The sequence below is a fragment of the Pseudomonas sp. S3_A03 genome (assembly GCF_054668275.1).
This window is the reverse complement of sequence record NZ_CP162753.1, coordinates 5,162,803-5,220,473: the sequence shown is the minus strand read 5'-3', so window position 1 is coordinate 5,220,473 and position 57,671 is coordinate 5,162,803. Positions and strand designations below refer to the sequence as shown.

Below are 57,671 nucleotides of genomic sequence, written 5' to 3'. Positions count from 1 at the left end.
GGGTCACGCACCTGAACCTGCAAGACTGTGACTTCACCTCCGACCGCGCCGACTTCCTGCTGCACTTCCCCAACCTGCGCGTGCTGGACCTGAGCGACAACCTGCTGCACAGCCTGCCCACGGCCATCGGGAACATGCGTTCACTGCGCGAGCTGGACCTGAGCGGCAACCAGATCGCCCTGGACGCCGACGCCGTGGGGCGGTTGCGCCCGCTCTCGCGCCTGCGCCGGCTCAACCTGGCCAGCAACCCCTTGGGCGCCACGCCGGATATCAGCCTGATGCCGGACTTGAACCTGCTTGAGCTGGGCTTTACCGGCATCAGCGAGTGGCCGGTTGGCCTGTTTGCCCAGTCGCGCAACGGCGGGTTCACCCTGCACCTGCAAGGCAACCCCATCACCAGCGTGCCCGAGGTCACGCCGGGCCTGGCAGAGGCGGCGGTGGTCGCCCTCACCCGCCTGGACCGACCACGCCTGCGCCCAGACTTCCAGGACCTGTTCGACAGCTACCGTGAATCGTTCGGGCTAGACCCCCAGCGCACCTATGAACCACAGGGCGACCACCAATTCTGGCTGGAAAGCCTGGGTGAAAACGCGCGCAAGCTCTACCGCACAGTGTGGGACGACCTGGAACATGAAAAAGGCTCCCAAGGCTTTTTCGAAGTGATCAAGGCGCTGGAACCGCCGGATTTTTTCGAAGACCCCACCGACGAAGCCCGCTACCAGCGCAACCTTGGCCTGTTGCGCTCACAGGTCAGGACCATGCTGTTGGCGATGGCAAGCGACACTGAACTGCGCGAAAAGCTGTTCATGATGTCCAGCTTCCCCGGCCTGTGCCCGGACGCAGGGCAGCAGATTTTCAGCAACATGGGGGTTGAGGTGCTGGTCAGCAACGCCAACGGCTTCAGCCGTACCAGCGCCGAACGCGAAGAACGCCTGGTCCACCTGGCCAGGGGCGCGGCGCGGCTCAAGTTCGTCAACCACGTGGCCCGCGCCGATATCGCACATCGCCTCAAGCCGGTGGAGCAAGGCGGCCTGGGCCTGTTGCTGACCTCGCAACGGGTCGATAGTGAGCCGGGCACGGTGGATGAAGTCGAGGTGCACCTGGCCTACCAGACCCGCCTGGCCAGACGGCTGGATTTGCCCTGGATCAACGAGCACATGCTGTACCGCCGCACCTCCGACGTCAGCGACGCAGATATCGAGCGGGCCTACAACGCCGTACAGGCATTGAGCGAAGGTGACGGGCTGGTGGACCAAATGCTGCTTGAGCCGTATTGGGAGCAGTTTTTGCGCGAACAGTACCCCACCGAATACGCGCAGCATGAGCAGCACATCGACGAGCAGTTCGAGCGCCTGGACCACTTGCACAGCGAGCAGCAGGCCTATGCGCTGGCACCTGACGACACCCGGCGCGACACCCTGAACAGTCTCGCCGAACAGTTGAACCTGAGCCAGGCACAGGTGCTGACCGGCGAGCCGATGCCCGACGCGTTATACAGCCAGGTGCTCAACAGCCTGGGGGATCTGCGCAAGCAGTGGCTGCGTGAGCAGACGCATTTGCTGCTGAACCGGGCCGAGGTAACGCCAGAGCGGCCTCAAACCTCCGAGTCCCAGACCACCGTGACCACCCCAGAATAGGTGGAGCCGGGATGCTTGAGCATCTCGGTCACGTGCTCCTTCTGGACCTCAAAGTGCAGGGTACCGGGGCGGTTGTTCACATAGTGCACGGCCTGGAATAGCTCGGTGCCCACGCCGTCGAGGCGCAGCGGCAGCTTGTTCACGGTTTGCCCGTACTGGTCGTTGAGGCCAAATGGCAGGCTCACGGCGACCTGCAACGGCACCTCGTCGCCCGCGCCATTGCGCAGCCCGCAGGTGTTGCCGATGACCAGGCTGCATTCGAGTTGCATCTTGAAGCGCCCGCTGGCGTAGATGTTGAAGGTCTGGTCACGAAACAGCCGCGCCGGTTGGCGCCCGCGATTGAGCCAGGCCTGCCAGCCGCCGTCGGGCAGCAGCTCGATGCGATTGCCACCGGGCGGCAGGTCGACCTTGAGGATGTGTTCCACCTGCAGGGTGAAATTGAAGGTGGCGACGTTGTCGTTGGGGATCATCACGTCGCCGAAGTCAAAATCGGCACCGGGCCCCATGGAGTAGGTGATAGAGCCGCGGTATTCGCCCGCGGTCATGCTCAGTGGGTTAGGGGTTTTGAGTTCGTAGCCATATTCAAGATGGCCATAGTTCATCCACGGAATCTCGGTACCCGCAATGACACTGCAGGCGCCCGCGTTCTCAGGAACGATCCAGAAGAACAACGCAAAGTTCTGTCCCGCCGCGAAGTAATTAATGGGCTGACAGGGCGGCGGCGCTCCATACCAATAGGCATTCCAGGAGGCCGACGTCGTGCTCCAGGCCGATACACCCGGCGACCGTGGCAGGCTCCATTGAGCCCCGATACCCGCAATTCTCATCTGGACAGTTTCTACCTCTCCCGTGCCCACATGGGTGACTTGCAAGTCACGCCAGGCGGACGGCATCTTGAAGTAGGCACTCTTGCGCGGGTCATCGGCATACGCGGGAATCGGCCCGTTTGAAGCCGCCCTGAATTGTGTATTACGGATACTGAAGGTATTGACCGCCTCGCACTTGGCCGGGACATGCCAAGGGCACAGCCCGCTCTGTAGTGTAGTGTTCTTGAACTTGTTGCTCATCGGGTTGGTGGGGTCGGGGCGAAACACGGCGGTGATTTCTTCGACGAACGCTTGCGCCGGCAAGCTGATCACGCCCATGCCGAGGACCAGCGCCCCCTCGGCACAGGTGTTTTTTGATTGCGATAAAAACCATCTGAACTCCGTACGGGTGCCACTGCATGAGGTACCCCATCCTTGCGCTGCGCCTTTGAATCAAGGCGCCAGAAAATCAAAACGATATGCACCGTGCCGTAGTAATCGCCGCCCTTGTAACCGGTCTGCGGTTCGATGGCGGCGATCTCCAGCTCGGCGCGACGGCCAGCCCTGGCCTCATCGGCGTTGATCACTTCGGTCGAATCCAGGGTCAGGGGCACACGGTTGAACAGCACCTGAAGGTCAATCCGGTTCTGGCCGCTCAGCAGGTACGGGGTGTCGCCCAACCGCGCGGCGACGCCGCCGTTGAGGTTTTTCACATCGAAGTTCTTACGCAGGTGACTCAGGCGCGACGTCACCAGGTCCCAGGCCAATACCTGGTCGCGGCCCATCCAGTCCGGCTCGGAGGGCAGCACGTAGGCTTCGTGGATCGGAATGGTCACCGACACATCGAAACTCTGGCGTTCCTGAAACGCCTGCGCCTGACCACCCCACAAAACCGGGGCCATCAGCGCAGCCACTACCGTTACTTGCTTGAACATTGTCATCACCCGTTGCTGTTGACGGTCATCGATTTTTTGTCCCGGCCTTCAACCATCTGGAAGCTGAACTGGCGCTCGGGTTTCTTCTCGAACACCAACTGGCGACCGGGCAGGATGTGGTGCTTGGTGGTGGGCTCACACTCGGCTTTGTTGGCCACCGAACAGTCGCGGAACTCGTCGAGCACCACCACGCTGTTGCCGGCGTTGCGCAGGCTGTACTGGGTGGCGGTCTCGTTGATTTGCGTGTCGAAACGCGTGTCTTTGGGCCGCACGAAAAACACCGTGCCGTAGCCGGCCAGTACGTTGACCCCGGCCGCCAGGCCTTTTTTGTAGTCGCTGCGCTCTGCCTCGGTCACGGCGAAGTCGTCTTCCTTTTCCGGGACCACGGGGATGAACCGCACGCGGAAATAACGCTCCTTGTCGCGCTGGCCCATATACAGCAAGCGCGTGCCCTGGCGCCCGCCGGCCGGTACGATCAGCCGCGCCGGGCTGGCCATCAGGCCGTCGCGGTTGGTGGCGCTGCCCTTGGCGTCGGTCATCGAGGCGACCGGCACTTCCTTGGAGGTGCCGTCGGCGTTATAGACAATCTCCAGCACATTGACCTTGATAAACGCGGTGCTGGTGCCGCCGTTGTAAACCCGCTTGAGGTAGGAGCTGCGATCGCCTTCCAGGTAGTCGTACACCACGCCCACGTTGATCGCCGGCCCCGCCTGTGCCGTCAGCGACGCCAATACCAACCCGATCCCTAACACTGCCTGTTTCATGTTTGCTTACGCCTCATTGATTGAACGCGGCCCGCCACGCCAAAGTGCCGGCGGGCCGTTGCGGATGGCCCGCTTAAACTTCCGAGTCCCAGACCACCGTGACCACCCCCGAATAGGTGGTGCCGGGCTGCTTGAGCATCTCGCCCACCTGTTCTTTTTCGACTTCAAAATGCAGGGTGCCGGGCCGGTTGTTCACGTAGTGCACGGCCTGGAACAGCTCGGTGCCCACGCCGTCGAGGCGCAGGGGCAGCTTGTTCACGGTTTGCCCGTACTGGTCGTTCAGGCCGAATGGCAGGCTCACCGCGACCTGCAACGGCACCTCGTCGCCCGCGCCATTGCGCAAGCCGCAGGTGTTGCCGATCACCAGGCTGCATTCGAGGTTCATCCTGAAGCGCGAGCTGGCGGCGATACGGAAGGTCTGGTCGCGAAACAACCGTGAAGGCTGGCGCCCGCGATTGAGCCAGGCCTGCCAGCCGCCGTCGGGCAGCAGTTCGATGCGATTGCCACCGGGCGGAAGGTCGACCTTGAGGATGTGTTCCACCTGCAGGGTGAAATTGAAGGTGGCGACGTTGTCGTTGGGGATCATCACGTCGCCGAAATCAAAATCGGCACCCGGGCCCATGGAGTAGGTGATAGAGCCGCGGTATTCGCCCGCGCTCATGCTCAGTGGATTAGGGGTTTTGAGTTCGTAGCCATATTCAAGATGGCCATAGTTCATCCACGGAATCTCGGTACCCGCAATGACGCTGCAGGCGCCCGCGTTCTCAGGAACGATCCAGAAGAACAACGCAAAGTTCAGCCCCGCCGCGAAGTAATTAATGGGCTGACAGGGAGGCGGCGCTCCATACCAATAGGCTTTCCAGGCGGCCGACGTCGTGCCCCAGGCCGATACACCCGGCGGTCGTGGCAGGCTCCATTGAGCCCCGATACCCGCAATCCTCATCTGGACAGTTTCTACCTCTCCCGTGCCTACATGGGTGACTTGCAAGTCACGCCAGGCGGACGGCATCTTGAAGTAGGCGCTCTTGCGCGGGTCATCGGCATACGCGGGAATCGGCCCGTTTGAAGCCGCCCTGAATTGTGTATTACGGATACTGAAGGTATTGACCGCCTCGCACTTGGCCGGGACGTGCCAGGGGGCACAGCCCGCTTTGCGGCGTGGTGTTCTTGAACTTGTTGCTCATCGGGTTGGTGGGGTCGGGGCGAAACACCGCCGTGATGTTCTCGACGAACCCCAGCGCCGGCAGACTGATGCCGCCCAAGGCCAGCGCCAATGCGCACGGCGCAAAGAGTTTTTTGGTGACGGTTATCAAAGTCATAGAAATTCCAGTCCGAACCGCCGTCAACCGGCGGTTTCGGCCTTTTGGTTAGCTTCGGCCAGGGTGTCCGGCGTGCAGCGCAGGTCACCGATCATCAACACGTCGTTTTCATTCGGCGCGTTGCTCGGGTCGAGGCGGAACTGGCAGAGCAACTGGTTTTGGTAACGCACTTGCAGGGTCGGCGAGCTGGCGCTCATTTCCATCGAGAAGAACCCGTCCACTTCGCTGACCCCACGGCTGGCGTGGTTGATCACGTGATGGCCCTTGAGCGGCGCGCCACGTTCGTCGAGCAAGCGCCCGAGCACGGTGACGGTCTTCATCACCGAGATCTTGCGGTAGTCCACGCCCCCCTTGTTCAGGTGATAGCTGGAGCGCGTCGGCTGGATGTTGGCCGCCGGCGGGTAGTTGCCTTCGAAGTCGAAACTGACGCTGCTGCTCTTGTAGGCCGACACCGGCACGTAGTTGCGCCCCGGCCGCAGCAGGGTGCTGCCGCCGCCCAGGTCGTCGGCGCGCAGGGCGATGTCGTCGAGGTCGGTTTCAAGGTCGATGATCATGCCCGCGCCGTTGCCCTGGTACTGGCTGCTGAGCAGCATCTGGCCGGCACCGGCGACGAAGGTGCTGTTGAGGTTCAAGCCACCGGTGAGTTCGCCGTTGTAGGAACTGCGCTGCAGGAAGCCGTCGCCGCTGACCGCACTGGTATTGAAGCTGGCCGTGCCCGACAGGCCGACGCCGTAGGTGTCGGTGATCGCGGTGGCCGAGACGCTTTGCAGCACGTGGTCGGTGAGGTCCTGGCGGTACGTGACCGAGGCGTTGTTGTCGCGCCCGCCGTCACGGGCGGTGCGGCTGCCGAGGCTGCCGGAGATCTGCCGGCCGTCGCTGCCCAGGTTCACGCTGAGCGACACATCGACCCCGCGATTACGCTTGTCGCTGGTACCGGTAGTGCCGGGCCGGTCGAACACCGAGAAACGCCAGTTGGCATCGCTGCCCAGGAACGTGTCGTGACGGCTCCAGCCCAGGTCGATGCCGGCGCCTTCGATATTGCCCTCGCTGTGGGACAGGCGCATGTTCGCGCTGTTTTTGGCGTCGAAACGGTGGTTGACCGACAACGCGGTATTGCTCGTCTCGCCGACAAAGGTGTTGCGCCGCAGACGGGTGCCGTCGGGCAGGGTTTCGTAGGTGTCGCGGGTGTCGAGCCAACTGCGGTTGTGGCTGAACACCAGGTTGGTCGCGCCAAAGGAATAGAGCCCTTGCAGGTCCATGCCGGTGCCGTGTTCCTGGGTTTGATACAGGTTGGCGTAGAGGCTGGTGTTGTTGGCCACGGTCCAGTCGACCGAACCGCCGTATTGCAGTTGTTCGCGCACCTGGCGGGCCGACAGGCCGAGGATCACGCGCGGGTGCAGCAGGTAGTTGATCGACGCGCCGGCGGTCATCGCGCCCGAGGCTTGTTCATCCCAGTTGCTGAGCAGCTTGGTCTCGCGCCCGGCGAACAGGTTGTAGCGCCAGCGGTCTTCGGCATTGCGCCAGTTGCTGGGCTTGTACACCAACTCCTGGGTGGTGCTGGTGGTGAGGCCGTCTTCGATCAGGCGCACTTCCACCTCGTAGATACCGCCGGGCAACGGCCGGGTATCCAAGGTTTGCAGGCCGGCGGCGACCGCCTGGGTGTTGATCAGCAAGCCGTTGCGGTAGATCTCCACCGCCGCCTGACGGTTGGCGGTGACGTAGATCGGGTACACGCTGGGCTTGGCGTTGTTGATGGCCAGGCTGTCGGAACTGCCGTACATCACGCCCAGCGCCGTGTCGGGGCTGGCGCCGAAGCTGCGCAGTTGGCGGGTGAGGCCATCGGAATTGGGGGTGAAGTGGCCCAGGCGGAAGAACTGCCCTTCCATTTCACGCTGGGTGTAAAGCTCGTGGATCGCGTGGCGCATGGGTTCGTCATCACCGCTCTGACGCGCCAGTTGCAGGTTGAACACCTGGCTCCAATTACCCACGCTGGAACTGGCCTGCAGGCCGTAACGCCCGCCCAGGCTTTCTTCTTGGCCACCGTTGAGGTTGAGCTGGTTGTTGATGATCAACCCCAGGCTGCCACCTTCGGGCTGCTCGTAGAAACGCGGGATGTCGGCACTGCGTTCGACGTCTTGCGTGAGGATCGACAGCTGTGAGCTTTCGAGGTTGTAGAACGCCGAGATCATTTTTTCCGGGCAGGACTGGTTGCAGGCGCCCAGCGCGACACCTTTTTCCAACACCGCTTGCCAGGTGTCGCGAGTCGCGGCCGGGACCTTGCTGTCGCCGGTGTCGGTGAATTCGAGCAGGGTGACGCGGTCGTCGCGCGACAGCACGATCAACGCTTCGCCGAGCAGTTGCTCGTCGAGGTCCACGCGCACGGCCAGCGGCACCTCGAAAAAGTGGTCGGTAAACCCTGCGGGCAGGCCTTGGGCCTGGGTAATCAGGCTGCCGGGGGTCGAGGCAGGCGCAGCCAGGGCACTCGTACAAATCAACAGCGCAAGCGCAGCCGCGATGGAGGTCATCGGGAACATGGACGGAATACTCTGAATGCCTAGAGACTAAGAAAACCAGGCCGGCGCACAGGGAGAGGGGCACGCCGGCCTGCAAACAGCGCTCGCGGTCAGCGAGCGCTCATGTGCATCAAGGTGCTGGCAGTACCGCGTCGAACACCACCGGCATCACTGCGGTGTAGGCGCCGCGCTGAGTGGCCGTAGGCTTGGCGGCGACGATGCGCATTTCAGCACCCACGCCCGGCGTGGAGTCCGCCTCGTTGACCACTTCCTGCGGGGTGCCGGTCAGGGTCACGCCGTTGAGGGTGGTGGTGAGCGGAATGTTCTGGGTGGTATTGCCGTTGAACAGCATCGCCGGGCCACCTTCGATGTAGGCATGCACCGAACCGTTGGTGTTGCGGATGTCGTAGATGGCGGTCAGGGGCGCCAGCTCACCGCTCACCACGTTGTAGTTCATGGTTTCGTCGCGGCCCCAGTTCGGGTCACGTGGCTGTGCATGGAACACGGTGGTAGGGATGTTCGCCCTGAGGTTGACGGTATGGCTGGCTTCGCCGGCAGCGACTGCTACCTGGGAACTCAGCGCAATAACAGCCAGTGGAACAGTGATCGCTAACTTCTTGAACATGGGTCAATACCTATAGGTTTTCAGCATTAATTGGATCGTTGCTAGTTGAATTCAAAGCCAGGGCTTTAGCTGACTCACAACGAACTACGTTGCGCAAAGTTGAACTAGTGCAACGCCGGGCAATGATCCATGAATGTCAAAAACAGGTATGCAGGCCGCTTCCCACGCGGGCGTAGCTTAAGGAAACTGCGCTCGCGGGAAAAACATGGCCTTTTGCCAAAACTTATAATTCAACTGTAAGAATCGGACTACACACTAACAAGTTGCTGTTTGAGTGGGTATGAAACTGTCAGAACGGTACCACAAAAGTGCCTATTCACGTTAAACGAAAGTGCAAAATTGGAGCTTTAACTCTAATAACTAGTTATAGACTTACATAGAGAGAACCGTCCACGGTTTTTTTGCGGTTTTACGCTCGGCCTGCCTCGCCATACGGCCGTCGACCGTTGGTCGCGGCCCTCTGTTCAGCGCTAAAGATATATCTTAAGTTATGTCTAAATCTTTCACAGAGCGACGAACATGCGCGATCACCCTCACCACCGCGACCCCGGCAACGACCCTGACGGCTTCGAAAAACGCCCCGGCCGTGAACGCGGCGGCCGTGGCCCCCGCGTGTTCGCACCGGGCGATTTGAAATTGCTGCTGCCGGCGCTCATCGCCGAACAACCGTGCCACGGCTACGACCTGATCCGCCGGATCGAAGGCCTGTTCGACGGCGCCTACACCCCGAGCCCAGGCGTGATCTACCCGACGCTGACCTTCCTGGAAGAGAGCGAGTTGATCAGCGGCGACGCCGAAGGTGGAAAAAACGCTACACCATCACCGACGCCGGACGTCTGTTCTTAAGTGAACAGACGGTTGCGCTGGACGGCGTACGCATGCGCATCCAACTGAGCAAACGCTCGCTGCGCGGGCATGACCGCCCGCCGCAAATCCACGAGGCGGTGCACAACCTGCGCCATGCCTTGCATTCACACCACGGGCGTTGGAGCCCGGAAGAAATCGCACGTGTCGCGGCGCTGCTCAACGGCACCGCTCAAGCCATTGCCGACGGGAAATCCTCATGAATACACACGCCATCCACCGCGTTACCCACGAGATCAAACGCCGCCGCCTGCAGGTGTTGCGCGTGGTCGATATCACCCCGCGCATGCGCCGCATCACCCTGGGCGGGCCTGAACTGGCCGGGTTCGTGAGCCTGGGCAGCGACGACCATATCAAGCTGCTGTTCCCACAGAACGCCGCCGAGCAGGCCGCGCTGCAAAGCCCGACCTTCACCGTCAAGGGCGACGGCCCGCAGCCAGCCATGCGTGACTACACGCCACGGCGTTTTGACCTGGACCTTGGCGAGCTGGATATCGATTTCGTGCTGCATGGCGATGGCCCTGCGTCCACCTGGGCGCAACAGGCCCAGCCGGGGCAACACCTGTATATCGGCGGGCCACGGGGCTCGCTGATCGTGCCGGATATCTTCGACAGCTACCTGCTGATCGGCGACGAAACCGCGCTGCCGGCCATCGGTCGTCGCCTGGAGGAACTACCCGCCGGGTGCAAGGTGCTGGCGGTGATTGAGATTGCCGATTTGGCGGAGCGGCAAACGCTGGAAAGCGCCGCCGAGGTCGACATCATTTGGGTGGTGCGGGGCCAGGATGACCTACTGGAGTGCGTGCGCAACCTGACGCTGCCCAGCGGCACGCTGTACAGCTTCGTCGCCACCGAAACCAAGCTGTCGCGCCAGGTACGCCGCGTGCTGCTGGACACCCATCAGGTCGATGAAGATTTTCTGAAGGCCGTGGGTTACTGGCGCGCCGAAGGTAGCGACGACGAGTAAACCCCCGTGTGGGAGCGGGCTTGCTCGCTCCCACAGGTTTTATTGCGTTCGCTTGAGCGCCTTATCCAGCCCCACCACTGCCAACGCAATCAACACAAACCCCGCCAAGATCCCTGCGGCATTCACAAACACCTGTGGATAACCGAGGGTGCTCACGTCGATGAACGGGTACTGATACTGCCCGAGCAAATCCCCACGCAGCAGCGCATAGGCGAAGTACACCAGCGGGTAAATCACCCAGGCGCCGATGTGTTTGAGGTGCAAGGTGCCCTTGGGCACACAGCGCCACCAGTAAATAAAAAACAGCACCGGCATGACGTCGTGGAGCAGCTCGTCGGCGACCAGTTGAAAGCCTTCGGGCTGCCATAAATGCCGCAGTAACAGGCTGTACGCCAGGCCCACCACCAGAATGCTCACCGCGATTGCGCTGCTGACCCTGGGGGCGAGAAAAAACCGCTTCGCCGCGCTATCGCGGTTCACCACGGCGTAGCTCAACACCACCACCGCCAGGGTGTTGGTGAGTACCGTAAAGAAACTGAAAAAGTTGATCAGCCCGCCCAGCAGGCTGGCGCCGGTGGACCAGCGCGAATAGAAAATAAGGTATTGCTGAATCGCCAACCCCACCCAACCGGCCAGTGCGGCCGCTGCCGTAAACCGCTTCATTGCCTTCAGTCCAACGGGCGTTTGGTGCGCATCAGCTTCACGTACAACCCTTCGACTTTCTCCCGCGCCCACGGGGTTTTACGCAGGAACGTGAGGCTCGACTTGATGCTCGGGTCGCTCTTGAAGCAGCGGATATCAATGCGCTCGGCAAGGCCTTCCCATTCGTAATGTTCCACCAGGGTGGTGAGGACGTGTTGCAGGGTCACGCCGTGGAGGGGGTCGTTGCTTGTCGCGGTCATGCCGGGGCCTATGAAAAACGGTTGAGGAAGGCGCACACCTTATCACCCCGCCCGGCCAGTTATAAAAACTTCCCGCTTACGGCGAAAAAGAGATGTTATATTGTAACCATTACTTTCAAATCTTTTCGCCGTATTGCCAAGGAATGTCCGATGTCCCTCTCTTCCCTGTGGCGCTTGACCCCGCTTGCCGCCGCCCTGTTGATCTGCTCCGAAGCCCACGCCCTTGAGCTGCCACCCCAAGTCATCACCGGCAACCCGATGGGCAGCGAACAGCTGGCGTCGCCGACCACCGTGCTCGAAGGCGATGACCTGACGCTGCAGCAAAAAGGCAGCCTCGGCGAAACCCTGAACAAGCAGCCGGGCGTGTCGTCCTCGTATTTCGGCCCAGGCGCCAGCCGGCCGATCATTCGCGGCCAGGATGGCGACCGCATCCGCATCCTGCGCAACGGCGTGGGCGCGCTGGATGCCTCGTCACTGTCCTACGACCACGCGGTGCCGCTGGACCCGGTCAACGTTGAGCGCGTTGAAATCGTGCGCGGCCCGGCGGCGTTGTTGTATGGCGGCAGTGCCATCGGCGGCGTGGTCAACACCTTCGACAATCGCATCCCCACCCAAGCCATCGAAGGCATCCACGGTGCCGGTGAGTTGCGCTACGGCGGCGCCGACACCACCCGCAGCAGCGCAGGCAAACTGGAAGCCGGCAACGGCACGTTCGCCCTGCACCTGGACGCCAATGCGCGGGAATTCAATGACCTGAAAATCCCAGGCCAGGCGCGCAGCCGCCATGCGCCGGACAGCGAAGACAGCCCCGGCAAAAATGCTCGCCTGGGCAACAGCGACGGGCGCCAGGACGGCGGTGCCGTGGGCGGTTCCTACACCTGGGATGACGGTTACGCCGGGCTGTCCTACAGCAATTACGACAGCAACTACGGCTCCCCCGCCGAGCAGGCCGTGCGCATCCGCATGAAGCAGGATCACTACGCGTTCGCCTCCGAAATCCGCAACCTGCAAGGCCCGTTCAGTTCGGTGAAATTCGACGCCGGCTACACCGACTACGAGCACCGCGAAATCGAAGACGGCGAGACCGGCACGGTGTTCAAGAACAAAGGTTATGAAGCCCGCGTTGAAGCGCGTCACCAGCCGATCGGCCCGTTCGATGGGGTGGTGGGCGCGCAGGTGACCCGCAATGAGTTCTCGGCCCTGGGCGAAGAAGCGTTCGTGCCGCAGACCGACACCAATGCCGGCGCGCTGTTTATCCTCGAAGAAATGCAGGCCACCGAACGCCTCAAACTCAGCCTCGGCGGGCGCCTGGAACACACCCGCGTAGACCCGGACGCCAAAGGCAACGCGCGCTTTGCCGGCGCCGACAAGAGCAATGACTTCACCGCCGGCAGCCTGTCGTCCGGCGCGGTCTACACCCTGACGCCCATCTGGTCCGTGGCCGCCACCCTGGGCTACACCGAACGCGCGCCGACCTTCTACGAGCTGTACGCCAACGGCGCCCACGTCGCCACCGGCACCTTTGAGCTGGGCGACGCCAACCTGAAGAAGAAAAAGCCGTGTCCAGCGACCTGGCGCTGCGCTTTGACAATGGCACCCACAAGGGCAGCGTCGGCGTGTTCTACAGCCACTTCTCCAATTACATCGGCCTGCTGGGCACCGGTCGTACGCTGAACGATGAAGGTGAAGAAGACGCGAGCGGCATCCCTGAGTACGAATATTCCGGCGTGCGTGCCCGTTTTGCCGGGTTTGAAGCCCAGGATCACTGGAAGCTCGGTGAAAGCGCCTACGGCAAGTTCGCGCTGGAGCTGTCAGGCGATTACACCCGCGCCACCAACCTCGACACCGGTGAAGCCTTGCCACGCATTGCCCCGTTGCGCTTGAACAGCGGGTTGCTGTGGGAGCTGGACCGCTGGCAGGCGCGTATCGACGTCGAACACGCCGCAGGCCAGGGCCGTGTGCCGGATAACGAAAGCGGCACCGACGGCTACACCACCTTGGGCGCGAGCGCCGGTTACCACTTCAATATGGGTGGCAGCCAATGGTTGGCATTTGTGAACGGGGAAAACCTCACCAACCAGACCGTGCGGTATGCCAGCTCGATCCTGCGCGACATCGCCCCGGCGCCGGGGCGCAGCGTGCAGTTCGGGCTTCGCACCACCTTCTAACCCACAGTGCAATTCCCGTGGGAGGGGGGGCTTGCCCTCCTCCCACAAGTGTTTTCGCAGCGACATCGGGTCACTGTTACCAAATCCGAAATGATGCATCTTGCGATTCAGGCTTTCTCTTGGCCCTGACTCCCTTTATCCTTCGCAACAACCTGAAACGTTTCACTTCCTCGGCCGCCCCCATCTTGCTGATTATTCCCGCACGCAAAGACAGCGCTGTCTTACCCCCGACCGCGCCTGGGGATAAATCGCCGGCCTGTGGATAACAGCGCCGCTCCACGGAAAAACCCAAATAACGCTGAACCAAGCCCGCGCCGAATCGTCATCTACAGTGAATGAAGCACGGGGTTACACCTTTATTCCAACGTCACGGAGAAACACACTATGAGCACTGATGGTGCTTCAAGTCCAAGCCGCCTGCTCCCCAGGCTGCTAGGCGTCTTGCTGCTGATCATGGGCCTGGCCTTGTTGGCCGGCGGTATCAAGCTGACGATGCTCGGCGGGTCGTTTTACTACCTGCTGGCCGGTATCGGCATCACCTTGACCGGCATCCTGTTGCTGGCCATCCGTCGCGCCGCGCTTGGCCTGTACGCAGTAGTGCTGTTCGCCAGCACGGTGTGGGCACTGTGGGAAGTCGGCTTGGACTGGTGGCAGTTGGTGCCGCGCCTGGCACTGCTGTTTGCCTTGGGCCTGGTCATGTTGCTGCCGTGGTTTCGCCGTCCGTTGCTGCGTGGCCAACCTGCCCCGCTGGGCACCGGCGCACTGAGCGTGGCCGTGGTGCTGGCCGGCGCCGCCGCCATCGCCAGCCAGTTCACCAACCCGGGTGAGATCAAAGGCCAACTGGACCGCGACGCGGTACCGGGCATGGCCAATGCCGCGCCGTCGCAGGCCGATGGCGACTGGAATTCCTACGGTCGTTCATCCTTCGGCGACCGCTACTCGCCGCTGGCGCAGATTACCCCGGAAAACGCCCACAAGCTGGTCCCGGCGTGGACCTTCCGCACCGGCGATATTCCGGGTGCGGGCGACCCAGGTGAGACCACCGCGGAAAACACCCCGCTGAAAGTCAACGGCATGCTCTACGTGTGTACCCCGCACAGCCAAGTGATTGCCCTGGACCCGGACACCGGCAAGGAAATCTGGCGTTTCGACCCGAAGATCAGCACCCAGGGTGCCGAGAACTTCAAGGGGTGGGCGCACATGACCTGCCGTGGCGTGTCGTATCACGATGACGCCGCCTACGCGTCCGAACAGAGCCCCACCGGCAGCGCCAGCCCAGCTGCCGCGCCGACTGCCTGCCCGAAACGCATCTTCGTGCCGACCGCCGACACCCGCCTGATCGCCCTGAACGCCGACACCGGCAAGATGTGCGAAGACTTCGGCGACAAAGGCCAGGTCGACCTGCGCGCCAACATCGGCAGCTTCGCCCCAGGCGGTTACTACTCCACCTCGCCACCGGCCGTGACCAAGAACCTGGTGGTGATCGGCGGCCACGTGACCGATAACGTCTCGGTCGACGAGCCAAGCGGTGTGATCCGCGCGTTCGACGTACACACCGGCAAGCTGGTGTGGAACTGGGACAGCGGCAACCCGGGCGACACCACCCCGTTGGCCGAAGGCAAGACCTACACCCGCAACTCGCCGAACATGTGGTCCATGTTCGCGGTGGATGAAAAACTCGGCATGCTCTACCTGCCGATGGGCAACCAGATGCCTGACCAGTACGGCGGCGACCGTACCGACGATTCCGAGAAATACGCCGCCGGCCTGACCGCGCTGGATATCGACACCGGCCATGTGAAGTGGACCTTCCAGTTCACTCACCATGACCTGTGGGACATGGACGTGGGCGGCCAACCGTCGCTGATCGACATCAAGACCGAAGCCGGCGTGAAGCAGGCGGTGATGGCGTCGACCAAGCAAGGCAGCATCTACGTGCTGGACCGTGCCACCGGCCAGCCGGTGGTGCCGATCCACGAAGTGGCGGTACCGCAGGGCGCAGTGGCGGGCGACCGCACCTCCCCGACCCAACCCAAGTCCGAGCTGAACTTCATGCCGCCGCCGCTCAAAGAGCGCGACATGTGGGGCGTGACGCCGTTTGACCAGATGCTGTGCCGTATCGACTTCAAGTCCATGCGCTATGACGGTGCTTTCACCCCGCCATCGCTGCAGGGCTCGATCGTGTACCCCGGCAACTTTGGCGTGTTCGACTGGGGTGGCATTTCTGTCGACCCGGTGCGTCAGATCGCGTTCGTGAACCCCAGCTTCATGGCGTTCAAATCCAAACTGATCCCGGCCGCCGACATCGCCAAGCAAGGCCCGCGCGTCAGCGAAACCGAAGGCGTGCAGCCGAACAAAGGCGCGCCGTACGGCGTGATCCTCGAAGCGTTGCTGTCGCCAATGGGCTTGCCGTGCCAGGCACCGGCGTGGGGTTATGTGGCGGCGGTCGACCTGACCACCCACAAAACCATCTGGATGCACAAGAACGGCACCGTGCGTGACAGCTCGCCGGTTCCGATCCCCCTGAGCATGGGCGTACCGAGCCTGGGCGGCACCTTCACCACCGCCGGTGGCGTGGCGTTCCTGAGCGGTACCCTCGACCAGTACCTGCGTGCCTACGACGTGAAAAACGGCAAGCAACTGTGGGAAGGCCGCCTGCCAGCGGGCGCGCAAACCACACCGATGACCTACACCGGCAAGGACGGCAAGCAGTACGTGCTGGTCGTGGCGGGGGGTCATGGTTCCCTGGGTACCAAGCAGGGTGACTATGTAATGGCGTTCAAACTGCCGGACTAAGCAGGACCGGCGGTAAAACAAAAGGCGGCTACCCTCAACAGGTAGCCGCCTTTTTAATGGACGATGACGATCAAAATGTGTGAGGGGGCTTGCTCCCTCCCACATTTGAACCTTGGTGTTCAGGTGACTAGTGTTCGATCACTTCACCGCGCATCACCGCCAACCTGGCAATCAACCGATTCTGCACCGGCACTGGGATCCCCTCGCTGTCCATCGCCTTGATCAAATCCTCCACCAGCGCATTGAAGTCACTGCGGCTAACGTTCTGGCCCTTGTGACTTTCGGCCATGCTGTCTCCGGTGTAGGTACATGGCCCGCCGGCTTCGACGCAGAACTGTTCGATCAATTTGTTGCGCAAACGCTGGATGTCAATGCGCCGAAAGCGTTCGACGATGCGCTCATCGCGGGCGATGTGGAGCAGCATGCCTTCGACAATCCGCGTGATGCCGGGCATGGCGCCCAAATCGCGATACAGGCTGTCGTCCTTGGGCGGTTGTTGGGCGCAGGCGCTGAGCAGCACCGCCAGCGCGATGGGTAGAACGCGCATCAGAAGCTCCCCTGCACCGACAAGTAGGTGCCGTTCTGGTTATCCAACGTGGCGATTTCCCCAAGCCGCGCGTAGGCCAATACAAACGATACGTGCTTGTTGGGAAAGTAGCCGACGAACACATCCGCCCAATCGCTTTCACCGGCAAACGACAGGTTGTCGGGCTTCTCACGGTATTCGACGCCCAGCGCCCAGCGCGGGTTGAACAGCAGCGCCACCGAGCCTTCCTTGAGCAGGCTGCGGCTGCTGCGACGATCGCCGCCGAAGCCAAGCAACCCGGTTTCGTTGGCGCGGCTGTAGCGCAGGCTGGTGTTGACCAGCACGTTGTAGCCAAAGGCCGCGCCCATGAACAAACGGCTGGCGGCGAGGTAGCCTTCGACGTCGCTGTCGCGCTTGGCCCCCACCAGGCGGGGGATATCGAAGTGGGTCTGGTGTTTGTATTCCAGGCCGAGGGACACCTGCGGCAAACGGTCGTAAATCACGTCGCCAAACAGCCGCACCTTCACACCCAGTACATCCTGGCCCAGGTTGTCTTCGGCCAAGTTGAGCTTGTGCACCAGGCTGCCGAGGTCGAAGCGTTGGCGGGCGAAAGACACTTCGACACGGTTGTCGTAAGCCAGCGCCAAGCCGGCCACGTCCAGCCGATAGTCCGGCAGGTTGACCGTGGTGGCGAACGCCGTGGCGCCCCATTCGTGCTGTTCGCCGTAGCCGGCCAACACCGCCCAAGGCGTGATACCACCGCCCGCCGAGCCCTCGATGCTGCTGGCACCGCCCGTGGCGATCAGGCGGCCGTTATCGGCCCACGCCGTGTGCAGGGTGAGCGCCGCGAGGCTGCCAATCAGAAAAGAAAGTCGCACGTCAGCTACTCAATGAACCAAGGAAGTGTGCGCACTGAGGGGCAACGCCACCCAGGCTTCGAAAGCGTCGGCGCTCAACGGCCGGCTGATCAGGTAGCCCTGGGCCGTGTCGCACTGCCACCGCTCCAACAAACGCAGGCTGTGGGCATACTCGACGCCCTCGGCGACGACCTTGAGGCCCAGGTTGTGGCTCATCTCGATGGTGGAGCGCACGATCACCGCGTCTTCACTGGTTTCATCGAGGTTGCGCACAAAGGATTGGTCGATCTTCAACTCCTGCACCGGCAGGCGCTTGAGGTGAGCCAGCGACGAGTAGCCGGTGCCGAAGTCATCCACCGACAGGCTGATGCCGCAATCGCGTAACAGGTGCAGGACCTTGAGGGCTTTTTCCGGTTCACGCATCACGGCACTTTCGGTGATTTCGAACAGCAACTGTTCGGCCGGCAAGCCATAGCGCCGCAGCAAGGCCGAAACCCGATGGGCCAGCTCGTCACCGAGCAAATCGTCCGCCGAGATATTCAATGACAGCTGTAGAGACAGGCCGCGACGGTTCCACTCGCACAGTTGGCGGATGCCCTCCTCGATCACCCATTGGGTCAACAATTGGATGCTGCCCGAGCGCTCGGCCAGGGGGATGAACTCTGCCGGCGAGACCATGCCGAACTGCGGGTGCTGCCAGCGCAGCAAGGCTTCGGCCTGGCGTACATGGCCTTGGCGAATGTCCAGTTTGGGCTGGTAATGCAGCAGCAATTGGCCTTGGCTGGGCGCGTGGCGCAGGTCGCGGATCAGGGTGATCTGGCGGCGGTGCACCAGGTCGCGGCCCTGCTCATAAACCTGCAGGCGGCCGGGCATTTTCGCCGCGTCGTTCATGGCGATGGCCGCGCGTTCGAGCACGGTGTGCGGGCTTTCGCCATCGGCCGGGTAGGCCGCGATGCCCAGCCGGCAATCCAGCGCCAGGTCGTGGCCATTGATGCGCTGGGGGCGCAGCAGCAGTTGTTGCAGCTTGTCGGCCATGCCCACGGCCTCGTCGCTGCCCGCGCCTTCGAGCAACAGCAGGAATTCATCGGCGATCAGGTGCGCCAGGGTATCGCCGGGGCGCAACACTGCTTCCAGGCGGCGGCTGACGGCCAGCAGCAATTGATCCACCGCATCAGGCCCGGCGGTTTCGCTGGCGGCGCGCAGGTTATCGATACCCAGGTAGATCAACGCCACCGGCCGTTGCAGAGCAATCGCACTGCCCAGGCGCTCCATGGCCAGCGCGCGGTTCGGCAGGCCGGTGAGGCTATCGTGCAGCGCGTTATGCGCCAATTGTTGCTCGCGTTCGGCGATGCCGCTTTGCATCGCATTGAACGCATTCGCCAGCAACCCCAGTTCGTCACTGCGCGCCAGGGCCACCGGCGTGTGGTAATCGCCCTGGCCTATGCGTTCGGCCGCCAGCGCCAACGTCTGCACCGGGCGCGATACGGTGCGCGCCAGCAACAAGGCACCGATCAACGAGGCGAGCAAGGCGACCAGCGCGATGCCAAGGATCTTTTCGTCCAACGGCACGAAAGCCTGCATCGCCGCATCCAACGGGCTTTGCAGCAACGCCAGGACCTTGCCGTTCTGATCGCTGGCCAGCACCAGGGACTGGCTGAGAAAACGCTGCGCCAGGTGATCGGTGGTGGACACCCCAAGGCGTGCCGTATCGCCCTGCATCAGGGCCAGAATGCTGTCGCGCAGCACCTGCGGCTGGGTGCTGACCAACTCGCCCGGCCGATCATGAGCGATGGCCAGGAACGACACTTCCAGGTTGCTCAACGAGCGCAACTCATCGGCAAATGCGCCGTCCATGCTAAAGCCCATCACCACCCGTGCAATCGGCAACGGCGCCAGCACCGGGGCTTCCACCAACAGGTGCGGTTGGCCTTGCAGTGGCACGATCAGCATGGCCTGGTGGTTGCGCCGGGCATCGCGCAGCGACTGATCGTATTGGAAGGTCGAGCCCTCGGGCACTTCGCTCAACGTACTGGCCAGGACTTTGCCGTCCATGCCCAGCAGGATCACATCGCTGGCGTTGATGCGCTTGCCATGGTTGAGCAGCACCGAGCGCATCGTCGCCGAATCGCCGCTGGCCACCGCATCACGAAAGCCGAAGTCGGCGGCCAACAGTTGCACGCCATCGGCCAGACGGCGACCGCGAACGTCCAGCAAGCGCTCGAACACCCGCGAACCGACCTCCAACTGAGCCAGTGCCTGGCCGCGCACCGCTGAACGGGTGGCCACCTTGACACTGAAATACAGCGCACCGATCACCACCAGCAACAGCAGGATCAGGACACTGGCGACCCGCGCCTGGAAGCTACTGCGCAGTTTCACGGGAGGCTCGATTGAACGCATCGCCAAACGCACTCGGCGTCGGCGGGATATCGGCGGAGGTCGGCTCCAGGCTCAGCACCACGTTGTGGCTGAGGCCGGCGGCGGTGATATGCAAGGTGCCGCCGTCCAGGGGCTGCATATCCTTGAGTTGCGGGTGCCACACCGTGGCGTGGTAATCGCCGGGCGGCAGTTGTTCCAGGCGCACTCGGCCTTGGGCGTCGCTGACACCAAAACGTGGGTCGTCGGTCACGTAGATATAGCCGAGCATCCAGTCATGGATGTTACAGCCAAGCACCACCACGCCAGGCTTGTCGAACAGCAACGGGTCGGTGGGCGTGCCTTCGTACAGGCGCAGTTCGAAACGCTTGGCGGCGGAGAAGGAATAAACCTGATGGCGGATGTTATCGCTGTTGGGGAAGCGCACCTGGGTACCGGTGTGCACCGCCAGCACATGGGGCGCAAAGCGTTGGCCACGCTGGTCCATATCGGCCTTGAGCACACCGTTGAACGCACCCGCCGGGCCCTGAAGGGTCACGACGCCATCCGCCACCTTGCTGCCGTCGGCCTGGCGCAGCAACACTTCCAGGGTGGCGGCCGAGGCTGGGCACGCCACCAGCAGCGCCAGCGCTACACCTGAAAACACATGAATCATTCGGGCCATGGGGCATCCGCGACAGATAAAAAAAGAGCGGCCAGCCTTGGGACTGCAATGCGCAGCCATCATGCCGCAAACAAGGCAAAATGCCATCACTCAATGCCAAAAAACCTATGCGATCGGTCAAGCTCTGTAGAGGTTATCGACCCCGCGGCGGAATTCTGTAGCCCGCCGGCTGGGTTCTAGACGGGCGCACGCTCACGCCGCAGCCACCTCTCGAACGCCATGGCGTTCAATGGTCGGCTGATGAGGTACCCCTGCGCCGTGTCGCAATTCCATTGCTTGAGCAATTTCAAACTCGGCTCGAACTCCACCCCTTCAGCCACCACCTTGAGCCCCAGGTTGTGGCTCATCTCGATGGTCGAGCGCACGATCACGCCGTCGCCGCTGGTGCTGTCCAGGTTGCGCACGAAGGACTGGTCGATCTTCAATTCCTGCACCGGCAGGCGCTGCAACTGCGCCAGCGACGAATAACCGGTGCCGAAGTCATCCACCGCCAGGCTGATGCCGCAACCGCGCAGTTGCTCCAGCACGCGCAAGGCCTGTTGCGGGTTGTGCATGATCGCGCTTTCGGTGATCTCGAAAATCAATTGCTCGGCCTGTACCGCGTATTGCGCCAACAAGGCGGTAACGCGGATGGCCAGGTCATCATCGGCCAAGTCATCCACCGAGATGTTCACCGACAGCTGGATCAGCAGGCCACGCCGCGCCCATTCGGCACTCTGGCGGATGGCCTCTTCGATCACCCATTGGGTCAGGCCGGCCATGCTGCCGGTGCGTTCGGCCAAGGGGATGAATTCGGCCGGCGACACCAGCCCGAACGTCGGGTGTTGCCAGCGCAGCAAGGCTTCGGCCTGGCGCACCTGGCCGTGTTTGAGGTCAAGCTTGGGCTGATAACACAGGTGCAGTTCGCCTTCAGCGGCGGCCCGGCGCAGGTCGCGGATCAAGGTGATCTGGCGCTGGTGAGCCAGGTCGCGGTCCTGCTGGTACACCTGCAAATAGCCGGGCAACGCCGCCGCATCGTGACGGGCAATGGCGGCGCGGCTGATCAGCTCTTCCACCTGCTGGCCGTCGGCGGGGTAAGCGGCAATGCCGATGCTCACTTCGTGGCGCAGTTCGTCATGGCCGATGTGCTGGGGTTCGGTGAGCAATGCGTAGAGACGGTCGGCGCGGGCCACGGCGCGGTCGACTTCGGTGTTTTCCAGCAACAGCAAAAACTCGCTGCCGGTGATGCGGGCCGCCGTATCGCTGGCCAGCAGGCTCATGCACAAACAGCGGCTGGCTTCGCGCATCATGATTTCGACGCCCTCGGGGCCGAAGCCTTCGTTGATCGCCCGATAATTCTCGATGCCCAGGTACAGCAACACCACCGGCCGCCGCGCACTGATCGCACTGCCCAGGCGTTCCATGGCCAGGGCCCGATTGGGCAGGCCGGTGAGCGGGTCATGCAACGCGTTATGCGCCAGTTGCCGCTCACGCACGGCGATGCCGCTTTGCATGGCATTGAACGCGCGCGCCAGCAGGCCGAATTCATCGTGGCCGCGTACCCGCACCGGCGTGCGGTAATCACCGGAACCGATGCGCCCGGCCGCCTCCACCAGTGCATTCAGCGGGCGCGATACGCGCCGCGCCAGGAACAGCGCGCCGGCCAACGACACCACCAGCACCGCCAGGGCAATCCCGAGGAACTGCCGGTCCAGCGGCGCAAAGGATTCCAGCGCATGTTCCAGCGGGCTTTGCAGCAACACGCGCACCTCATCGGCGCCCCCTGTATTGGCCAGCGACACCACTTGGCTGAGCACGCGCTCGCCGTAAAACAGCTGGATTGACGCCTGCGCGTTGGCCGGCGCATCGCGCAGCAGGCTGAAGGTGGTGGCCTGATGCGCAACAGGCTGGGTGCTGAACAACGGGCCGGGCCGGCCGGCCTGCACGCTGAGGAACGATACGTCCAGGTTGCTCATGGAGCGCAATTCATTGGCAAACAGCGTATCCATGGGAAACCCCATGACCACCCGCGCGATGGGCTGTGGGTCGAGCACCTGGTCTTGCACCAGCAAGTAGGGGCGCCCGTCCATGGCGACGATGAGCATTTGCAGACCACTGCGCCGCGCCTGGCGCAATGCATCGCGGTAGGGGAAGGTCTGGCCACGGGTGAAGAGCGCCAAGGTGCTGACCATTACATCGCCGTCGAGCCCCAGCACAAACACTTCGCTGGACCGAATGCCCGTGCCGTGCCGGCGCAATGCAGCCAGAACCTTGGCCGGGTTGCCTGCGGCCACGGCCTGCTTGAACGGGCCGTCTGCGGTCAGCCAACCCAGCCCGTATTGCAGGCGCCGCCCGCGCAGGTCGAGCAAGCGTTCGAACACCTGGCGACCGGTGTTCAACTGGACCTGGGCCTGGTTCTCCACCGCACGTGTAGTGGCGGTCTTGACCGCGAAATACGTGGCGGCCACCACCACCAGCAGCAACAGCGCCAGCACCCCGGCGATGCGGGTTTGGAACGTATGGCGCCACGTCATGGCAGTGCCCTCTGGCAGCGTTAGCCTGCTTCTGCCACTACGTCCCTTTGTCATGTGCATTCCTTGCAACAGCTGACCTGGCGTCAAAAAAATATCCATTTTTATTGGATATTTGGAATTAGCAGATTAGCTGGCGAAACGCATAAGTCCACCCAATAAAATCGGGTGCTTCACCGATGTTTGATGGGCGACGAGCACTGAGTCGACGCCTCAGCCACGGGCGCGCATAAAGTCCCCCCAGCGCCGCACCAGATAGTTGTGTTCATCCATCACCGAGTTCCACACGGCGATATGCCCCATGCGCTGTTCGTACGACCCGCCATCGCGCACTTCGCCGATATCGATCAACGGCAAATCGTCGCTGCCCACCAGTTCTTCCCGCGCAGGCAGGCCGGCGTACCAGTAGTCCCATTCGGCGCTGCTCAGGTGGTCGCGGCTGCGCGCCGGGTTGCCGATGTAGTAACCCTGGCGCGCCATCACCGCGCCGGGCCAGCCGGACAGCCACCAATTGAGGTACGCATACGCCGCATCCAGCACCGGGCCTTGGGCATGACGCGACAGTGACAAGCCACCGAACCAGGCGCGATAGCCCTCGCGGGGCACCGCCAGGCGGTATTTCACGCCCGCGCGATGCAGGCGCATCAAGGTCGGCGACCACAGGCTCTGGATATCGATGCTGGGGCTGAGCATCAATTGCGCGGCCTCCTCATCGTCCGACCAGAACGCGGCGAAGTGGCCGCCCTTTTGTTTGCGCACCAGGATATCGGCGAGCACATCGATCTCTTCGATGCTCATATTGCCGATGTCCCTGAAGTGCGCCAACCCCGCGCCCTGCACCGCCAGCGCGGCATCCAGCGCACCGATGGCGGCATCGCTTTGCAATGCGGTGCGCGCGCGCCAGGCCGGGTCCAGCAGCCAGCCCCAGCTCTCGTTGCCGTGGCAAAAACCCTCGGGCAAGCGCTCGGGGCGGTAGGCGAAACTGTCGGCGTTGTGGGTCAGGGGCAACATGCTGATGCGTTCGGTAACCGTGCTGCCCAGGCTGCCGTCGTGCTGCACGAACAGGCGTTCGCTGGGCACGCTGCCGCTGCCCAAACGGTCATGGGGTGACAGGCGACCGCGCTTGGGCAGGTCGTTGATCTCATGCCACAAGGCGATACGCCGGGTGTCGATGGGCTGGATCGCCCGCGCCGGCCACACGAAGTCGACGTTGTGAAACCACTGGTCGTACAGGTCATAGCTGTCGGGCTGCATCACCGCGATGCGCTGGGCCTGTTCGACGTCATGCACCTGGTAGACCAGGCGAATGCCCAGTTCCTGTTCGGCGCGCACGCGCAAGGTTTCGAGCAGGGTCACCGAGGTACCCAGGACGCGCAGTGTGATCATGCCGCGAACCGCCGCGAGAACACATCAAAGGAACGGCGCAGCAATGCCGGGTCGAGGCCGCGCAGGATAAATACCAGGCGTGACTGGCGGTCGGTGCCGGGCCACGCGGGCAAGTGCACCGGCGCATGCAGGCAATGCTGCACGCCATGAATGACGATGGGGGCGTTACTGGCGTTCACGTTGAGCAGTCCTTTGACGCGAAGGATTCGTTCGCCGTGGCATCTTAGCAGCATCGACAGCCACACCCCGAAGCCGACCCAATCGAGCGGCTGGTCGAAAGTCAGGCTGCACACCTGCGCGGCGCCATGGCTGGCGCTGGTGGCCTGGTGCAGTTGCCAGCGGCTGACTTCCACGGCCGGTTCGGCGCTGCGCAACCCCTCGCCCAGCAGCAGTTGATCGCCGCTGTGGATGTCCGTGGTGATGAGGATCGGTGTACCGGCGTTGAGCGCCTGCAAGTGCGCACGCAACGGCGTGCAATCGCCGGCCAGGTCGGTCTTGCTCAGCAGCAAGCGGTCGGCGGCGGCGACCTGGGCCAGCCATTCCGGGTGCAGGCGCTCTTGCAGCGCGGCATGGCTGGCGTCGACCAGGGTGATAACAAGGCCGATATGGAAGCGCCCGCGCAGTTGCACGTCGTTGTTCAACGTCGCGAGGATCGGCGCCGGGTCGGCCAGGCCGGTGGTTTCGAGGATGACGCGTTTGAACGCGGGTATTTCGCCACGCTCGCGGCGTTGCAACAGGCCGAGCAAGGCGTCCTTGAGTTCGCCACGAATCGAGCAACAGACACAGCCACTGGGCAACAGCACGGTGTCCGGCGCGACCTCTTCCACCAGCAGATGGTCGATGCCGACATCGCCGAATTCGTTGATCAGCAACGCTGTGTCGCCCAGGCTTTCACCTTGCAGCAGGCGCTTGAGCAAGGTGGTCTTGCCGCTGCCGAGGAAACCGGTGATGACATTCAGGGCAATGCTCATGGGGCTGACTCCAAGTGATCCAACAGCCTTGGATCGAGAGGATCCAACGCCCGGCCAAGCATGCTTTCGGCCGCCAGCCAGAGTTGATCCAGGCCGCTGGCCAGTGCCTGTTTGCCGGTCGCACCGAGCAGCAGGTAGGACGCGCCCTGAAAGTCTTCGACCTTGAGCCGGAACACCGCCAGCACCTGGTTGATCGCCGCGATGCGACGCAGGCGCTCACGCCGCCTGGGCAATTCATCGCCCAGCGGGTCGCTCCAGTGCAGGTCTTCGCCGAGCAAACCGCACAGTCCGCACATGGCTAAACCCCGCTCATGGCATGACATCGCCGGAGTTGGGGCCCAGGGTCTGGCCGACGAACAGGTTGCCGCCCGGTTCGCTGGCGAGCAGCACGGCGGTGGGCGCCACTTCATCCGCCAGGCCGAAGCGGCCCAGGGGCAGTTCGGCGGCCTTGGCGCGTTTCCATTCGGCGCTGATCCCGCCCACCAACGGCGTTTCAATCGGGCCAGGGGCGATGGCGTTGACCAGCACATTGTCCTTGGCCACTTCCAGGGCCAGGGACTTGGTAAAGCCGATCACCCCCGCCTTGGCCGCCGCGTAGTGAGTCAGCTCGGCACCGCCCTTGATACCCAGTTGCGAGGCGACGTTGATGATCCGCCCCCAGCGCTGCGCGAGCATGTGCGGCAGGGCACGTTGGCTGGCGACGAACACGCTGGTCAGGTCGACGCGCAGCATGTCGTTCCACATGTCGATGGACAGGTCGACGCAACGTGCCTGCGTGAGCATGCCGGCGTTGTTGACCAGGATATCGATGCCGCCGAAGTGCTCGACGCAACGGTCGACACTGGCCTGGGCGCCTTCGACCGTGCCGACATCGGCCAGGCACTCGAACACCTCGGCGCCGAGGTTGCGACAGGTGATCGCGGTTTCGGCGAGGCTGGCGGCGTTGCGGTCGGCCAACACCAGGCGCGCGCCTTCAGCCGCATAGGCACGGGCAATGGCGGCGCCGATACCGCTGCCGGCACCAGTGATGACGGCGCGGCGGTTAGAAAGTTGGGGCATATACCTATCTCCTAAAGCAAACACAGGTCCAATGTGGGAGCAACTGTCTTGATGACCCTAACTTTGGCATCGCTTTTTAAGACAGCCAAGCTCCCACAGCTTCAAGCCGTGTGACCTTCAACCACATATCGCTACCGATTCAGGCAGCGTGTTCTTTCCATTCGGCTCTATAACGCAGCATCGCGTTCAGCCTGACTAACAAAACACGCATGCATGCGATTAGCGCAACTTTTGCGCGTTTGCCTTTGTCGCGCAGTGCTTTATAGCGGGCTTGGAATTCAGGCTGTTCCCGGATGACAACCCAGCAGGCCATGTAGAGCGAGCGACGCACGGAAAACCTCCCGCCGCTAATGTGACGCGCACCTTGGTGTTTCCCACTGTCGTTGTTATACGGAGCGAGGCCCGCTAGCGCCGTGATCGGACGCCTGCCAATCTCGCCCAGCTCCGGCAGATATGCCATTAGGCTAGCCGCCGTAATGAGCCCGATGCCCTTAACTGAGCACAGGCGTTCGACCTTTTCGCGGTCTAGCCTGTTGGCGGTTTCGCGAATCAGCTGCTCTATCGCGTTCACAGCCTTGCTCAAGTAGTCGATATGGCTCTGCAACGCCGGTTTTACTACGTCGCAGGAGGCTGTTTTCAGGCGCCTTCTGTCATCGTCCCTCTGCTGAACAAAGTTCTCTCGCTGCTGGACTAACGCGCGCAACTCGTCATGTTCCGGGCTGGTGATTCGGCTGCTTGGTGAGTCGAGAACCGCTGCGAACTGCGCAAGAGACTTTGCGTCTATCGGGTCGGTTTTAGCGTGTTGCCCCATCGCCCTGGAAAAACTCTTGGCCCGACGGGGATTGACGCAGATGACATTAAGGCCCGCAGCCTGAAGCGCCTTCATGACTTTGCGCTCATAACCGCCAGTAGCCTCCAACACCACGCGTCCGACCTGGTGAAGCAATAGCCACCCAATCAACCCAGGGAAATCTTCTTCGGCGTTAGCGCAATTTACCCCAACGTCAACCTGATGAACTCGAGCTTCAAGGCTGTCCTTGGAAACATCAATGCCTGCTGGATAGGAAAACATAGCCAAACCCTCTTACACTAAAAGTGAGAGCGCTCTGGCTTGGCCCACGCTTGTAACTGTTCGAGGTGGGCTCGTTCAACTGTTCGGGCTCATGTCCAGAGCGGAGAAGTGAGTGGCAGCATGGGCTCCCACACGTGCTTTAAGCACTTCGGGCATTCAGCTTGCCACTCACCCTCTCACTCTCAGCTTAATCCCGTATCAAGACACAAGGGGGCTTGCTCCCGATGTCGGTGGTTCAGTTAGAGCCGCTGTGACTGATACACCGCTATCGGGAGCACGTCGAATCGTCGCACCGCCCCTCCCACAGTTGGATTGAGTACATCCGTCAGTCGGGCCAGCGTACGGTCAAGCCGCCGTCGATGACGATGCTTTGGCCTGTGAGGTAACTTGAGGCTTCACTGGTCAGGAACTGCACCAGCGACGCCACTTCATCCGCGCGCCCGACCCGGCCCAGCGGGATCGAGCGCGCCGCTTTGGCCAAGCCCTGCGGGCCCAACGAGTTCTTTGCATCCAGCGACTGCGGCGTCTCGATCAACCCAGGGATCACCGCATTGCAACGAATGCCCCTGGCCGCCAGTTCCACCGCCAGCGAACGGCATAACCCCGGCACACCGGCCTTGGCGGCGGCATAGTGTGAGTGCTCCTGCCAGCCATACACGCCACCGGCAATCGAGGAAATCGCCACCAGCGCGCCGCCGTCATGCATATGCCGGGTCGCGGCGCGGAAGGTACGCATCACCCCGGTCAGGTCGACGTTGAGCATCTCGTCCCACAGCGCATCCGTCATTTCCAGCAGTGGCGCACGGCGCAGCAAACCGGCGTTGGCCACCGCGTAATCCAGCCGGCCAAAGTGCTGCACGGCTTGCGCGGCCAGTGCGTCTACCGAGGCGGTATCGCCCACATCCAACGCCAGCATCAGGCACGCGCCACCGGCCTGTTCCACCAGGGCGACGGTACTTTGCGGGTCATGCGGGCCGGCCGGGTAATACCCGCCCACCACCGCCACGCCCACTCGCGCGTAGGCCACCGCGAGGGCTTGGCCGATGCCGCTGGCGGCACCGGTGATCAAGGCAACTTTACGGCTCATCTCACACTCCTTACTGAACGGTTTCCGGGCGCACATGGCGCGCGGCAAACATCAACATGCCGGACAAAAAGCACGGCACCGCGCCGAACCAGAGGGCGGCGGTCTGCCAATCGCTACCGGCGGACAACACTTGGGTGGCACCGAAGCCTGCAACCACCGCACCGATCGGGCCCATGGCGTGGATGATCGCGCCACCGGTGGCACGAATGCTGGTGGGGAAACTTTCGCTGATGAAGAACAGCGCCGCCGAGTACGGCCCGATCAGGAAGAACAGGCCCAGGCTGTACAGCCCGACCACCATCGCCATGTTGCTCGGGCCGAACAGCATCCCGGCAAACGACAGGCCGCCGAGCATCCAGCCGAGGCCGATCACGTTGCGCCGGCCAATCTTGTCGCCCATCCAGCCGTGGCTGAGGTAACCGCAGTAACCCACCAGGTTCGACAGCACGAGGATGATCAGCGAGTTCTCGAACGAGATGTGGTGCACGCTGACGATCACCGAGGTACCCAACACACTGAACACCTGGATCGCCGCCCAGTTGAGCAACAGCGCGGCGCCGATCACCAACGTGGCGCGACGGGCCGGGCCACGGAACGCCGCTTTGAGGCCGGCCTTGCTGTGTTCGTCGTAGTCGACGCCGTAGGTGATGGCGACGTTTTGCGCTTCGCTCACCGCGCCGCTTTTACGCAGTTGGCTGATGCGTTCGTGGATCTGGAACTGCGGGCTTTCCTTGAGCTTGCGCGCCATGATCGCGATCACAATCGCCGGGATCGCCGCGAAGATGAAGCAGCCCTGCCAGCCGATGATCGGCAGCAACAGCGCGGTCAAGCCGGCGGCGATCAACGCCCCCACCGGCCAGCCGCCCTGCACCAGGCTGTAGATAAAGCCGCGACGCTGGGTCAGCCGCGGGTCTTCGGAGGCGCCATATAACTCGGTCAAATAGGTGGCGTTGACGGTTTCTTCGGCATAACCCAGGCCGCCCAGCGAACGGATCAGAATCAGCGGCGACTTGCCCCAGGCCCCGCCAATCGCGGTCAGCGCCGAGCACAATGCGGAACCGGCCACGGTGAAAATAATCCCTTTGCGTCGCCCCAGTTTGTCGACGATCGGCCCGATGGCCAAAGCGACGACGGCGGTCCCCACCGCCACCCAGGTCGCGATTTGTGCTTGCTCCACTTCGCCCCAACCGAAGTGCCGGCCGATCTCCGGCAGCAAGGTGCCGAACAGGATGAAGTCGTACACCGCAAACACCCAGGCGAAAAACGCGATCCAGGTGGCGAAACGCACTTCCTGGGACGTCAGTTGCCGAGGTTTCCAGCCAGTCAGATCAAGCTTGTTGTAGATGGACATAATCGCGCCTCGAGGGTGGGGGGGCAGAAGGTCAGGAACGGGGTTGGCGGCGGATAAAGTCGTCGGCGATTTCGTCGAAGGTGACGAAGCGCACGCCGGCATGGCTCTGGATGTGTTCGATCAGGCGCTCAAGCATCAACAGCACTTGCGGGCGGCCGGACACGTCGGGGTGGATGGTCATGGTGAACACCGCGTGTTCGTGTTCGCGGTAGACCCAGTCAAACTGGTCGCGCCACATTTCTTCGAGGTGACGCGGGTTGACGAAGCCGTGGCTGTTGGGGGCTTTCTTGATGAACATCATCGGCGGCAGGTCGTCGAGGTACCAGTTGGCCGGGATCTCCACCAGGTCGGTTTCTTCGCCGCGCACCAGGGGTTTCATCCAGGTGTCGGGGTGCTGGCTGTAGTCGATCTTGGTCCAGCTGTCGCCCTTGCGCACGTAGTAGGGATGGAAGTCGTTGTGCATCAGGCTGTGGTCGTACTTGATGCCTTTTTTCAGCAGCAGCTCGTTGGTGACCTTGCTGAATTCCCACCAGGGCGCGACGTAGCCGGTGGGGCGTTTGCCAGTGACCTGGGTGATCAGGTCGATGGACTTGTCGAGCACGATTTCTTCCTGCTCGGCGGTCATCGCGATGGGGTTTTCGTGGCTGTAGCCATGCACGCCGATTTCGTGGCCGGCGTCGGCCACGGCTTTCATCTGCTCGGGGAAGGTTTCCATCGAGTGGCCAGGGATAAACCAGGTGGTGCGCAGGCCGTAGCGTTCGAACAATTTGAGCAGGCGCGGCGCGCCGACTTCACCGGCGAACAGGCCACGGGAGATGTCGTCCGGTGAGTCTTCGCCGCCATAGGAGCCGAGCCAGCCGGCGACGGCGTCAACGTCGACGCCAAATGCACAGAGGATGTCTTTAGCCATGGTGTGTCTCCTTAAACGTTAAGTACGGATTCGACGGACAGGGCCGCGCGCAACAGGCGCGCGTCTTCTCCCGTCGGGGCGCTGAGCAGCAGCCCGGTGGGCAAGCCCAGGGCATCGTGGCCACTGGGCAGGTTCACGCCGGGCATGTCGAGCAGACTGCCGGGCATGGTCAGGCGCAGGGTGGCGAGGTTGGTGCTGACGAACAGCGCGTCGTCGGCTTCCAGCGGTGCCAGGGCCGGCGCGACATGGGCGACGGTTGGCGTGATGAGGACGGCGCCATCCAGGTCATCGATCAGTTGCTGTTGCAGGCGTTGGCGGGCGTCGATCAAGTGCATGAGTTGGCTGGCGGGCAGCGACCGCGCCGCTTCGAGGCGACGGCGTACGCGGGGGTCGAGCTGCTCGGCATCGTGGCTGTCCAGCAAGGTTTCGTGCAGGGCGAAGGCCTCGAAGGCGCCGAGCCAGCCGTGGTGCTTGATCAGGGCCAGGGTGGCCTGGAACGTCGGGCATTCGCGTTCTTCGATCAGCGCGCCCTGGGCCTTGAGTTGTTCCACGGCGCGCAGCAGGTTATTGCGCACGGCCGGTTCGACATCCTGTTGCGCCAACACAAAGCGCTGGCCTTTGAGCGGGCGCGCGCGGTGGGTTTGGGTGCGGCCATGCAACAGATCATCGATGGCCAGTGCATCGCGCACACTGCGGGTCAGTGGGCCGAGGCTATCGAGGGTGCGCGCCAGCGGGAACACGCCGTCACGGCTGTAGCGTCGGCTGCTGCTGCGGTAACCGACCAGGCCATTGAGCGCCGCCGGAATACGGATGGAGCCGGCGGTATCGGTACCCATCGCGATCGGCACGATATTGGCCGCAACGGCCACCGCCGAACCGGATGACGAACCGCCGGGAATGCGCGGTTGGTCGACCCCACGCGGGTTGCGCGGCGTACCGAAATGCGGGTTGAGGCCGAGGCCCGAATAGGCCAGCTCGCTGAGGTTGGTCTTGCCGACGCTGACCATCCCGGCACGGCACAACAGGCCCACGCTGGGTGCATCGAGCAAGGCGGCGGGCGCGTTGCGACGGTAAGCGGCGCCGGCGGTGGTGACGCTGCCGGCTACATCGAACAGGTCTTTCCAGGCCAGGGGCACGCCATCGAACACACTCAACGGCTGGCCAGCACGCCAGCGTGCGGCGGCGGCTTCGGCTTCACGGCGCGCGCGCTCGAGGGTCAGGCTGATAAACACGCCGGCGTAGCGTCCCGCTTGGTCGATCGCGTGTTCGAGGGCTTGCACCGGGTCGCTGCGACCGCTGGCAAAATCCTCGGCCATTGACGTGGCGTCTGACATTGGGCTGCACCTCATAAAACGTACATATTAATAAAATGTACATTTTACAAAGGCAGATTCCGTGCCAGTCTTCAGGCAGGTGTTTTGGTCTTATCGGTTTTTTCGCCTGGACGTGCTGGCTAGATGCGTACGCTGACCGAAAAAAATACGGCCGGGGCGGACCGATAGGCCTTCAATGGAATAATGTATCTTTTATTAATAAGTACATTTTGGTGCAGAAAAGTAACATTCTCGGCTTCAAGGCCCCAAAAAAGTGCCATCACCGTGGCGCAGAGTGACAGGCGCATCTATGAGAGAATCCCCGGCCACCGCCCTACATGCCCCAGAATTCTCAGAGAACGCGATGAAAGCAGTGTCCGCCTCGGCCTCCCGTTACGCGATGATTCACCAAGTGCTGCGTGATGCGATCGTCAACGGCACGGCGCGCCATGGGCTGGTGTTGCTGGAAGCCCCGCTGGCCGAGCTGTTCGGCACCAGCCGCGTGCCGGTGCGCAAGGCGCTGGACCTGCTGCACGCCGAAGGCCTGATCTGCCGTTTCAACGGGCGCGGTTACCTGATCAACCCCGACGGCCTGGCCATGGAGCCGCTGCGCCTGCCGCTGAGCCATGGGCAGTTGGGCCTGAACGATGAGGGTGAACTGGTGGACACGCGGCCGCTGGGCGAGCGCATCGTTGAGGAGATTGGCGCGGCGCTGTCCACCTGCATCGCTTTCGGCCATTACCGCCTGGATGAGCAAGCCGCCGCCGCCCATTACGGCGTCAGCCGCGCAGTGGTGCGTGAAGCGCTGATGCGCCTGCGCGACCGTGGCCTGGTCGAAAAGGAGCCCTACTCCCAATGGCTGGCCGGCCCGCTGACTGCCAGGGAAGTCACCGAAGACTACGAACTGCGCGCCTGCCTGGAGCCCGAAGCCCTGCGCCAAAGCGCACCGGACCTGGACCGCGACCTGCTCCAAGCCATGTTGCAACGCGTGCTCGACGCCCAGGACAGCCCGCAATGCAGCCTGGAAGCCATCGAGCAGATCGAAGAGGACCTGCACCAGCGCTGCCTGGCCGGGCTGCAGAACCGCAAGATCGCCGCGCTGATTCGCCAGGGCCAGAGCCCGATGATCATCAGCCGGATTTTCTACCGTTTGCTGGGGATCGGCGCTGATCCGGCGATGTTGGCTGAACATCGCTTGATTCTGGAGTTGTTGCTGCATGGCGCGTTTGATGCGGCGGCGTTGAATTTGCGCGAGCATTTGCAACGGGCCAGCCAGCGGATGTTGCAGCGGTTGAAGGTGCTTTCCGTACTTCCTGAACAACCGCTGCCCGCCTACCTGCAGAAAATCAGCTGAGCAAGCCCCCACATTGACCGAGTCACATGCGAAATTTCATGCAAATTGTTGCTATGTCACCGCCCCCATTGAAACCACCATTGCCCTGCCCCATCTAAGCACCATACTTCCTGATGCAGGTGCCCCATGAGCGACCAGCAAGAATTCCCCGATTACGACCTCAACGACTACGCCGACCCCCAAAACGCTGAATCCCCTTCGTCCAATACGGGCCTGGCCCTGCCTGGGCAAAACCTGCCGGACAAGGTCTACATCATCCCGATCCACAACCGGCCGTTCTTCCCGGCGCAAGTGTTGCCGGTGATCGTCAATGAAGACCCGTGGGCCGAGACCCTGGAGCTGGTGAGCAAATCCGACCACCATTCCCTCGCGCTGTTTTTCATGGACACGCCGCCGGAAGATCCGCGCCACTTCGACACCTCCAGCCTGCCGCTGTACGGCACGCTGGTGAAGGTGCACCACGCCAGCCGTGAGAACGGCAAGCTGCAATTCGTTGCGCAGGGCCTGACGCGGGTGCGCATCAAGACCTGGCTCAAGCACCACCGCCCACCGTACCTGGTGGAAGTCGAATACCCGCACCAGCCCTCCGAGCCGACCGATGAGGTCAAGGCCTACGGCATGGCGCTGATCAACGCGATCAAGGAGCTGCTGCCGCTCAACCCGCTGTACAGCGAAGAGCTGAAAAACTACCTCAATCGCTTCAGCCCCAACGACCCGTCGCCGCTGACCGACTTTGCCGCCGCGCTGACCTCGGCCACCGGTAACGAATTGCAGGAAGTGCTGGACTGCGTGCCCATGCTCAAACGCATGGAAAAAGTGCTGCCGATGCTGCGCAAAGAGGTAGAGGTCGCGCGCCTGCAAAAAGAACTTTCCGCCGAGGTGAACCGCAAGATCGGTGAGCACCAGCGCGAGTTTTTCCTCAAGGAACAGCTCAAGGTCATCCAGCAAGAGCTGGGCTTGACCAAGGACGACCGCAGTGCGGATGTCGAACAGTTCGAGCAACGGCTGCAAGGCAAGGTGCTGCCGGCCCAGACGCAAAAACGTATTGATGAAGAACTCAATAAACTGTCGATCCTGGAAACCGGCTCGCCGGAATACGCGGTCACCCGCAACTACCTCGACTGGGCCACCGCAGTGCCGTGGGGCGTCTATGGCGAGGACAAACTCGACCTCAAACATGCGCGCAAGGTGTTGGATAAACACCATGCCGGCCTGGACGACATCAAGAGCCGTATCCTCGAATTCCTCGCGGTGGGAGCCTATAAAGGCGAAGTCGCCGGTTCCATCGTGCTGCTCGTTGGCCCGCCGGGCGTGGGCAAGACCAGCGTGGGCAAGTCCATCGCCGAGTCCCTGGGCCGACCGTTCTACCGCTTCAGCGTCGGCGGCATGCGCGACGAGGCCGAGATCAAGGGCCATCGCCGCACCTACATCGGCGCCCTGCCGGGCAAGCTGGTGCAGGCGCTTAAAGATGTGGAAGTGATGAACCCGGTGATCATGCTCGACGAGATCGACAAGATGGGCCAGAGCTTCCAGGGCGACCCGGCCTCCGCGCTGCTGGAAACCCTGGACCCGGAGCAGAACGTCGAATTTCTAGACCACTACCTGGACCTGCGCCTGGACCTGTCCAAAGTGCTGTTCGTGTGCACCGCCAACACCCTGGATTCGATCCCCGGCCCGTTGCTCGACCGTATGGAAGTGATTCGCCTGTCGGGCTATATCACCGAAGAAAAAGTCGCCATCGCCAAACGCCACCTGTGGCCCAAGCAGCTGGAAAAAGCCGGCGTGGCGAAAAACAGCCTGACCATCAGCGACGGCGCCCTGCGCGCATTGATCGACGGCTACGCCCGCGAAGCCGGGGTGCGTCAGTTGGAAAAACAGTTGGGCAAACTGGTGCGCAAAGCGGTAGTCAAGCTGCTGGATGAGCCGGACGCGGTGATCAAGATCGGCAACAAGGATCTGGAAAGCTCCCTGGGAATGCCGGTGTTTCGCAACGAGCAGGTACTGTCGGGCACCGGCGTGATCACAGGTTTGGCCTGGACCAGCATGGGCGGCGCGACATTGCCGATCGAAGCCACTCGCATCCACACGCTCAACCGTGGCTTCAAGCTCACCGGGCAGTTGGGTGAAGTGATGAAAGAGTCCGCCGAAATCGCCTACAGCTACATCAGCTCAAACCTGAAGTCGTTTGGCGGTGATCCGAAGTTCTTCGACGAAGCCTTCGTGCACTTGCACGTACCGGAAGGCGCCACACCGAAGGACGGCCCGAGCGCCGGCGTGACCATGGCCAGTGCGCTGTTGTCGTTGGCGCGCAACCAGCCGCCGAAAAAAGGCGTGGCCATGACCGGCGAACTGACATTGACCGGGCACGTGCTGCCGATTGGCGGTGTGCGTGAAAAGGTGATTGCGGCGCGGCGCCAGAAGATCCATGAGCTGATTTTGCCGGAGCCCAATCGCGGCAGCTTTGAAGAGTTGCCGAACTACCTGAAGGAAGGCATGACCGTGCACTTTGCCAAGCGCTTTGCGGATGTGGCGAAGGTGCTTTTCTGATAAATCTGCAGCGCCTGTGAAGGCCGCATCGGGAGCAAGCCCCCTCCCACTTTTGAATGTGTTCACACATCAAAATGTGGGAGGGGGCTTGCCCCCGATGAGGCCCACCCCGCCAACACCCCACCCGCCTGTCACACCTTGCCCCATCTTCGGTTATGCTCGCCCTTCGTCGTGTCTAAACGGAGCCCTCATGACCGCTGCCCGCCTGCTTCTCCCCTTGAGCCTTGCCCTGCTGGCCGCATGCGCCAGCGCGCCGAAGCAACACGTCACCGTGGAAAACCAGAGCGCCTGCCCGCTCCAGCTTAAAAACGGGCAAACCCTGATCCTGACGCTGCCAAGCAACCCCACCACCGGCTACCGCTGGGCCATCCAGGATTCCGCCGGCGGCGTGCTGCGCGCGCTGAGCCCCGAGGTCTACAGCAGCACGGAATCGGGGGTGATCGGTGGCGGTGGCCAGTCGACTTGGCGCTTCCAGGCCTTCGCCGCCGGCCAGGGCCGTTTGCGCCTGACCTCTCAACAACCCTGGGAACCGGAGGCCGAACCGGTCGAGACCTTCGACTGCGCCATTACGGTGAACTGATATGCCCTGGCTGATTCTGGCGTTGATGGGCGCCGCCACGTTTGTCTACGGCCTGACCACCCATGCCACGCTGCTCTGCCTGCTGGTCAAACCCTTGCCGGTGCTGGCGCTGCTGGGCTGGTTGCATGATGCACCGCCCACCGACTATCGACGCTGGATCAGCCTTGGGCTGATTTTTTCCCTGGTGGGCGATGTGTTGCTCGCCTGGCCGGGCGACCTGTTTATCTTCGGCCTTGGCGCGTTTCTGTGTGCGCACCTGGCGTACCTCAAAGCCTATTTCAGCGATTGCCGACGTTTGGCCCTGCTGCCGTTGGTACTGGCGCTGGGCGTGGGCGCGATCCTGTTGAGCATCCTGATCGCCCATGGCCTGGGCGACTTGCTGATTCCCGTGGTGGTTTACGCCCTGGTGATCAGCGCGATGCTCTGGCGCGCCCTCGCCCGCCTCGGCAGCCAGGTGCCGCAACGCTCGGCACTGCTGGCGGCAGCGGGCGCGGTGTCGTTTGTGCTTTCCGACACACTGATTGGCATCAATCGCTTTGTGGTGGCGTTCGATACGGCGCCGTATTTGCTGATCGCCACGTACTGGCTGGGCCAGTGGGGTATCACTGCTTCGGCTTTCCATCAGACAACCCGCGCACACGAGGGCCAACTTGGCTAAAATGCCGGCCTTTCCCCCTTCGTCGCCGGAACAACCGTGAGCAAAGAACCCGATCGCCTATTCGCCCAGCCCCTGCCCCAGGTGCCGGACTTCGCCTTTAACGAGGACGTGGTGCGGGTGTTCCCGGACATGATCAAACGCTCGGTGCCGGGTTACCCGACCATCGTCGAAAACCTTGGCGTACTCGCCGCGCAGTTTGCCCAGCCCCACAGTGTGCTCTACGACCTCGGTTCCTCCCTTGGCGCGGTGACCCAGGCGTTGCGCCGGCATGTACGTACCGACGGCTGCCGGGTGATCGCTGTGGATAACTCGGCAGCGATGGTCGAGCGTTGCCGTCAATACCTTAACGGCCAGGACTCGATGTTCCAGGAGCTGCTGCCGGTGGAGGTGGTCGAGGGCGATATCCTCGCGCTGCAGTTCCAGCCGGCCTCGGTGGTGGCGCTGAATTTCACCCTGCAATTCATCGCCCCGGCCGAGCGCCTGGCGCTGCTTGGGCGTATCCGCCAGGCGCTGCTGCCGGGCGGTGCGTTGATCCTCTCGGAAAAGCTGCGCTTCAACGATGTTGAAGAACATGCGTTGCTCACCGACCTGCATATCGCGTTCAAACGCGCCAACGGCTACAGCGAATTGGAAATCGCCCAGAAGCGCAGCGCCATCGAAAACGTCATGAAGCCCGACAGCCTCGAAGAACATTGCGAACGCCTGCTGGCGGCCGGGTTTTCGAAAGTCGTGCCGTGGTTCCAGTGTCTTAACTTTGCCTCGTTGATTGCCTTGCCATGATTGATTTGTCCCCCCTCGCCCGCCATCTGGTCGGCACTCCCCTGGCCGTTTGGGCCCAGGGCCTGCAAGCGCAGCTCGACAGCAAGATGGAGAAAGGTCATGGCGACCTGGAGCGCTGGCAAAGTGCGCTGGATGCACTGCCCAAGGTTCAGCCCAGCGACGTCGACTTGCTCAATGGCCTGACCCTGGACACCGACTGCGACGACGCCACCCGCACGCAAATGCACAGCGCGTTGATGGGGTTGAGCCCATGGCGCAAAGGCCCGTTCCACCTGTTCGGGGTGCATGTGGACACCGAATGGCGCTCGGACTGGAAGTGGTCCCGCGTGGCGCCGCACCTGAACCTCAAGGGCAAGCGCATCCTCGATGTGGGCTGCGGCAACGGTTACTACATGTGGCGCATGCTCGGCGCCGGCGCCGACAGCGTGATTGGCGTGGACCCCAACTGGCTGTTCTTCTGCCAGTTCCAGGCCGTGCAGCGTTACCTGTCAGAGCCCAAGGCCTGGCACCTGCCGTTCCCGTTCGAAGACTTGCCGGCAAACCTGGAGGGCTTCGATACGGTGTTTTCCATGGGTGTGTTTTATCACCGCCGCTCGCCGATCGAACATCTGCTGGCGCTCAAGGACACCCTGGTCAAGGGCGGCGAGTTGGTGTTGGAAACCCTGGTGGTTGAAGGTGATCAGCAACAGGTGCTGGTGCCGGAAGACCGCTATGCGCAGATGCGTAATGTGTGGTTCCTGCCATCGGTGCCGGCGTTGATGCTCTGGCTGCGCCGCGCCGGTTTCAGCGATGTGCGCTGCGTGGATGTGAGCGTGACCACGGTGGAGGAACAGCGGGGCACGGAGTGGATGAAGTATCAGTCGCTGAGTGATTTCCTCGACCCGGACGATCACAGCAAAACGATTGAAGGGCTGCCGGCGCCGATGCGGGCGGTGATTATCGCCAGGAAATAAACCGGGTATAGATCCAATAGAGCCCCCTCCCACATTGGGCCCTCAGTGTTCTTTAGACAGTGGTGTTTTTGCTCTTCGGGCTTTGAAGAATTCGCTCAGGACCGTCCCGCACTCCTCGGCCAATACGCCGCCTTCATACAGAACCTTATGGTTGAGAAACCCCTGGGTAAAAAATTGCCCCTGGCTCTGCACGATACCCGCCTTGGGCTCCAGCGCACCGAACACCACCCGCGCCACGCGCGAATGTACGATCAAACCCGCGCACATGCTGCACGGTTCCAGCGTCACATACAGCGTGCTGCCCACCAGGCGATAGTTGCTGATGGCTTGCGCGGCGGCGCGGATGGCGACCATTTCGGCATGGGCGCTGGGGTCGTTGCCGCTGATCGGGCAGTTGAAGCCGCGGCCGATGATTTCACCGTCCTGCACCAGCACCGCGCCCACCGGCACTTCGCCCAGCGCGGCGCCTTGGGCGGCGAGGGCCAGCGCTTGGCGCATGAAGTGCTGGTCGCGGCTGCGGTCGATGATCGCGGCGGGGCGGATCTGGCGCATCACGCCACCTCGATGGCGGCCATCAGGCCGGTTTCCATATGGTCGATCACGTGGCAGTGGAACATCCACACACCCGGGTTATCCGCCACCAACGCCACCCGAGCGCGCTCGTTCTTGCCCAGCAGGTAGGTGTCGGTGAAATACGGGATCACCTTGTGGCGGTTCGAGGCGATCACCTTGAAGCTCATGCCGTGCAGGTGGATCGGGTGCTGGTACTGGGTCATGTTCTTCAATTCAAAAATGTAGCTCTTGCCCTTTTCCAGTTTGGCAATCGGGCGATCGGCACAGGTCTTGTCGGTGATGTCCCAGGCCTGGCCGTTGATCTGCCACAAACTGGGCGGCTTGCCGTTGTCCACCGACACCGAGCCGACCCATTCGAAATTGAAGTTGAGTTTCTCGGCATTGGCCAGGTCCGGTTCGGCCACGGGGTTGGCCGGCAATGCAGGCGGCCACTGGGTGGGCGCGTCGGTGTTGGCCACCGAGCGGAAGGTGCCCAGGCGCACCGGGCCGTTACGGATCGACAACTCTTCACCCGCCGGCGGCGCCTTGATCGCCAGGCAGATACGCATGCCGGGGCCCAACCAGTATTCTTTGCCGAGGGGGCGCGGTTCGATGGGGTTGCCATCCAATGCGTAGATCTGCGCTTCAACGTCCGGAATATTGAGGCGATAGGTCAGGGTGTTGTCGAGGTTGAGCAGGCGTACGCGCGTGATCTGCCCGGCCGGCAAATCGATCACCGCCTGGGACACACCATTGATGGTCGACAGCCGGCCGGCCGTGCCGCCGCGCGCGGCCTCACGCGCAATGCTGAAGGCCACGAAGGCGCCCTCTTCGTCCACGTGCCAGCTTTTCAGGCTGAGGGTCCGCTCGTGTTTGAACCCGGTGGGTTCGCGCTCTTCCACGATCAGCGGGCCGACCAGGCCGCGGCCGAGTTCTTCACTGCTGTTCACATGGGGGTGATACCAGTAGCTCCCGGCGTCGGGTACGCGGAATTTGTAGTCGAAGTATTCGCCCGGCAGCACCGGCAATTGCGAGACATAGGGCACGCCGTCCATCTCCAGCGGCAGACGGATACCGTGCCAGTGGATGGTGGTGGCGACCGGCAGGTGGTTGATGAAACGCACCCGCAGCCATTCGCCCTGGCGCACACGCAACTCGGTGCCCGGTGCCGACGGGCCGAAGGCCCAGGCGGGGGTCTTGTGGCCCGGCACCAGTTCCACGTCCAACGGTGCGGCAATCAGCTCGTAGTCGTGCCCCGCCTCGGCGTCGGCGACTTTTCCCAGCCAGTAGCGGTAGGCGCCGCCAGCGCCGGCACCGACTACGGCCAGGCCCGCAAGGCCACCCAGGATTTGTCGACGGGAAAAGGATCGGGACACAACAACCTCACGTATCAGCCGCAGGCCAGTGGCCTGCAAAGGGCAGATACGATACACCTGCATCGGCTAAACAGTAAGGCTTCGCATTGCCGCAGTGGCCCGATCAGCCCTTGGCGGCCGCCAGAATCAGGGCTTTCATCTCGGCAACCGCGCCTTTGAAGCCGACGAACAGCGCGTGCGCCACCAACGCATGGCCGATGTTCAGTTCGTTGATGCCCTTGATCGCGGCCACCGCTTCCACGTTGTGGTAATGCAGGCCATGGCCGGCGTTGACGATCAGGCCTTCGCCAAGCCCGCAGTTCACACCGTCGATGATGCGTTGCAGCTCATCGGCCACTTCAGTGGGCGTGGTGGCATCCGCGTAACGGCCGGTGTGCAGTTCGATGGCCGGCGCGCCGACCCGGCGCGAGGCTTCGATCTGGCGCTCGTCGGCGTCGATGAACAGCGACACTTCACTGCCGAGCTTCGACAGCCGCTCCACGGCAGCCTTGATCCGCGCTTCCTGGCCGGCCACATCCAGACCGCCTTCGGTGGTGAGTTCCTGGCGGGTTTCCGGGACCAGGCAGATATGCGCCGGACGAATGCGCTCGGCGAAGGCCATCATTTCTTCGGTGACACCCATTTCGAAGTTCATGCGGGTTTGCAGCACGTCCTTGAGCAGCAGCACGTCGCGCTCCTGAATGTGGCGGCGGTCTTCGCGCAGGTGCACCGTGATGCCGTCGGCGCCTGCTTCTTCGGCATCCAGCGCGGCCTTGACCGGGTCAGGGTAACGAGTGCCCCGAGCCTGGCGCAGGGTAGCGACGTGGTCGATGTTGACGCCGAGAAGAATGCGATTGCTGGTGGTCACGGAAGCGCTCCTGAAAGGGGAAAGAAACGCTGCACAGCATACACGGGGTTGTCAGGGCTTTCGAAACAACTCGCGGCTGACCAGCGGCCGTCCGCCCAAATGCACAGCCAGGGCCTGGCGCATCAAGCGCTTGGCGGCCGACAACGCGCCAGGGGCCGACCAGTCCGCTTCGCTCATGGCGAGCAATTCGGTGCCCTGGAACAGGCCCGGCTGCAGCAGGTACACGCGCTCCAGGCCCGCGTCCACTTGCAGACGGTACATGCCGTCGGCGGCGATGGGGTCGCCATGCAGGTCGTTGTTCAGTTCGAAGCCGTAGCCCAGGTCATCCAGCAGGCGCCATTCGAATGCGCGCAGCAGCGGTTCCAACGGGCGACCTTCGGCCAGGGCCAACAGGGTGGCGGCGTAATGATCGAAGACCGCCGGATGCGGGTCTTCGGCGGGCAGCAGGCGGATCAGCAGTTCATTGAGGTAGAGACCGCTGAACAGCGCATCGCCATTGAGCCAGGCGGAGGTGCCGACGCTTTCCAGCCGGCCGACGTTTTTCAGCTCGCCCTTGCCACGAAACTCCACGTCCAACGCCACGAAGGGCCGTGCCTGCGTGCCCGCCTTGCCCCGCGCGCTGCGCAACACTGCGCGCAGGCGGCCCTGGGGCGTGAGGAAGTCCACCAGGGCGCTCGTCTCGCGGTAGGCGCGGCTGTGCAGGACGTAGGCGAGTTGGCTGGGGGTGGGGATTGGGACATGGGTTCTCTATCTTGAAAACAATACAAACCTAATGTGGGAGGGGGCTTGCCCCCGATGGCGGTGGTTCAGTCACTTATCTATTAACTGACCCACCGCTATCGGGGGCAAGCCCCCTCCCACATTTTTGCCCTGCGGTGTCCTTACAGGTCGCCATAGCCCAGGGAGCGCAGCGCACGCTCGTCATCGGACCAGCCACCTTTCACCTTCACCCACAGGTTGAGCATGATCTTGGAATCGAACAGCAATTCCATGTCCTTGCGCGCCTCGGTGCCGATGCGCTTGATGCGCTCACCCTTGTCGCCAATGATGATTTTCTTCTGGCCGTCGCGTTCGACGAGGATCAGCGCATGGATATGCAGGGTCTTGCCCTGTTGCTTGAACTCTTCGATTTCGACAGTGATCTGGTACGGCAGCTCGGCGCCCATCTGGCGCATGATTTTCTCGCGCACCAGTTCGGCGGCAAGGAAGCGGCTGCTGCGGTCGGTGATCTGGTCTTCCGGGAAGAAGTGCTCGTTCTCCGGCAGGTGCTGGGCGATCACGCGCTCCAGGGCATCCAGGTTGTGGCCATGCTGCGCCGAGATCGGGATGATCTGCGCGTTCGGCAGCTGTTCCTGCAGCCAGCTCAGGTGTGGCATCAGCTCGGCTTTGTCTTCGATGCGGTCGGTCTTGTTCAGCGCGACGATCAACGGGCCGGTCACGTACTGCACACGCTCCAGGACCATCTGGTCTTCGTCGGTCCACTTGGTGCGGTCGACCACGAAGATCACCACGTCGACGTCTTTCAACGCCGCCGACGCGGTTTTGTTCATGTAGCGGTTGAGGGCTTTTTCGCCGCCCTTGTGCATGCCCGGGGTGTCGACATACACCGCCTGCACGCTGCCTTCGGTCTTGATGCCCAGCATGTTGTGGCGGGTGGTCTGCGGCTTGCGCGAGGTGATCGCGAGCTTTTGGCCGAGGATGTGGTTCAGCAGCGTGGACTTGCCCACGTTCGGGCGGCCAACAATGGCAACGTAGCCACAGCGTGTTGCGGTTGAATCAGTCATGGCCATTCTCCACGCCCAGGGCAATCAGTGCTGCAGCGGCCGCTACCTGTTCGGCAATACGACGGCTCACACCCTGACCTCGGCTTTTTTCATTCAGTAAGGTGATTTCACATTCCACGAAGAACACGCGGCAATGCGGCTCACCTTGGATATCCACCACTTCGTAGCGTGGCAGTTCGCACCCGCGCGACTGCAAAAATTCCTGCAGGCGGGTCTTGGGATCTTTGTTGGTGTCGACCAGGGTGAGGCTTTCGATCTCGGAGGTCAGCCACGCGGTGACGCGCTCCTTGGCCGCTTCCATGCCTGCATCCAGGTAGATCGCACCGATCAGCGCCTCGAGGGCATCGGCCAGGATCGATTCGCGGCGGAAACCACCGCTCTTCAATTCACCGGACCCCAGGCGCAGGTATTCGCCCAGGCCGAAACCACGGGCCAGCACGGCCAGGGTCTCGCCTTTGACCAGGCGGGCACGAAGGCGCGACAACTGGCCTTCACGGGCTTGCGGGAAGCGCTCGAACAGCGCTTCACCGGCGACAAAATTGAGGATGGCATCACCGAGGAATTCCAGGCGCTCGTTGTTGCGCCCTGCAAAACTGCGGTGTGTGAGGGCAAGGATCATCAATTCCTGATCCTTGAAGGTGTAACCGAGCTGGCGCTCGAGACGACTGAGAGAAACGGTCACTGTTTAGCCATACCTGGTTGATGCATATCGAGTTCGTGGCACCGGCGGCCATCGACGATTGACGCAGTATTCAAATTCAAATCCTGATTGGTGTCGCACGGGGCAGGCCAGATTTGTCCCAACCCCAGAAAAGCACTCGGCGCTGTGTTCACAGCGCCGCTTGTATTACTTGATCAGCCCGACCCGCGAGAAGTTAGGCAGGTGACTCAGCTTGGGTTCCGGCCAGCTCATCCAGACCGCGAAGGCCTTGCCGACGATATTCTGGTCGGGAACCATGCCCAGCAGCTCTTTGGGAATAGTGGGGTCATCCCAGTAGCGGCTGTCATTGGAGTTGTCACGGTTGTCGCCCATCATGAAATAGTGCCCGGCCGGCACTTTCCATTGGCCATCAGGCATGGCGCGGTAGCGGGTCATTTCCTTGCGGATTTCATGCTCTACCGCACCGAGTTTCTCCTGATACAGCTCGGCGCTGCCCAGGCTGTTCGGTTCGGAACCGAGCAGTTTTTCGGCCACCGACTCACCGTTGATAAACAGGCGCTTGTCGCTGGTGTAGCGAATCACGTCGCCCGGCAGGCCCACGACACGCTTGATGTAGTTGACGTTGGGATCGCTCGGGTAGCGGAACACCATCACATCACCGCGCTGCGGGTCGCCGACTTCGATGACCTTCTTGTCGATCACCGGCAGGCGAATCCCGTAGGAAAACTTGTTCACCAGGATGAAGTCGCCCACGTCCAGGGTAGGCTTCATCGACCCCGAAGGGATCTGAAACGGCTCCACCAGGAACGAACGCAGCACCAGCACGATGAACAACACCGGGAAGAACGACTTGCCGTATTCAACCAGCAAAGGCTCTTTGTTCAGCTTCTCGACCACCACCGCATCGGGCTGGCTGACGCTGCCCTGATAGGACGCGATAGCCGAGCGCCGACGCGGGGCGAAGAACACCAGATCGAGCAACGCCAGGAGGCCGCAAACGGCAACGGCGATGACCAGCAACAGCGGGAAATTTAGTGACATAGGACCTAACTATCCAACCTGAGCACCGCAAGGAAGGCTTCTTGTGGAATTTCCACGTTGCCCACTTGCTTCATGCGTTTTTTACCGGCCTTTTGCTTCTCAAGCAGCTTGCGCTTACGGCTTACGTCACCGCCGTAGCATTTGGCCAGTACGTTCTTTCTGAGAGCCTTGACGGAGGTTCGCGCGATGATCTGCCCGCCAATGGCGGCCTGGATCGCAACGTCGAACATCTGGCGCGGAATCAGTTCTTTCATCTTTTCGGTCAACTGGCGCCCTTTGTAGTGCGCGTTGTCCTTGTGCACGATCAGTGCCAGTGCATCGACCTTGTCGCCGTTGATCAATACGTCCAGCTTTACCAGATTGGCCGATTGGTACCGGTCGAAATGGTAATCCAGCGAAGCATAGCCGCGACTGGTGGATTTGAGACGGTCGAAGAAGTCCAGGACCACTTCGTTCATCGGCAAATCGTAGGTCACTTGCACCTGGGTACCGAGGAACAGCATGTCGTGCTGCACGCCACGCTTTTCGATACACAGGGTAATGACGTTGCCCAGGTGTTCCTGCGGCACAAGAATATTGGCCCGCACGATCGGCTCGCGCATGTCTTCAATGGAGGACAGGTCTGGAAGCTTGGACGGGTTGTCGACGTAAATCGTTTCACCGTTTTTCAGCAACAACTCGAAAATAACGGTTGGCGCGGTGGTGATCAGGTCCAGGTCGTATTCGCGCTCGAGGCGCTCCTGGATGATCTCCATGTGCAGCATGCCGAGGAACCCGCAACGGAAGCCAAAGCCCAGGGCATCGGAGCTTTCCGGGGTGTACTGCAACGACGAATCGTTGAGGGTGAGCTTTTGCAGGGCTTCGCGGAAGTCTTCGAAATCGTCCGAGCTGACCGGGAACAGGCCGGCATAGACTTGCGGCTGGATACGCTTGAAGCCTGGCAGCACGTCGACGTCCGGGGTGGAGCTCAAGGTCAGGGTGTCACCCACCGGGGCACCGTGGATGTCCTTGATGCCGGCGATGATGAAGCCGACTTCACCGGCTTTCAGGTCAACGGTGGCGGTGTGTTTCGGGTTGAATACACCGACGCTGTCCACCAGGTGGATCTTGCCGGTGGACTTGACCAGGATCTTGTCGCCCTTCTTCACACGGCCATGGCGCACGCGTACCAGGGAAACGACGCCCAGGTAGTTGTCGAACCAGGAGTCGATGATCAACGCCTGCAGCGGATCTTCGATATTGCCGGTGGGTGCGGGGATGGTCTTGACCAGGCGCTCGAGCACTTCGTCGACGCCCAGGCCGGTCTTGGCGCTGCACTCGACGGCGTCGGTGGCATCAATCCCGATGATTTTTTCGATTTCTTCTTTTACCCGGTCCGGATCGGCCTGTGGCAGGTCGATCTTGTTCAGTACCGGCATGACTTCCAGGCCTTGCTCGATCGCGGTATAGCAGTTGGCCACGGACTGGGCTTCAACGCCCTGCCCCGCGTCCACCACCAGCAGCGCACCTTCGCAGGCCGCCAGGGAGCGGCTGACTTCATAGGTGAAGTCGACGTGGCCAGGGGTGTCAATGAAGTTCAGCTGATACTTGATGCCGTCTCGGGCGGTGTAGTACAGGGTAACGCTGTGGGCCTTGATGGTGATCCCGCGCTCGCGTTCGAGGTCCATGGAATCCAGCACCTGGGCTTCCATTTCACGCTCGGCAAGGCCGCCGCACATCTGGATGAATCGATCGGCCAGCGTCGACTTACCATGGTCAATGTGGGCGATGATGGAGAAATTGCGGATATGACTCAAATCACTCACGGATCAACACTCAAAAAGGCTGCAGGCAGATTGCCCGCTGAAAAATAGCCGGGAATTGTACCTGATGCTCAGGCCAGACGTCATCTTTGCTGACCAGAACAAAAATGCCCCGATCTCTCGACCGGGGCATTTTTTGTTCATAAGCGCGCTATCAACCGGCCCGGCGCAACAGCCAGAACCCGGCAAGGGCGCAGATGGCGGTGGGCACCAGCACCGCAAACAGCGGCGAGAAACCGAACACCAGGCTCGATGGGCCAAGCAGGTCCTGGGCGATGCGGAAGGTGAAACCCACCAACACGCCGGTAAATACGCGCTGGCCGAGGGTCACGGAACGCAACGGACCGAAGATGAACGAGATGGCCATCAGCACCAGCGCGGCGGTGACCACCGGCTGCAACACCTTGACCCAGAACGCCAGCCAGTAGCGGCCGTTATTGAGCCCCTGATCCTTCAAGTAGTGGATATAGCCCCACAACCCGGAGATCGGCAGGCTTTCGGGGATCATCACCACGGTATTGAGCAATTCGGGCTTGAGCGCGATGTCCCATTCTTCGCTGGGCGAATTGATCACTTCGGTGCTGGCCTTGGTGCCTTGGCCGACATTGCGGAAGTAGGTGGTGGTGATGTCGCTCAGCTGCCATTTTTCGTCGCCGTACTGCGCACGTTTGGCGAAGCTGGACGACAGCATGTGGCGCTCTTTGTCGAAGGTATAGCGCGTGACGCCGATCAACAGGCCGCCCGGTTGCACGGCGTTGATATGGATGAACTCGTCACCCTGGCGGTGCCACAGGCCATGCTTGGCACTTTGCGCATCGCCTGAACCCTGGGCCAGGGCACGGTTGGCCTGGGCGGTGCTTTCAGCCGGCGGCGCGACATATTCACCGATCAGCACGCTGCACAGCATCAGCAGCAGCATGGGCTTCATCACCGCCCAGACGATACGGCCGACGGACACCCCGGCGGCACGCATGATGGTCAGTTCGCTGTTGCTGGCCAGGCTGCCCAGGCCGATCAGACAGCCGATCAACGCCGCCATCGGCATCATGTCGTACAGGCGACGCGGCGCGGTGAGCGCCACGTAGCTCATCACATCCCACACGGTGTAGGTGTCGCTGACGTTGCCCACCTCATCAATGAAGGCGAACAGCGAGGCCAGGCCCAGGATGATGCCCAGAACCGCCAGGATGGCGATCAGGACGCTGCTACCAATGTAGCGGTCGAGCTTAACCACGAGCCAACTCCTTCTGGCCGCGACGGCTCATCATTTTCAAACGGATAGGTTCCCAGTAGAGCAGCCCCAGGCCGATCACCAGGAAGATCCCGTGCACCCACCACAAGCCCAGGGTTGGCGACAGCTTGCCTTTTTCCAGGGAGCCACGGGCGGAGATCAGGATGGTGAGGTAAGCCATATACAGCAGGATCGCCGGCAACAGTTTGAGGAAGCGACCCTGGCGCGGGTTGACGCGCGACAGCGGTACGGCCATCAGGGTCACGATAAACACCAGCAGCGGCAGGGAAATACGCCATTGCAGCTCGGCGATGGAGCGCAGTTCCTTGCTGCCCAACAGGTCTTGCGTGGGGATCGCATCGCGGTCGGTGACTTCACTGCTGACATCCGGGCGGGCGAGCAATACGCCATAGGTGTCGTACTTGATGGCGCGGTAATCGGCCTGGCCGGGGCTGCCGTCATAGCGGTAACCGTTTTCCAGGATCAGGTAGCGACTGCCGTCCGGGCGCACTTCCTGGCGGCCCGAGTCGGCCACCAGCACCGAAATGCCGCGGTCCTTCTTGTCCTGGCCCAGGCGTTTCTCAGAGATGAACACCCCGCCCAGGTTGGCGCGGTCTTCGGTGAGGGTTTCGGTGTAGGTCACCCGAGTGCCGTCATTGAGTGCCTGGAAGCGGCCCGGCTCGAGGGTGTCGAACTCAGTCATCGCATCCTGCTTGTTCAATACCAACTGAAATTGCATCGCGCCCTGGGGGGCCAGGCTCAGGCTCAGCCAGGCCACGATCAACGCGACGCCGGCGGCCGGGATCATGGTCATGCCCAGCAGGCGCTGTTGGCTCATGCCGGTGGCCGAGAGCACGGTCATTTCGCTTTCGAGGTACAGGCGGCCATACGCCAGCAGGATCCCGAGGAACAGGCCCAGCGGCAAAATCAGCTGCAGGAACCCCGGCAGGCGAAAGCCCATGATCAGGAAAAGCGAGCCCGGGTCCAGGGCGCCGGAAGCGGCCTGGGCCAGGTATTTGACGAAACGCCCACTCATGATGATGACCAGCAATACCGCGCTCACGGCACTCAGGGTCAATAGGACTTCGCGGGACAGATAACGGAAGACGATCAAACCAGACACTCCAGGGTTGTCAGGCTAAGGCGGCCAAACAAGCAAGCATACCGAGTCAGCCCATTTACAAGGGCCGGCTAAAAAGATGGCGCATTATCCTGTGATTGATCGCGCCTGTCACTGCGCAACCTCATGCGTAGGTACAAAGCATGCGCCAAGGGTTGTCAGGCTTTGCTTGCGAGGTTCAAACTGCGGCCTTTGTCGCGGGTGATTGACTCAGCCGCCACGCTTTAAAGCCTGGGTACATACGCCAGGCTCCCAGACCTTATATAAGGGACCCGAAAATGGAATTGGTTGTAAAAAGCGTTAGCCCCGAAACGTTGAAAACCGCCACCCTCGTGGTCGCCATCGGCGAAGGTCGCAAGCTCGGCGTGGCCGCCAAGCAACTCGACGAACTCAGCGGCGGCGCCATCAGCGCGGTGCTCAAGCGCGGCGACCTGGCCGGCAAAGTCGGCCAGAGCCTGCTGCTGCAAAGCCTGCCCAACCTCAAGGCCGACCGCGTATTGCTGGTGGGCGTGGGCAAGGACGAAGAACTGGGCGACCGCCCATTCCGCAAGATCGTCAGCGGCATCCTCAACACCCTCAAGGGCCTGGGCGGCGGCGATGCCACGCTGGCACTCGATGAAATCGTGGTCAAAGGCCGCGACAGCTACGGCAAGACCCGCCTGCTGGCCGAGTCACTGGTAGACGGCGGTTATACCTTCGACCAGTTCAAGAGCCAGAAAGCCGAACCCCGCGCCCTGAAGAAAATCACCCTGCTGACCATCAAGGCCGCCCAGGCTGAAGTCCAGCGCGCCGTGACCCACGCTACCGCCATTGCCAACGGCATGTCGTTCACCCGCGACCTGGGCAACCTGCCGCCGAACATCTGCCACCCCACCTTTCTGGGCGAACAGGCCAAGGCACTGGGTAAAGAGTTCAAGGGCCTGAAAGTTGAAGTCCTGGACGAGAAAAAGATCAAGGAACTGGGCATGGGCTCGTTCTACGCCGTGGGCCAGGGCAGCGACCAGCCGCCACGCCTGATCGTGATGCAATACAACGGCGGCAAGAAGTCCGAGAAGCCTTACGCCCTGGTGGGCAAAGGCATTACCTTCGACACCGGCGGCATCAGCCTCAAGCCGGGCGCGGGCATGGACGAGATGAAATACGACATGGGCGGTGCCGCCAGCGTGTTCGGCACCCTGCGCGCCGTACTGGAACTCAAGCTGCCGATCAACCTGGTGTGCATCCTGGCCTGTGCCGAGAACATGCCGAGCGGCGGCGCGGCTCGCCCAGGCGACATCGTCACCACCCTGAGCGGCCAGACCGTCGAGATCCTCAACACCGACGCCGAAGGCCGCCTGGTGCTGTGCGATGCGCTGACCTACGCCGAGCGTTTCAAGCCGCAGGCGGTGATCGACATCGCCACCCTGACCGGCGCATGCATCGTTGCCCTGGGCTCCCACACCTCGGGGCTGCTGGGCAACAACGACGAGCTGATCGAGCAACTGCTCAGTGCCGGCAAGGCCGCCGACGACCGCGCCTGGCAACTGCCGCTGTTCGATGAGTACCAGGAGCAACTGGACAGCCCGTTCGCCGACATCGCCAACATCGGCGGCCCGAAAGCCGGCACCATCACGGCGGCCTGCTTCCTGTCGCGCTTTGCCAAGAACTTCAACTGGGCGCACCTGGACATCGCCGGCACCGCCTGGACCAGCGGCGGCAAGGACAAGGGCGCCACCGGTCGTCCGGTTCCCCTGCTGACCCAGTACCTGCTGGATCGCGCCAAAGCCTGAAACTGAAGATGCCGGGGCGGCCAACACACCGCTCCGGTCTCAGGAACCGCAATGACCCAAGTCGACTTCTATATATTGCCCAGCGCCGACCCGCTCGCGCGCCTGGACTTTGCCTGCAAGCTCACCGAAAAAGCCTGGCGCATGGGCCACCGCATCTACCTGCATTGCAGCGATGGCGCCCAACGCGATGAACTCGACGCCCGCCTGTGGCGCTTCAAGGGCGAGAGCTTCGTGCCCCACGGCCCCGCCGAATCGGAACCCGAAGGCCTGGTTGTACTGGGTTTGGGCGACAGTTGCGGCGCTCACCACGACCTGCTGGTCAACCTGGACCTGAAAGTACCGCCCTTTGCCAAGGCGTTCGCCCGCGTGGCGGAAGTGGTGGTGGAGGATCCGGCTATTCGTCAGGCCGCGCGGGAGAGTTTCCGTTTCTACCGCGAACAGGGCTATCCTTTGCAAGATCACCGGCTACAACGACTTTGAGCACACGATGGACACTTCCAACCCCGTAAAAAAAGATGACCACCTGCTGGACGATCTCGAGTCGATCCGCAAGTTGCTGGGTGATGATGACTTACAACCGCCGCTGCTGACCGAACCGGTCGATGGCGAGGTACAGATTCCGCTGTTGTTCGACATGGTGGGCGGCAAGCCCGCCGCGCCGGCACCGAGCGTCGAGGCCCCCGTCGTCGTGGAAGCCGCGCCTGCCGATAAGGCACCCGACGCCTTGCTGCTGCACCTGGACAACGAACTGCGCGCCGCCGCGCAATTGATCATGCAAGACGTGATCGACGACTTTGCCCCGCATATCGAAACCGAGATCAAACGCCGGATGGATGCGCGGATGGAGCGGTTGCTTAGCCAGTACCAATCTTAAGCCACACCTATCCCCTGTGGGAGGGGCTTGCCCCCGATGAGGGTGCATCAGTCTCAATATTTTTGACTGTCACCGCGCTATCGGGAGCAAGCCCCCTCCCACATTTGCCCCGCACACAGCTCAACCTCGCCCTGCGCCCTATCCCCCGTTATACTTGCCGGCTTTCCTGAATAAATGCCAACTAGGGTCCCGCCGCGCATGGATAAGACCTACCAGCCGCACGCAATTGAAACTTCCTGGTACAACACCTGGGAGTCCGAGAACTATTTCGCTCCGCAAGGTGCGGGCGAGTCCTACACCATCATGATCCCGCCACCGAACGTCACTGGCAGCCTGCACATGGGCCATGGCTTCAACAATGCGATCATGGATGCGTTGATCCGTTTCCGCCGCATGCAGGGTCGCGACACCCTGTGGCAGCCGGGTACCGACCACGCCGGTATCGCCACGCAGATGCTGGTGGAGCGTCAACTCGAAGCCACTGGCCAGAACCGTCACGACCTGGGCCGCGAGAAATTCCTGGAAAAAGTCTGGGAATGGAAAGACCAGTCGGGCGGCAATATCAGTCGGCAGATCCGTCGCCTGGGCTCGTCCGTCGACTGGAGCCGCGAGCGCTTCACCATGGACGACGGCCTGTCGGACGCCGTGAAAGAAGCCTTCGTGCGCCTGCATGAAGACGGCCTGATCTACCGCGGCAAGCGCCTGGTCAACTGGGATACCAAGTTGCACACGGCGATTTCCGACCTCGAAGTGGAAAACCACGACGAGAAAGGCTTCCTGTGGAACCTTAAATACCCACTGGCCGACGGCGCCAAGACCGCCGAGGGCAACGATTACCTGATCGTCGCCACCACCCGTCCGGAAACCATGCTCGGCGATGCCGCCGTAGCGGTTAACCCGAACGACGAGCGCTACCAGGCGCTGATCGGCAAGTTTGTCGAGCTGCCGCTGGTTGGCCGCCGCATCCCGATCATCGCAGACGACTACTGCGACCCTGAATTCGGCACCGGCTGCGTGAAAATTACCCCGGCCCACGATTTCAACGACTACGAAGTCGGCAAGCGCCACAACCTGCCGCTGCTGAACATCTTCGACAAAAATGCCGCCGTATTGCCGGCCTGCCAGGTATTCAACCTGGACGGCACGCTGAACGACAGCATCGACGGCCAGATCCCGGCCGAATACGCCGGCCTTGACCGTTTTGAAGCGCGCAAGCAGATCGTCGCGGCCTTCGACGCCGTGGGTTTGCTGGTGAGCGTCGACGACCACGCGCTGAAAGTGCCGAAGGGCGACCGCTCCGGCACCGTGATCGAGCCTTGGCTGACCGACCAGTGGTACGTGTCCACCAAACCGCTGGCCGAGCCTGCGATTGCCGCCGTGGAAGATGGCCGCATCCAGTTCGTGCCTAAACAGTACGAAAACATGTACTTCTCGTGGATGCGCGACATCCAGGATTGGTGCATCAGCCGTCAACTGTGGTGGGGCCACCGCATTCCGGCGTGGTACGACGAGTCGGGCAAGGTCTATGTGGGCCGCGACGAAGCCGAAGTGCGCGCCAAGCACAACCTCGGCGCGGACATCGCGCTGCAACAGGACAACGACGTGCTGGACACCTGGTTCAGTTCGGGCCTGTGGACGTTCTCCACCCTGGGTTGGCCGCAGCAGACCGAATTCCTCAAGAAATTCCACTCCACCGATGTGCTGGTCACCGGCTTCGACATCATTTTCTTCTGGGTTGCCCGGATGATCATGCTCACCATGCATTTGGTGAAAAACGAGGACGGCACGCCGCAGGTACCGTTCAAGACTGTGTACGTACACGGCCTGGTGCGCGACGGCCAGGGCCAGAAGATGTCCAAGTCCAAGGGCAACGTGCTGGACCCGCTGGACATCATCGACGGCATTGACCTGGAAACCCTGGTGCAGAAACGCACCTCGGGCCTGATGCAGCCGAAACTGGCGAAGAAGATCGAGAAGCAGACCCGCGACGAATTCGCCGACGGCATCGCCAGCTACGGCACCGACGCCCTGCGCTTCACCTTCTGCTCGCTGGCGTCCACCGGTCGCGACATCAAGTTCGACATGGGCCGCGTCGAAGGCTATCGCAACTTCTGCAACAAAATCTGGAACGCCGCGCGCTACGTGCTGGATAAAGGCGAAGACTGCGGCCAGAACGGCGAAGCCGTTGAACTGAGCCTGGCTGATCGCTGGATCATCTCGCAACTGCAACGCACCGAAGCCGAAGTGACCCGCCAACTCGACCAGTTCCGTTTCGACCTGGCCGCACAGGCCTTGTACGAGTTCATCTGGAACCAATATTGCGACTGGTACCTGGAGCTGTCCAAGCCGGTACTGTGGGACGAAAACGCGCCGGTCGAACGCCAGCGCGGCACGCGTCGCACCCTGGTGCGCGTATTGGAAGTGGCGCTGCGCCTGGCGCACCCGTTCATGCCGTTCATCACTGAAGAAATCTGGCAGCGCCTGGCGCCGCTGGCCGGTATCGAAGGCAAGACCATCATGCTGCAGCCTTGGCCAGTGGCCAATGAAGCGCGCATCGATGAAGCCGCCGAAAGCGATATCGAATGGCTCAAGACCTTGATGCTCGGCACGCGCAACATCCGCGCCGAGATGAACATCGGGCCAGGCAAACCACTGGCGGTGTTCGTGAAGAACGCCAGCGTTGAAGACCAGCGTCGCCTCAGCGAAAACGACGCCCTGCTCAAAAAGCTGGCGAAGCTGGAATCGATCACCGTTTTGGCCGAAGGCGCCGACGCGCCGCTGTCCGCCACCGCACTGGTTGGCGAGATGGAAGTGCTGGTGCCGATGGCCGGCCTGATCGACAAGGGCGCGGAACTGGCCCGTCTCGACAAGGAGATCCTGCGCCTGCAAGGCGAAGTGCAACGTGTGGGCGGCAAGCTGTCCAACGCGGCGTTCGTCGACAAGGCGCCGGCTGAAGTAATCGACAAGGAGCGCGCCAAACTGGCTGAAGCGGAACAGGCGTTGGGCAAGCTGGCCGAGCAACACGCGCGGATTTCCAGCCTGTAAGGCCTGAACCGTGTGAAAAAGAGACCTTCGGGTCTCTTTTTTTGCCTGGATATTCCCACCTACTGCCGTCAACGCGGTCAATGTGGGAGGGGGCTTGCCCCCGATGGCGGTCTGCCAGCCAGACATGTATTGACTGATAGACGGCTATCGGGAACAAGCCCCCTCCCACATTTGAACGAGTTGATCTCAGGAATGTGTGACAATGCCCACCACTTTGAGCCAACACCAGAATCATCATGACCGCCCCCAGCACGCCAAAACCTCCGCGCAAGAAACCTAAAACCGCCGCCACGGCCAAGCCCGTGGTACCGCGCAAAGAGGCTACCCTGCATCCGCGCAACCGTCACACTGGCCGTTACGACTTCCCGGCGCTGATCAAGACCACGCCGGAACTGGCGCAGTATGTGATCCTCAACCCCTATGGCAAGGAGAGCATCGACTTCGCCAGCCCGGATGCGGTGCGCGTGTTCAACCGGGCGTTGCTCAAGGCTTTCTATGGCATCCAGCACTGGGACATCCCGCAGGACTACCTGTGCCCGCCGGTGCCGGGGCGTGCCGACTACGTGCACTTCCTCGCCGACCTGCTGGCAAGTACCAATGACGGCAAGATCCCGCGCGGCTCAATCGTCAAGGTGCTGGACATCGGCATGGGCGCCAACTGCGTCTATCCGCTGATTGGCTACATGGAATACCGCTGGAATTTCCTCGGCTCGGAGGTCGACCCGATCGCCGTGTCCGCCGCCAAGGCCATCGTGCAGTCCAATGACCTGAGCAAGGTCATCCAGTTGCGCCAGCAGCCCAACCCCAAGCAGATTCTGTTGGGCCTGCTGGAGCCGGGCGAACGCTTTGACCTGACGATGTGCAACCCGCCCTTCCATGCGTCCATGGACGAAGCCACCAAAGGCAGCGAGCGTAAATGGCGCGCCCTGGGCAAGGCCGACCCCAAGCGTAAATTGCCGGTGCTGAACTTCGGCGGCCAATCGGCTGAACTGTGGTGCGAAGGCGGCGAAGCACGCTTTGTGACGCAGTTGATCGCCGAGAGCGCGCACTTTGCCCACAAGGTGTTGTGGTTCAGTACCCTGGTGTCCAAAGCGTCGAACTTGCCTGCGATCGAGACCGCCCTGAAAAAAGCCGGCGTGCTGGAAAGCCAGGTGGTGGAGATGTCCCAGGGGCAAAAGCAAAGCCGCTTCGTGGCCTGGACCTTCCAGACCAAGAACGAACAGCAGATCTGGCGCCAGCGCTGGGTGCGTGACTAAGCCAGTGGTGTAAGGGAGCTTGCTCACCACCATGAGCCAGCTACCCCGATAAAATCGCAGGCAACAAAAAACCGTGCCCGGATCGCTCCGGAGCACGGTTTTTTTTGCTGCGTCTTACTTGTTAACAGCGTCGGTCAGGCCTTTGGCCACAACCAGCTTGATAACTTTCTTGGCAGCGATTTCGATGGCAGCGCCAGTCGAAGGGTTACGGCCAGTACGGGCAGGACGCTCGGTCACTTTCAGTTTGCCAACGCCTGGCAGAGTGATTTCGCCGCCGTTTTCCAGCTGATCAGCAACAACTTGGCTCAGTTGGTCCAGCAGAGCGCGCACGGTAGTTTTCGGTGCGTCTACTGCTTCAGCCAGGTCAGCGATCAGTTGGTCTTTAGTAATAGCCATTGTGGTGTTCCTTCCCTATCAAATTCATATGGATTGCAGAGTGCAGTGTCAGCCGTCGAGCCCGACCGTCTAGGCCTGGCACCCCAGGCTTATAACCTCGAAGATCGGGGTTATAGATGCTTGAAACGGGGATTGGTTCGACCTGACAGATGCTGAATGCACGCTTAACGCCGAGACATGGCGTAAGACGGGGCAAAACTAGCACAGAGACGGGGAAATATCCGCCTCTACCTACCCATTTGGTCAGCTTTATCGCTCTAAACCGTGAAAAAAAGGCATATGCCCGGTCGGACAGCGGTCAAAACCGCCTTCGACGCGTGTCTTGGCCAATGGGTGCGGTACACTGGGCGACTTTTCGGGGAGGCCAGACGCTCCCCTTCAACCAGCCGAGAAGCCTATGCCGATCCGTCATTGCATCGTCCACCTGATCGACAAAAAACCCGACGGCACACCCGCAGTTCTCCACGCCCGTGATTCGGAGCTGTCCGAATCGGCGGCCATCGAGAACATGCTCGCCGACCTCAACGAGAGCTACAACGCCAAACAAGGCAAGGCCTGGGGGTTCTTCCATGCCGAGTCCGGCGCGCACCCGTTCAGCGGTTGGTTGAAGGAGTATTTCGACGGTGGCCAGGACTTCACCACCTTCAGCCGCACGGCGGTCGAGCAC

49 protein-coding genes and 2 pseudogenes (2 of these 51 only partly in view) are annotated in these 57,671 nt (G+C 62.1%); 17 read left to right on the top strand and 34 right to left on the bottom strand.

Annotated features, from left to right (window positions below):
* Nucleotides 1-1,637 carry the end of an NEL-type E3 ubiquitin ligase domain-containing protein gene (locus AB4O25_RS23905; protein ID WP_460150029.1) on the top strand. Its footprint begins 2,314 nt before the window's first position, so the window shows 1,637 of its 3,951 coding nt (coding positions 2,315-3,951); its start codon lies off the left edge, out of view; it ends in the stop codon at nucleotides 1,635-1,637.
* Here AB4O25_RS23905 and AB4O25_RS23900 read toward each other — a convergent pair.
* The 7 genes from AB4O25_RS23900 to AB4O25_RS23870 all read right to left on the bottom strand — a co-directional run bounded on the left by AB4O25_RS23900 (nucleotide 1,595) and on the right by AB4O25_RS23870 (nucleotide 8,599).
* A complete protein-coding gene (locus AB4O25_RS23900; protein WP_460150028.1) occupies nucleotides 1,595-2,782 on the bottom strand; it encodes a hypothetical protein in 1,188 nt (395 codons plus the stop codon). The two genes, AB4O25_RS23905 and AB4O25_RS23900, sit on opposite strands and share 43 nt — an antisense overlap.
* Nucleotides 2,773-3,378 carry a CS1 type fimbrial major subunit gene (locus tag AB4O25_RS23895; RefSeq protein WP_460150027.1) on the bottom strand — a complete coding sequence of 202 codons (606 nt, stop codon included), beginning with the start codon at nucleotides 3,376-3,378 and terminating at the stop codon, nucleotides 2,773-2,775. Before AB4O25_RS23895 ends, AB4O25_RS23900 begins: the two co-directional genes overlap by 10 nt.
* Nucleotides 3,379-3,383: 5 nt before the next feature.
* Entirely contained in the window at nucleotides 3,384-4,142 is a 759-nt protein-coding gene (locus AB4O25_RS23890) for a molecular chaperone (RefSeq protein ID WP_116078386.1), read from the bottom strand.
* Between the two features lie 73 nt (nucleotides 4,143-4,215).
* Nucleotides 4,216-5,085: a hypothetical protein gene (locus AB4O25_RS23885; RefSeq protein WP_460150026.1), complete on the bottom strand. Its 870-nt coding sequence runs from the start codon at nucleotides 5,083-5,085 to the stop codon at nucleotides 4,216-4,218.
* Nucleotides 5,086-5,227: 142 nt separating this feature from the next.
* Nucleotides 5,228-5,461, bottom strand: coding sequence for a hypothetical protein (locus tag AB4O25_RS23880; protein WP_460150025.1), 234 nt, complete (start codon nucleotides 5,459-5,461; stop codon nucleotides 5,228-5,230).
* Nucleotides 5,462-5,484: 23 nt separating this feature from the next.
* Nucleotides 5,485-7,995 (bottom strand): CS1-pili formation C-terminal domain-containing protein, encoded by a 2,511-nt coding sequence (locus AB4O25_RS23875; protein WP_460150024.1) that lies wholly within the window; start codon nucleotides 7,993-7,995, stop codon nucleotides 5,485-5,487.
* A 109-nt stretch (nucleotides 7,996-8,104) separates the two neighbouring features.
* Nucleotides 8,105-8,599: a CS1 type fimbrial major subunit gene (locus AB4O25_RS23870; RefSeq protein WP_065877220.1), complete on the bottom strand. Its 495-nt coding sequence runs from the start codon at nucleotides 8,597-8,599 to the stop codon at nucleotides 8,105-8,107.
* 519 nt (nucleotides 8,600-9,118) lie between these two features.
* Here AB4O25_RS23870 and AB4O25_RS23865 point away from each other — a divergent pair.
* Both AB4O25_RS23865 and AB4O25_RS23860 read left to right on the top strand, forming a co-directional pair.
* Nucleotides 9,119-9,666 (top strand): annotated as a pseudogene (locus AB4O25_RS23865) (PadR family transcriptional regulator).
* Nucleotides 9,663-10,430 (top strand): siderophore-interacting protein, encoded by a 768-nt coding sequence (locus AB4O25_RS23860; RefSeq protein WP_017526298.1) that lies wholly within the window; start codon nucleotides 9,663-9,665, stop codon nucleotides 10,428-10,430. The pseudogene AB4O25_RS23865 and the gene AB4O25_RS23860 overlap by 4 nt, the downstream one beginning before the upstream one ends.
* Before the next feature lie 39 nt (nucleotides 10,431-10,469).
* Here AB4O25_RS23860 and AB4O25_RS23855 read toward each other — a convergent pair whose 3' ends face one another.
* Nucleotides 10,470-11,093, bottom strand: coding sequence for a Pr6Pr family membrane protein (locus AB4O25_RS23855; RefSeq protein ID WP_017526297.1), 624 nt, complete (start codon nucleotides 11,091-11,093; stop codon nucleotides 10,470-10,472).
* Nucleotides 11,094-11,098: 5 nt separating this feature from the next.
* The gene (locus AB4O25_RS23850; protein WP_012722427.1) at nucleotides 11,099-11,332 is read right to left on the bottom strand and encodes a VF530 family protein; all 234 of its coding nucleotides are present in this window, start codon (nucleotides 11,330-11,332) and stop codon (nucleotides 11,099-11,101) included.
* Between the two features lie 150 nt (nucleotides 11,333-11,482).
* Here AB4O25_RS23850 and AB4O25_RS23845 point away from each other — a divergent pair.
* Nucleotides 11,483-13,500 (top strand): annotated as a pseudogene (locus AB4O25_RS23845) (TonB-dependent receptor).
* 384 nt (nucleotides 13,501-13,884) lie between these two features.
* The gene (locus AB4O25_RS23840; RefSeq protein WP_460150023.1) at nucleotides 13,885-16,296 is read left to right on the top strand and encodes a glucose/quinate/shikimate family membrane-bound PQQ-dependent dehydrogenase; all 2,412 of its coding nucleotides are present in this window, start codon (nucleotides 13,885-13,887) and stop codon (nucleotides 16,294-16,296) included.
* Nucleotides 16,297-16,423: 127 nt separating this feature from the next.
* Here AB4O25_RS23840 and AB4O25_RS23835 read toward each other — a convergent pair whose 3' ends face one another.
* From AB4O25_RS23835 to AB4O25_RS23770, 14 genes are all read right to left on the bottom strand, one after another.
* Nucleotides 16,424-16,843, bottom strand: a complete 420-nt coding sequence (locus AB4O25_RS23835) for a group I truncated hemoglobin (protein WP_065877226.1) — start codon at nucleotides 16,841-16,843, stop codon at nucleotides 16,424-16,426.
* Nucleotides 16,843-17,700 carry a DUF3034 family protein gene (locus AB4O25_RS23830; protein WP_017526293.1) on the bottom strand — a complete coding sequence of 286 codons (858 nt, stop codon included), beginning with the start codon at nucleotides 17,698-17,700 and terminating at the stop codon, nucleotides 16,843-16,845. Before AB4O25_RS23830 ends, AB4O25_RS23835 begins: the two co-directional genes overlap by 1 nt.
* Nucleotides 17,701-17,709: 9 nt before the next feature.
* Nucleotides 17,710-20,058: a bifunctional diguanylate cyclase/phosphodiesterase gene (locus tag AB4O25_RS23825; RefSeq protein ID WP_460150022.1), complete on the bottom strand. Its 2,349-nt coding sequence runs from the start codon at nucleotides 20,056-20,058 to the stop codon at nucleotides 17,710-17,712.
* Nucleotides 20,042-20,710 carry a methylamine utilization protein gene (locus AB4O25_RS23820; protein WP_026067137.1) on the bottom strand — a complete coding sequence of 223 codons (669 nt, stop codon included), beginning with the start codon at nucleotides 20,708-20,710 and terminating at the stop codon, nucleotides 20,042-20,044. The genes AB4O25_RS23825 and AB4O25_RS23820 overlap by 17 nt, the downstream gene beginning before the upstream one ends.
* Before the next feature lie 185 nt (nucleotides 20,711-20,895).
* The gene (locus tag AB4O25_RS23815) at nucleotides 20,896-23,232 is read right to left on the bottom strand and encodes a putative bifunctional diguanylate cyclase/phosphodiesterase (protein ID WP_460150021.1); all 2,337 of its coding nucleotides are present in this window, start codon (nucleotides 23,230-23,232) and stop codon (nucleotides 20,896-20,898) included.
* A 210-nt stretch (nucleotides 23,233-23,442) separates the two neighbouring features.
* Entirely contained in the window at nucleotides 23,443-24,615 is a 1,173-nt protein-coding gene (locus AB4O25_RS23810; protein ID WP_017526289.1) for an ABC transporter substrate-binding protein, read from the bottom strand.
* Nucleotides 24,612-25,586, bottom strand: coding sequence for a CobW family GTP-binding protein (locus AB4O25_RS23805; protein WP_017526288.1), 975 nt, complete (start codon nucleotides 25,584-25,586; stop codon nucleotides 24,612-24,614). The genes AB4O25_RS23810 and AB4O25_RS23805 overlap by 4 nt, the downstream gene beginning before the upstream one ends.
* The gene (locus AB4O25_RS23800; protein ID WP_017526287.1) at nucleotides 25,583-25,882 is read right to left on the bottom strand and encodes a hypothetical protein; all 300 of its coding nucleotides are present in this window, start codon (nucleotides 25,880-25,882) and stop codon (nucleotides 25,583-25,585) included. Before AB4O25_RS23800 ends, AB4O25_RS23805 begins: the two co-directional genes overlap by 4 nt.
* A 13-nt stretch (nucleotides 25,883-25,895) precedes the next feature.
* Nucleotides 25,896-26,645: an SDR family NAD(P)-dependent oxidoreductase gene (locus AB4O25_RS23795; protein WP_017526286.1), complete on the bottom strand. Its 750-nt coding sequence runs from the start codon at nucleotides 26,643-26,645 to the stop codon at nucleotides 25,896-25,898.
* A 139-nt stretch (nucleotides 26,646-26,784) separates the two neighbouring features.
* Nucleotides 26,785-27,717, bottom strand: coding sequence for an IS110 family transposase (locus AB4O25_RS23790; protein WP_068931592.1), 933 nt, complete (start codon nucleotides 27,715-27,717; stop codon nucleotides 26,785-26,787).
* Between the two features lie 325 nt (nucleotides 27,718-28,042).
* Nucleotides 28,043-28,804, bottom strand: coding sequence for an SDR family NAD(P)-dependent oxidoreductase (locus AB4O25_RS23785; protein ID WP_460150020.1), 762 nt, complete (start codon nucleotides 28,802-28,804; stop codon nucleotides 28,043-28,045).
* 10 nt (nucleotides 28,805-28,814) lie between these two features.
* Complete coding sequence (locus AB4O25_RS23780) at nucleotides 28,815-30,155, bottom strand: MFS transporter (protein WP_017526284.1); 1,341 nt, start codon at nucleotides 30,153-30,155, stop codon at nucleotides 28,815-28,817.
* A gap of 31 nt (nucleotides 30,156-30,186) precedes the next feature.
* Nucleotides 30,187-31,065 carry a polysaccharide deacetylase family protein gene (locus tag AB4O25_RS23775; RefSeq protein WP_065877231.1) on the bottom strand — a complete coding sequence of 293 codons (879 nt, stop codon included), beginning with the start codon at nucleotides 31,063-31,065 and terminating at the stop codon, nucleotides 30,187-30,189.
* Nucleotides 31,066-31,076: 11 nt separating this feature from the next.
* Entirely contained in the window at nucleotides 31,077-32,399 is a 1,323-nt protein-coding gene (locus AB4O25_RS23770; RefSeq protein ID WP_135196522.1) for an amidase, read from the bottom strand.
* A gap of 343 nt (nucleotides 32,400-32,742) precedes the next feature.
* Between AB4O25_RS23770 and AB4O25_RS23765 the strand changes: the two genes are divergently transcribed.
* The 6 genes from AB4O25_RS23765 to cmoB all read left to right on the top strand — a co-directional run bounded on the left by AB4O25_RS23765 (nucleotide 32,743) and on the right by cmoB (nucleotide 39,250).
* Nucleotides 32,743-33,732, top strand: a complete 990-nt coding sequence (locus AB4O25_RS23765; protein ID WP_065877233.1) for a GntR family transcriptional regulator — start codon at nucleotides 32,743-32,745, stop codon at nucleotides 33,730-33,732.
* A 126-nt stretch (nucleotides 33,733-33,858) separates the two neighbouring features.
* Entirely contained in the window at nucleotides 33,859-36,279 is a 2,421-nt protein-coding gene (gene lon, locus AB4O25_RS23760; RefSeq protein WP_460150019.1) for an endopeptidase La, read from the top strand.
* Between the two features lie 190 nt (nucleotides 36,280-36,469).
* A complete protein-coding gene (locus tag AB4O25_RS23755; RefSeq protein ID WP_017526279.1) occupies nucleotides 36,470-36,859 on the top strand; it encodes a protease inhibitor I42 family protein in 390 nt (129 codons plus the stop codon).
* A gap of 1 nt (nucleotide 36,860) precedes the next feature.
* Entirely contained in the window at nucleotides 36,861-37,517 is a 657-nt protein-coding gene (locus tag AB4O25_RS23750) for a lysoplasmalogenase (protein WP_460150018.1), read from the top strand.
* 36 nt (nucleotides 37,518-37,553) lie between these two features.
* Nucleotides 37,554-38,297, top strand: a complete 744-nt coding sequence (gene cmoA, locus AB4O25_RS23745) for a carboxy-S-adenosyl-L-methionine synthase CmoA (protein ID WP_460150017.1) — start codon at nucleotides 37,554-37,556, stop codon at nucleotides 38,295-38,297.
* A complete protein-coding gene (gene cmoB / locus AB4O25_RS23740) occupies nucleotides 38,294-39,250 on the top strand; it encodes a tRNA 5-methoxyuridine(34)/uridine 5-oxyacetic acid(34) synthase CmoB (protein ID WP_068937547.1) in 957 nt (318 codons plus the stop codon). Before cmoA ends, cmoB begins: the two co-directional genes overlap by 4 nt.
* A 42-nt stretch (nucleotides 39,251-39,292) precedes the next feature.
* Here cmoB and tadA read toward each other — a convergent pair whose 3' ends face one another.
* From tadA to lptF, 10 genes are all read right to left on the bottom strand, one after another.
* The gene (gene tadA / locus AB4O25_RS23735) at nucleotides 39,293-39,802 is read right to left on the bottom strand and encodes a tRNA adenosine(34) deaminase TadA (protein WP_065877234.1); all 510 of its coding nucleotides are present in this window, start codon (nucleotides 39,800-39,802) and stop codon (nucleotides 39,293-39,295) included.
* Entirely contained in the window at nucleotides 39,802-41,178 is a 1,377-nt protein-coding gene (locus AB4O25_RS23730) for a multicopper oxidase family protein (protein WP_116078502.1), read from the bottom strand. Before AB4O25_RS23730 ends, tadA begins: the two co-directional genes overlap by 1 nt.
* A gap of 103 nt (nucleotides 41,179-41,281) precedes the next feature.
* On the bottom strand, nucleotides 41,282-42,025 hold the full coding sequence (gene pdxJ / locus AB4O25_RS23725) for a pyridoxine 5'-phosphate synthase (protein ID WP_065877236.1): 744 nt from the start codon (nucleotides 42,023-42,025) through the stop codon (nucleotides 41,282-41,284).
* A gap of 51 nt (nucleotides 42,026-42,076) precedes the next feature.
* Entirely contained in the window at nucleotides 42,077-42,757 is a 681-nt protein-coding gene (gene recO / locus AB4O25_RS23720; RefSeq protein ID WP_460070324.1) for a DNA repair protein RecO, read from the bottom strand.
* A gap of 149 nt (nucleotides 42,758-42,906) precedes the next feature.
* A complete protein-coding gene (era, locus tag AB4O25_RS23715; protein WP_017526270.1) occupies nucleotides 42,907-43,809 on the bottom strand; it encodes a GTPase Era in 903 nt (300 codons plus the stop codon).
* Nucleotides 43,802-44,491 carry a ribonuclease III gene (rnc, locus tag AB4O25_RS23710; RefSeq protein ID WP_017526269.1) on the bottom strand — a complete coding sequence of 230 codons (690 nt, stop codon included), beginning with the start codon at nucleotides 44,489-44,491 and terminating at the stop codon, nucleotides 43,802-43,804. The genes era and rnc overlap by 8 nt, the downstream gene beginning before the upstream one ends.
* Nucleotides 44,492-44,656: 165 nt before the next feature.
* The gene (gene lepB, locus AB4O25_RS23705; RefSeq protein ID WP_017526268.1) at nucleotides 44,657-45,511 is read right to left on the bottom strand and encodes a signal peptidase I; all 855 of its coding nucleotides are present in this window, start codon (nucleotides 45,509-45,511) and stop codon (nucleotides 44,657-44,659) included.
* Between the two features lie 5 nt (nucleotides 45,512-45,516).
* Entirely contained in the window at nucleotides 45,517-47,316 is a 1,800-nt protein-coding gene (gene lepA / locus AB4O25_RS23700; protein WP_017526267.1) for a translation elongation factor 4, read from the bottom strand.
* Nucleotides 47,317-47,467: 151 nt separating this feature from the next.
* Complete coding sequence (lptG, locus tag AB4O25_RS23695) at nucleotides 47,468-48,547, bottom strand: LPS export ABC transporter permease LptG (RefSeq protein WP_017526266.1); 1,080 nt, start codon at nucleotides 48,545-48,547, stop codon at nucleotides 47,468-47,470.
* Nucleotides 48,540-49,658, bottom strand: a complete 1,119-nt coding sequence (gene lptF / locus AB4O25_RS23690) for an LPS export ABC transporter permease LptF (protein ID WP_017526265.1) — start codon at nucleotides 49,656-49,658, stop codon at nucleotides 48,540-48,542. Before lptF ends, lptG begins: the two co-directional genes overlap by 8 nt.
* 284 nt (nucleotides 49,659-49,942) lie before the next feature.
* Here lptF and AB4O25_RS23685 point away from each other — a divergent pair, with 284 nt between their 5' ends.
* The 5 genes from AB4O25_RS23685 (at nucleotide 49,943) to rlmF (ending at nucleotide 56,608) form a co-directional block, all read left to right on the top strand.
* Nucleotides 49,943-51,433, top strand: a complete 1,491-nt coding sequence (locus AB4O25_RS23685; RefSeq protein WP_017526264.1) for a leucyl aminopeptidase — start codon at nucleotides 49,943-49,945, stop codon at nucleotides 51,431-51,433.
* A 51-nt stretch (nucleotides 51,434-51,484) separates the two neighbouring features.
* Entirely contained in the window at nucleotides 51,485-51,913 is a 429-nt protein-coding gene (locus AB4O25_RS23680) for a DNA polymerase III subunit chi (protein ID WP_017526263.1), read from the top strand.
* A gap of 7 nt (nucleotides 51,914-51,920) precedes the next feature.
* Complete coding sequence (locus AB4O25_RS23675) at nucleotides 51,921-52,307, top strand: DNA polymerase III subunit chi (protein ID WP_137219958.1); 387 nt, start codon at nucleotides 51,921-51,923, stop codon at nucleotides 52,305-52,307.
* 198 nt (nucleotides 52,308-52,505) lie between these two features.
* Nucleotides 52,506-55,352, top strand: coding sequence for a valine--tRNA ligase (locus AB4O25_RS23670; protein ID WP_017526261.1), 2,847 nt, complete (start codon nucleotides 52,506-52,508; stop codon nucleotides 55,350-55,352).
* Nucleotides 55,353-55,588: 236 nt separating this feature from the next.
* Entirely contained in the window at nucleotides 55,589-56,608 is a 1,020-nt protein-coding gene (gene rlmF, locus AB4O25_RS23665; protein ID WP_065877240.1) for a 23S rRNA (adenine(1618)-N(6))-methyltransferase RlmF, read from the top strand.
* Nucleotides 56,609-56,722: 114 nt separating this feature from the next.
* On the opposite strand, the gene AB4O25_RS23660 is transcribed toward rlmF, so the two are convergent.
* Nucleotides 56,723-57,004 (bottom strand): HU family DNA-binding protein, encoded by a 282-nt coding sequence (locus AB4O25_RS23660; RefSeq protein ID WP_003188840.1) that lies wholly within the window; start codon nucleotides 57,002-57,004, stop codon nucleotides 56,723-56,725.
* A 397-nt stretch (nucleotides 57,005-57,401) separates the two neighbouring features.
* Between AB4O25_RS23660 and yejK the strand changes: the two genes are divergently transcribed.
* Nucleotides 57,402-57,671 carry the 5' portion of a nucleoid-associated protein YejK gene (gene yejK, locus AB4O25_RS23655; protein ID WP_003171997.1) on the top strand. Its footprint extends 735 nt past the window's final position, so the window shows 270 of its 1,005 coding nt (coding positions 1-270); it begins with the start codon at nucleotides 57,402-57,404; its stop codon lies beyond the right edge, outside the window.

Coding starts and splice junctions, on each gene's coding strand:
- AB4O25_RS23870 (WP_065877220.1), bottom strand. CDS start 8,599: ATGTTCAAGAAGTTAGCGATCACTGTTCCACTGGCTGTTATTGCGCTG.
- AB4O25_RS23855 (WP_017526297.1), bottom strand. CDS start 11,093: ATGAAGCGGTTTACGGCAGCGGCCGCACTGGCCGGTTGGGTGGGGTTG.
- AB4O25_RS23810 (WP_017526289.1), bottom strand. CDS start 24,615: ATGATCACACTGCGCGTCCTGGGTACCTCGGTGACCCTGCTCGAAACC.
- AB4O25_RS23890 (WP_116078386.1), bottom strand. CDS start 4,142: ATGAAACAGGCAGTGTTAGGGATCGGGTTGGTATTGGCGTCGCTGACG.
- lepB (WP_017526268.1), bottom strand. CDS start 45,511: ATGTCACTAAATTTCCCGCTGTTGCTGGTCATCGCCGTTGCCGTTTGC.
- AB4O25_RS23785 (WP_460150020.1), bottom strand. CDS start 28,804: ATGAGCCGTAAAGTTGCCTTGATCACCGGTGCCGCCAGCGGCATCGGC.
- AB4O25_RS23900 (WP_460150028.1), bottom strand. CDS start 2,782: ATGGGCGTGATCAGCTTGCCGGCGCAAGCGTTCGTCGAAGAAATCACC.
- AB4O25_RS23815 (WP_460150021.1), bottom strand. CDS start 23,232: ATGACGTGGCGCCATACGTTCCAAACCCGCATCGCCGGGGTGCTGGCG.
- era (WP_017526270.1), bottom strand. CDS start 43,809: ATGACTGATTCAACCGCAACACGCTGTGGCTACGTTGCCATTGTTGGC.
- AB4O25_RS23780 (WP_017526284.1), bottom strand. CDS start 30,155: ATGTCCATCTACAACAAGCTTGATCTGACTGGCTGGAAACCTCGGCAA.
- AB4O25_RS23680 (WP_017526263.1), top strand. CDS start 51,485: ATGACCCAAGTCGACTTCTATATATTGCCCAGCGCCGACCCGCTCGCG.
- AB4O25_RS23675 (WP_137219958.1), top strand. CDS start 51,921: ATGGACACTTCCAACCCCGTAAAAAAAGATGACCACCTGCTGGACGAT.
- AB4O25_RS23755 (WP_017526279.1), top strand. CDS start 36,470: ATGACCGCTGCCCGCCTGCTTCTCCCCTTGAGCCTTGCCCTGCTGGCC.
- AB4O25_RS23765 (WP_065877233.1), top strand. CDS start 32,743: ATGAAAGCAGTGTCCGCCTCGGCCTCCCGTTACGCGATGATTCACCAA.
- AB4O25_RS23880 (WP_460150025.1), bottom strand. CDS start 5,461: ATGACTTTGATAACCGTCACCAAAAAACTCTTTGCGCCGTGCGCATTG.
- AB4O25_RS23840 (WP_460150023.1), top strand. CDS start 13,885: ATGAGCACTGATGGTGCTTCAAGTCCAAGCCGCCTGCTCCCCAGGCTG.
- rlmF (WP_065877240.1), top strand. CDS start 55,589: ATGACCGCCCCCAGCACGCCAAAACCTCCGCGCAAGAAACCTAAAACC.
- AB4O25_RS23660 (WP_003188840.1), bottom strand. CDS start 57,004: ATGGCTATTACTAAAGACCAACTGATCGCTGACCTGGCTGAAGCAGTA.
- AB4O25_RS23790 (WP_068931592.1), bottom strand. CDS start 27,717: ATGTTTTCCTATCCAGCAGGCATTGATGTTTCCAAGGACAGCCTTGAA.
- AB4O25_RS23685 (WP_017526264.1), top strand. CDS start 49,943: ATGGAATTGGTTGTAAAAAGCGTTAGCCCCGAAACGTTGAAAACCGCC.
- AB4O25_RS23820 (WP_026067137.1), bottom strand. CDS start 20,710: ATGATTCATGTGTTTTCAGGTGTAGCGCTGGCGCTGCTGGTGGCGTGC.
- AB4O25_RS23835 (WP_065877226.1), bottom strand. CDS start 16,843: ATGCGCGTTCTACCCATCGCGCTGGCGGTGCTGCTCAGCGCCTGCGCC.
- tadA (WP_065877234.1), bottom strand. CDS start 39,802: ATGCGCCAGATCCGCCCCGCCGCGATCATCGACCGCAGCCGCGACCAG.
- AB4O25_RS23795 (WP_017526286.1), bottom strand. CDS start 26,645: ATGCCCCAACTTTCTAACCGCCGCGCCGTCATCACTGGTGCCGGCAGC.
- AB4O25_RS23775 (WP_065877231.1), bottom strand. CDS start 31,065: ATGGCTAAAGACATCCTCTGTGCATTTGGCGTCGACGTTGACGCCGTC.
- AB4O25_RS23770 (WP_135196522.1), bottom strand. CDS start 32,399: ATGTCAGACGCCACGTCAATGGCCGAGGATTTTGCCAGCGGTCGCAGC.
- cmoB (WP_068937547.1), top strand. CDS start 38,294: ATGATTGATTTGTCCCCCCTCGCCCGCCATCTGGTCGGCACTCCCCTG.
- AB4O25_RS23670 (WP_017526261.1), top strand. CDS start 52,506: ATGGATAAGACCTACCAGCCGCACGCAATTGAAACTTCCTGGTACAAC.
- AB4O25_RS23800 (WP_017526287.1), bottom strand. CDS start 25,882: ATGTGCGGACTGTGCGGTTTGCTCGGCGAAGACCTGCACTGGAGCGAC.
- lon (WP_460150019.1), top strand. CDS start 33,859: ATGAGCGACCAGCAAGAATTCCCCGATTACGACCTCAACGACTACGCC.
- AB4O25_RS23895 (WP_460150027.1), bottom strand. CDS start 3,378: ATGTTCAAGCAAGTAACGGTAGTGGCTGCGCTGATGGCCCCGGTTTTG.
- AB4O25_RS23750 (WP_460150018.1), top strand. CDS start 36,861: ATGCCCTGGCTGATTCTGGCGTTGATGGGCGCCGCCACGTTTGTCTAC.
- AB4O25_RS23850 (WP_012722427.1), bottom strand. CDS start 11,332: ATGACCGCGACAAGCAACGACCCCCTCCACGGCGTGACCCTGCAACAC.
- AB4O25_RS23860 (WP_017526298.1), top strand. CDS start 9,663: ATGAATACACACGCCATCCACCGCGTTACCCACGAGATCAAACGCCGC.
- AB4O25_RS23885 (WP_460150026.1), bottom strand. CDS start 5,085: ATGAGGATTGCGGGTATCGGGGCTCAATGGAGCCTGCCACGACCGCCG.
- AB4O25_RS23805 (WP_017526288.1), bottom strand. CDS start 25,586: ATGAGCATTGCCCTGAATGTCATCACCGGTTTCCTCGGCAGCGGCAAG.
- AB4O25_RS23875 (WP_460150024.1), bottom strand. CDS start 7,995: ATGTTCCCGATGACCTCCATCGCGGCTGCGCTTGCGCTGTTGATTTGT.